The 55,496-nt window shown below is 60.4% G+C and carries 56 protein-coding genes and 3 tRNA genes (2 of these 59 cut by a window edge); 39 read left to right on the top strand and 20 right to left on the bottom strand.

Annotation, left to right across the window (positions count from 1 at the left end; genetic code table 11):
* The 4 genes from efp to sugE all read left to right on the top strand — a co-directional run.
* Positions 1–450 carry the 3' portion of an elongation factor P gene (gene efp / locus ACSBQS_RS16430; protein WP_004929666.1) on the top strand. 117 nt of this gene lie to the left of the window's left edge, so 450 of the gene's 567 nt are visible here — the last part of the coding sequence; its start codon lies beyond the left edge, outside the window; the stop codon is at positions 448–450.
* Between the two features lie 70 nt (positions 451–520).
* Positions 521–652 (top strand): entericidin A/B family lipoprotein, encoded by a 132-nt coding sequence (locus ACSBQS_RS16425; protein ID WP_004929667.1) that lies wholly within the window; start codon positions 521–523, stop codon positions 650–652.
* 120 nt (positions 653–772) lie between these two features.
* Positions 773–904, top strand: a complete 132-nt coding sequence (locus tag ACSBQS_RS16420) for an entericidin A/B family lipoprotein (RefSeq protein WP_004929668.1) — start codon at positions 773–775, stop codon at positions 902–904.
* A 192-nt stretch (positions 905–1,096) separates the two neighbouring features.
* Complete coding sequence (gene sugE, locus ACSBQS_RS16415; RefSeq protein ID WP_004929669.1) at positions 1,097–1,414, top strand: quaternary ammonium compound efflux SMR transporter SugE; 318 nt, start codon at positions 1,097–1,099, stop codon at positions 1,412–1,414.
* On the opposite strand, the gene blc is transcribed toward sugE, so the two are convergent.
* The 5 genes from blc to frdA all read right to left on the bottom strand — a co-directional run bounded on the left by blc (position 1,408) and on the right by frdA (position 5,328).
* Entirely contained in the window at positions 1,408–1,941 is a 534-nt protein-coding gene (gene blc / locus ACSBQS_RS16410; protein ID WP_103682033.1) for an outer membrane lipoprotein Blc, read from the bottom strand. The two genes, sugE and blc, sit on opposite strands and share 7 nt — an antisense overlap.
* Before the next feature lie 84 nt (positions 1,942–2,025).
* Positions 2,026–2,385 carry a fumarate reductase subunit FrdD gene (frdD, locus tag ACSBQS_RS16405; protein WP_197666867.1) on the bottom strand — a complete coding sequence of 120 codons (360 nt, stop codon included), beginning with the start codon at positions 2,383–2,385 and terminating at the stop codon, positions 2,026–2,028.
* Positions 2,386–2,397: 12 nt separating this feature from the next.
* On the bottom strand, positions 2,398–2,790 hold the full coding sequence (frdC, locus tag ACSBQS_RS16400; RefSeq protein WP_025305010.1) for a fumarate reductase subunit FrdC: 393 nt from the start codon (positions 2,788–2,790) through the stop codon (positions 2,398–2,400).
* Between the two features lie 14 nt (positions 2,791–2,804).
* Entirely contained in the window at positions 2,805–3,539 is a 735-nt protein-coding gene (locus ACSBQS_RS16395) for a succinate dehydrogenase/fumarate reductase iron-sulfur subunit (RefSeq protein ID WP_033648713.1), read from the bottom strand.
* Complete coding sequence (gene frdA, locus ACSBQS_RS16390; RefSeq protein WP_042783510.1) at positions 3,532–5,328, bottom strand: fumarate reductase (quinol) flavoprotein subunit; 1,797 nt, start codon at positions 5,326–5,328, stop codon at positions 3,532–3,534. Before frdA ends, ACSBQS_RS16395 begins: the two co-directional genes overlap by 8 nt.
* A gap of 385 nt (positions 5,329–5,713) precedes the next feature.
* Between frdA and epmA the strand changes: the two genes are divergently transcribed.
* Positions 5,714–6,691, top strand: a complete 978-nt coding sequence (gene epmA / locus ACSBQS_RS16385; protein ID WP_004929681.1) for an elongation factor P--(R)-beta-lysine ligase — start codon at positions 5,714–5,716, stop codon at positions 6,689–6,691.
* A gap of 70 nt (positions 6,692–6,761) precedes the next feature.
* On the opposite strand, the gene mscM is transcribed toward epmA, so the two are convergent.
* From mscM to rsgA, 3 genes are all read right to left on the bottom strand, one after another.
* Complete coding sequence (mscM, locus tag ACSBQS_RS16380; RefSeq protein ID WP_434991193.1) at positions 6,762–10,109, bottom strand: miniconductance mechanosensitive channel MscM; 3,348 nt, start codon at positions 10,107–10,109, stop codon at positions 6,762–6,764.
* 13 nt (positions 10,110–10,122) lie between these two features.
* Complete coding sequence (gene asd, locus ACSBQS_RS16375) at positions 10,123–11,016, bottom strand: archaetidylserine decarboxylase (protein ID WP_089192471.1); 894 nt, start codon at positions 11,014–11,016, stop codon at positions 10,123–10,125.
* Positions 11,017–11,092: 76 nt separating this feature from the next.
* The gene (gene rsgA, locus ACSBQS_RS16370) at positions 11,093–12,142 is read right to left on the bottom strand and encodes a small ribosomal subunit biogenesis GTPase RsgA (RefSeq protein WP_033641617.1); all 1,050 of its coding nucleotides are present in this window, start codon (positions 12,140–12,142) and stop codon (positions 11,093–11,095) included.
* Between the two features lie 245 nt (positions 12,143–12,387).
* Between rsgA and orn the strand changes: the two genes are divergently transcribed.
* From orn to ACSBQS_RS16350, 4 genes are all read left to right on the top strand, one after another.
* Positions 12,388–12,933: an oligoribonuclease gene (gene orn / locus ACSBQS_RS16365; protein ID WP_033641618.1), complete on the top strand. Its 546-nt coding sequence runs from the start codon at positions 12,388–12,390 to the stop codon at positions 12,931–12,933.
* 192 nt (positions 12,934–13,125) lie between these two features.
* A tRNA-Gly gene (locus ACSBQS_RS16360) sits at positions 13,126–13,201 on the top strand.
* A gap of 66 nt (positions 13,202–13,267) precedes the next feature.
* Positions 13,268–13,343 (top strand) — tRNA-Gly (locus ACSBQS_RS16355).
* A gap of 54 nt (positions 13,344–13,397) precedes the next feature.
* Positions 13,398–13,473, top strand: a tRNA-Gly gene (locus ACSBQS_RS16350).
* 311 nt (positions 13,474–13,784) lie between these two features.
* On the opposite strand, the gene queG is transcribed toward ACSBQS_RS16350, so the two are convergent.
* Entirely contained in the window at positions 13,785–14,924 is a 1,140-nt protein-coding gene (gene queG, locus ACSBQS_RS16345; protein ID WP_434991190.1) for a tRNA epoxyqueuosine(34) reductase QueG, read from the bottom strand.
* Between queG and nnr the strand changes: the two genes are divergently transcribed.
* The 16 genes from nnr (at position 14,923) to ACSBQS_RS16265 (ending at position 33,548) form a co-directional block, all read left to right on the top strand.
* A complete protein-coding gene (nnr, locus tag ACSBQS_RS16340) occupies positions 14,923–16,437 on the top strand; it encodes a bifunctional ADP-dependent NAD(P)H-hydrate dehydratase/NAD(P)H-hydrate epimerase (RefSeq protein WP_147880179.1) in 1,515 nt (504 codons plus the stop codon). The genes queG and nnr overlap by 2 nt on opposite strands.
* 10 nt (positions 16,438–16,447) lie before the next feature.
* Positions 16,448–16,918, top strand: a complete 471-nt coding sequence (gene tsaE, locus ACSBQS_RS16335; protein WP_025305017.1) for a tRNA (adenosine(37)-N6)-threonylcarbamoyltransferase complex ATPase subunit type 1 TsaE — start codon at positions 16,448–16,450, stop codon at positions 16,916–16,918.
* Positions 16,919–16,925: 7 nt separating this feature from the next.
* A complete protein-coding gene (gene amiB / locus ACSBQS_RS16330) occupies positions 16,926–18,722 on the top strand; it encodes an N-acetylmuramoyl-L-alanine amidase AmiB (protein ID WP_434991187.1) in 1,797 nt (598 codons plus the stop codon).
* Positions 18,723–18,744: 22 nt separating this feature from the next.
* Positions 18,745–20,628 carry a DNA mismatch repair endonuclease MutL gene (gene mutL, locus ACSBQS_RS16325; RefSeq protein WP_342163664.1) on the top strand — a complete coding sequence of 628 codons (1,884 nt, stop codon included), beginning with the start codon at positions 18,745–18,747 and terminating at the stop codon, positions 20,626–20,628.
* Positions 20,621–21,562 carry a tRNA (adenosine(37)-N6)-dimethylallyltransferase MiaA gene (gene miaA / locus ACSBQS_RS16320; protein WP_047025079.1) on the top strand — a complete coding sequence of 314 codons (942 nt, stop codon included), beginning with the start codon at positions 20,621–20,623 and terminating at the stop codon, positions 21,560–21,562. Before mutL ends, miaA begins: the two co-directional genes overlap by 8 nt.
* Before the next feature lie 114 nt (positions 21,563–21,676).
* On the top strand, positions 21,677–21,985 hold the full coding sequence (gene hfq, locus ACSBQS_RS16315) for an RNA chaperone Hfq (RefSeq protein ID WP_004933678.1): 309 nt from the start codon (positions 21,677–21,679) through the stop codon (positions 21,983–21,985).
* A gap of 98 nt (positions 21,986–22,083) precedes the next feature.
* Positions 22,084–23,364, top strand: coding sequence for a ribosome rescue GTPase HflX (hflX, locus tag ACSBQS_RS16310; protein ID WP_042783518.1), 1,281 nt, complete (start codon positions 22,084–22,086; stop codon positions 23,362–23,364).
* A gap of 68 nt (positions 23,365–23,432) precedes the next feature.
* On the top strand, positions 23,433–24,683 hold the full coding sequence (gene hflK / locus ACSBQS_RS16305; protein ID WP_033641626.1) for an FtsH protease activity modulator HflK: 1,251 nt from the start codon (positions 23,433–23,435) through the stop codon (positions 24,681–24,683).
* A 3-nt stretch (positions 24,684–24,686) separates the two neighbouring features.
* Positions 24,687–25,691 (top strand): protease modulator HflC, encoded by a 1,005-nt coding sequence (hflC, locus tag ACSBQS_RS16300; RefSeq protein ID WP_004933669.1) that lies wholly within the window; start codon positions 24,687–24,689, stop codon positions 25,689–25,691.
* 63 nt (positions 25,692–25,754) lie between these two features.
* Positions 25,755–25,955, top strand: a complete 201-nt coding sequence (locus ACSBQS_RS16295) for a DUF2065 domain-containing protein (protein WP_004933666.1) — start codon at positions 25,755–25,757, stop codon at positions 25,953–25,955.
* Between the two features lie 98 nt (positions 25,956–26,053).
* Positions 26,054–27,352, top strand: a complete 1,299-nt coding sequence (locus ACSBQS_RS16290) for an adenylosuccinate synthase (protein ID WP_025159583.1) — start codon at positions 26,054–26,056, stop codon at positions 27,350–27,352.
* Between the two features lie 233 nt (positions 27,353–27,585).
* Complete coding sequence (gene nsrR, locus ACSBQS_RS16285; RefSeq protein WP_015376391.1) at positions 27,586–28,011, top strand: nitric oxide-sensing transcriptional repressor NsrR; 426 nt, start codon at positions 27,586–27,588, stop codon at positions 28,009–28,011.
* Positions 28,012–28,070: 59 nt separating this feature from the next.
* On the top strand, positions 28,071–30,545 hold the full coding sequence (gene rnr / locus ACSBQS_RS16280; protein WP_047025081.1) for a ribonuclease R: 2,475 nt from the start codon (positions 28,071–28,073) through the stop codon (positions 30,543–30,545).
* Positions 30,546–30,606: 61 nt separating this feature from the next.
* A complete protein-coding gene (gene rlmB, locus ACSBQS_RS16275) occupies positions 30,607–31,338 on the top strand; it encodes a 23S rRNA (guanosine(2251)-2'-O)-methyltransferase RlmB (protein WP_004933653.1) in 732 nt (243 codons plus the stop codon).
* A 116-nt stretch (positions 31,339–31,454) separates the two neighbouring features.
* Entirely contained in the window at positions 31,455–33,083 is a 1,629-nt protein-coding gene (locus ACSBQS_RS16270) for an isovaleryl-CoA dehydrogenase (protein ID WP_047025082.1), read from the top strand.
* A 66-nt stretch (positions 33,084–33,149) separates the two neighbouring features.
* Complete coding sequence (locus tag ACSBQS_RS16265) at positions 33,150–33,548, top strand: DUF350 domain-containing protein (protein WP_047025083.1); 399 nt, start codon at positions 33,150–33,152, stop codon at positions 33,546–33,548.
* Here the strand turns inward: ACSBQS_RS16265 and ACSBQS_RS16260 are convergent.
* Positions 33,545–33,820, bottom strand: a complete 276-nt coding sequence (locus ACSBQS_RS16260) for a DUF1471 domain-containing protein (protein WP_197750088.1) — start codon at positions 33,818–33,820, stop codon at positions 33,545–33,547. The two genes, ACSBQS_RS16265 and ACSBQS_RS16260, sit on opposite strands and share 4 nt — an antisense overlap.
* Positions 33,821–33,943: 123 nt before the next feature.
* On the bottom strand, positions 33,944–34,252 hold the full coding sequence (bsmA, locus tag ACSBQS_RS16255) for a biofilm peroxide resistance protein BsmA (protein WP_434991182.1): 309 nt from the start codon (positions 34,250–34,252) through the stop codon (positions 33,944–33,946).
* A 127-nt stretch (positions 34,253–34,379) separates the two neighbouring features.
* Between bsmA and yjfP the strand changes: the two genes are divergently transcribed.
* Positions 34,380–35,132 carry an esterase gene (gene yjfP / locus ACSBQS_RS16250; protein ID WP_042783520.1) on the top strand — a complete coding sequence of 251 codons (753 nt, stop codon included), beginning with the start codon at positions 34,380–34,382 and terminating at the stop codon, positions 35,130–35,132.
* 124 nt (positions 35,133–35,256) lie between these two features.
* Positions 35,257–35,631 (top strand): hypothetical protein, encoded by a 375-nt coding sequence (locus ACSBQS_RS16245; RefSeq protein WP_033641632.1) that lies wholly within the window; start codon positions 35,257–35,259, stop codon positions 35,629–35,631.
* Between the two features lie 99 nt (positions 35,632–35,730).
* Here the strand turns inward: ACSBQS_RS16245 and ACSBQS_RS16240 are convergent, their stop codons facing one another.
* Together ACSBQS_RS16240 and ACSBQS_RS16235 are read right to left on the bottom strand one after the other, a co-directional pair.
* Entirely contained in the window at positions 35,731–35,997 is a 267-nt protein-coding gene (locus ACSBQS_RS16240) for a DUF1471 domain-containing protein (protein WP_033638913.1), read from the bottom strand.
* Between the two features lie 10 nt (positions 35,998–36,007).
* Entirely contained in the window at positions 36,008–36,214 is a 207-nt protein-coding gene (locus ACSBQS_RS16235; protein ID WP_127897167.1) for a hypothetical protein, read from the bottom strand.
* Between the two features lie 236 nt (positions 36,215–36,450).
* On the opposite strand from ACSBQS_RS16235, the gene rpsF reads away from it, so the two are divergent.
* The 5 genes from rpsF to ACSBQS_RS16210 all read left to right on the top strand — a co-directional run bounded on the left by rpsF (position 36,451) and on the right by ACSBQS_RS16210 (position 38,365).
* A complete protein-coding gene (gene rpsF / locus ACSBQS_RS16230; RefSeq protein WP_004933634.1) occupies positions 36,451–36,849 on the top strand; it encodes a 30S ribosomal protein S6 in 399 nt (132 codons plus the stop codon).
* A gap of 8 nt (positions 36,850–36,857) precedes the next feature.
* On the top strand, positions 36,858–37,175 hold the full coding sequence (priB, locus tag ACSBQS_RS16225) for a primosomal replication protein N (protein ID WP_049233092.1): 318 nt from the start codon (positions 36,858–36,860) through the stop codon (positions 37,173–37,175).
* A gap of 4 nt (positions 37,176–37,179) precedes the next feature.
* The gene (gene rpsR, locus ACSBQS_RS16220) at positions 37,180–37,407 is read left to right on the top strand and encodes a 30S ribosomal protein S18 (RefSeq protein ID WP_000135199.1); all 228 of its coding nucleotides are present in this window, start codon (positions 37,180–37,182) and stop codon (positions 37,405–37,407) included.
* A 39-nt stretch (positions 37,408–37,446) separates the two neighbouring features.
* The gene (rplI, locus tag ACSBQS_RS16215) at positions 37,447–37,899 is read left to right on the top strand and encodes a 50S ribosomal protein L9 (protein ID WP_004933629.1); all 453 of its coding nucleotides are present in this window, start codon (positions 37,447–37,449) and stop codon (positions 37,897–37,899) included.
* A 112-nt stretch (positions 37,900–38,011) separates the two neighbouring features.
* The gene (locus ACSBQS_RS16210) at positions 38,012–38,365 is read left to right on the top strand and encodes a DUF488 domain-containing protein (protein ID WP_342163673.1); all 354 of its coding nucleotides are present in this window, start codon (positions 38,012–38,014) and stop codon (positions 38,363–38,365) included.
* A 3-nt stretch (positions 38,366–38,368) separates the two neighbouring features.
* Here ACSBQS_RS16210 and ACSBQS_RS16205 read toward each other — a convergent pair whose 3' ends face one another.
* Positions 38,369–39,043, bottom strand: a complete 675-nt coding sequence (locus ACSBQS_RS16205; RefSeq protein ID WP_042783524.1) for an OapA family protein — start codon at positions 39,041–39,043, stop codon at positions 38,369–38,371.
* Positions 39,044–39,310: 267 nt separating this feature from the next.
* Here ACSBQS_RS16205 and fklB point away from each other — a divergent pair, with 267 nt between their 5' ends.
* Entirely contained in the window at positions 39,311–39,931 is a 621-nt protein-coding gene (gene fklB / locus ACSBQS_RS16200; protein ID WP_004933618.1) for an FKBP-type peptidyl-prolyl cis-trans isomerase, read from the top strand.
* A gap of 100 nt (positions 39,932–40,031) precedes the next feature.
* Here the strand turns inward: fklB and ACSBQS_RS16195 are convergent, their stop codons facing one another.
* A complete protein-coding gene (locus ACSBQS_RS16195) occupies positions 40,032–41,984 on the bottom strand; it encodes a bifunctional 2',3'-cyclic-nucleotide 2'-phosphodiesterase/3'-nucleotidase (protein ID WP_033651488.1) in 1,953 nt (650 codons plus the stop codon).
* Between the two features lie 255 nt (positions 41,985–42,239).
* On the opposite strand from ACSBQS_RS16195, the gene cysQ reads away from it, so the two are divergent.
* Positions 42,240–42,980 (top strand): 3'(2'),5'-bisphosphate nucleotidase CysQ, encoded by a 741-nt coding sequence (gene cysQ, locus ACSBQS_RS16190; protein WP_033644177.1) that lies wholly within the window; start codon positions 42,240–42,242, stop codon positions 42,978–42,980.
* Position 42,981: 1 nt separating this feature from the next.
* Here the strand turns inward: cysQ and ACSBQS_RS16185 are convergent, their stop codons facing one another.
* Positions 42,982–43,539: a YtfJ family protein gene (locus tag ACSBQS_RS16185; protein ID WP_025159587.1), complete on the bottom strand. Its 558-nt coding sequence runs from the start codon at positions 43,537–43,539 to the stop codon at positions 42,982–42,984.
* A gap of 330 nt (positions 43,540–43,869) precedes the next feature.
* Between ACSBQS_RS16185 and ACSBQS_RS16180 the strand changes: the two genes are divergently transcribed.
* Complete coding sequence (locus tag ACSBQS_RS16180; RefSeq protein WP_033641639.1) at positions 43,870–44,076, top strand: DUF1107 domain-containing protein; 207 nt, start codon at positions 43,870–43,872, stop codon at positions 44,074–44,076.
* A gap of 69 nt (positions 44,077–44,145) precedes the next feature.
* Here the strand turns inward: ACSBQS_RS16180 and ACSBQS_RS16175 are convergent, their stop codons facing one another.
* Both ACSBQS_RS16175 and msrA read right to left on the bottom strand, forming a co-directional pair.
* A complete protein-coding gene (locus ACSBQS_RS16175; protein WP_033641641.1) occupies positions 44,146–45,477 on the bottom strand; it encodes a hemolysin family protein in 1,332 nt (443 codons plus the stop codon).
* A 180-nt stretch (positions 45,478–45,657) separates the two neighbouring features.
* The gene (gene msrA / locus ACSBQS_RS16170; protein ID WP_089195519.1) at positions 45,658–46,296 is read right to left on the bottom strand and encodes a peptide-methionine (S)-S-oxide reductase MsrA; all 639 of its coding nucleotides are present in this window, start codon (positions 46,294–46,296) and stop codon (positions 45,658–45,660) included.
* A gap of 304 nt (positions 46,297–46,600) precedes the next feature.
* Here msrA and tamA point away from each other — a divergent pair, with 304 nt between their 5' ends.
* Genes tamA through ACSBQS_RS16155 form a run of 3 tightly spaced genes read left to right on the top strand, consistent with a single transcriptional unit; the run spans position 46,601 to position 52,484 of the window.
* Positions 46,601–48,319 (top strand): autotransporter assembly complex protein TamA, encoded by a 1,719-nt coding sequence (tamA, locus tag ACSBQS_RS16165; RefSeq protein WP_405052940.1) that lies wholly within the window; start codon positions 46,601–46,603, stop codon positions 48,317–48,319.
* Positions 48,316–52,134: an autotransporter assembly complex protein TamB gene (tamB, locus tag ACSBQS_RS16160; RefSeq protein ID WP_434991158.1), complete on the top strand. Its 3,819-nt coding sequence runs from the start codon at positions 48,316–48,318 to the stop codon at positions 52,132–52,134. The genes tamA and tamB overlap by 4 nt, the downstream gene beginning before the upstream one ends.
* A gap of 2 nt (positions 52,135–52,136) precedes the next feature.
* Positions 52,137–52,484: a gamma-glutamylcyclotransferase family protein gene (locus tag ACSBQS_RS16155; RefSeq protein WP_025159589.1), complete on the top strand. Its 348-nt coding sequence runs from the start codon at positions 52,137–52,139 to the stop codon at positions 52,482–52,484.
* A gap of 53 nt (positions 52,485–52,537) precedes the next feature.
* Here the strand turns inward: ACSBQS_RS16155 and ppa are convergent, their stop codons facing one another.
* Positions 52,538–53,068, bottom strand: a complete 531-nt coding sequence (gene ppa / locus ACSBQS_RS16150) for an inorganic diphosphatase (RefSeq protein WP_004933594.1) — start codon at positions 53,066–53,068, stop codon at positions 52,538–52,540.
* Between the two features lie 260 nt (positions 53,069–53,328).
* On the opposite strand from ppa, the gene ACSBQS_RS16145 reads away from it, so the two are divergent.
* The gene (locus ACSBQS_RS16145; RefSeq protein ID WP_033651483.1) at positions 53,329–54,882 is read left to right on the top strand and encodes a methyl-accepting chemotaxis protein; all 1,554 of its coding nucleotides are present in this window, start codon (positions 53,329–53,331) and stop codon (positions 54,880–54,882) included.
* Positions 54,883–54,927: 45 nt separating this feature from the next.
* On the opposite strand, the gene fbp is transcribed toward ACSBQS_RS16145, so the two are convergent.
* Positions 54,928–55,496: the 3' portion of a class 1 fructose-bisphosphatase gene (gene fbp / locus ACSBQS_RS16140; RefSeq protein ID WP_004933587.1), read on the bottom strand. It continues 436 nt past the right edge of the window; only the last 569 of its 1,005 coding nucleotides appear in the window; its start codon lies beyond the right edge, outside the window — the gene reads right to left on this strand; it ends in the stop codon at positions 54,928–54,930.

Raw genomic sequence — 55,496 nt, 5'->3', positions numbered from 1 at the left:
CGCGTGAAAATGCGCCGTCTGCTGACCGGCACTCGCGTGGAAAAAACCTTCAAGTCTACCGATTCTTGCGAAGGCGCAGACGTGATGGACACCAACATGAACTACCTGTACAGCGACGGTGAGTTCTACCACTTCATGCACCCTGAGTCTTTCGAACAGCATCAGGTTGACGGCAAAACCGTCGGCGACGCTGCCAAATGGCTGCAGGATAACGCAGAGTGCATCATCACCCTGTGGGATGGCCGTCCAATCGCCGTTCAGCCGCCGAACTTCATCGAAGCGGAAATCACCGATACCGATCCTGGCCTGAAAGGCGATACCGCAGGGACTGGCGGCAAGCCGGCTACCCTGAGCACCGGCGCCGTGGTAAAAGTGCCGTTGTTCGTCCAGATCGGCGAAGTGATCAAGGTTGACACTCGCTCTGGCGAATACGTCTCTCGCGTTAAGTAAGTTTCAAAACAGAGGAACCCCCGCGGTTCCTCTGTTTTATCCCATCCCCGTTCGTTGGCAGAAAATCCGCATGTTCAAGAAAACGCTGTTGGCCGTGCTCTCCCTGTTGTTCCTTTTCTCCCTCAGCAGTTGCAATACGTTTCGCGGTTTCGGCGAAGACGTTCAGCATCTCGGCGGCGCCATCTCCCGCACGGCCAGCTGATCCCGCCTTTAACCCGATGTATTTGCGCCACAAAGCCGGTCACGATCCCACACCCTCCGTCAATTTTGACTACGCTTAGAAAGCCGTACTTTTTCATCAACGACAAATAAGGACTTTCTTATGCTGAAGAAAAGTATTATCGCGATCTTCTCTTTGATGATTTTGAGCTCGCTGACCGCCTGTAATACCACCCGCGGTGTGGGTGAAGACATTCAGGCCGGCGGCAAGGCTATTCAGCGCAGCGCGGAATAATCCGCATTCCACCCGGCGGCGTTCCGGCTGCGGAGAGCCGCCACATTTCTATCCCTTGCCTGAGCGTTAACGCTGCTGCTATCCTGCCGCAGTGCGGGTGAGGTTACCCGTCATGCATCACCTCGCTAAACGGGACGACCCGTTTACGCGTCATTTTATCGGGGACGACCCCAGTGGTAGGGAGGCCGTCTCATGGCCTGGATTATTCTGCTTATCGCCGGTTTGCTCGAAGTGGTTTGGGCTATCGGTCTGAAATACACCCACGGTTTTACCCGGCTGACGCCGAGCATCATCACCATCGCCGCGATGGTGGTCAGCATGTTGCTGTTGGCCAACGCCATGAAAACGCTGCCCGCCGGCACCGCCTACGCGGTGTGGACCGGCATCGGCGCGGTGGGCGCGGCCATCATGGGCATGGTGCTGTTGGGCGAATCGACCAATATCGCGCGCATCATCAGCCTGTGCCTGATCGTGGTCGGCATACTCGGGCTGAAGTTCAGCAGTCACTGATCGGCGGACTGCTGCACCCAAATCAGCTTGTCGGTGGCGAAACCGTAGCCTTTGGCTGTCTGCAATAAGCGGTCGCGCACGGCGGCGTCAAGCGTCGGCGTGCGCGACAGGATCCACAGATAGTCGCGGTTCGGGCCGCAAACCAGCGCGTAGCGATACGCCGGATCCAAGGCAATGACGTTGTAGCCGCCATAGAAGGGGCCGAAGAACGACACTTTCAGCGCCGCGACCTGCGGTGAACCGATAAAGTAGGCTTTGCCTTCGCTTTCTTGCCATTGCTGTTTCTGCGGATTGAAGCCGCGATTGATGACTTTCAGCCCGCCGTCGGCGCGTGGGCTGTAGTGGGCGGTCACCTGCTGCAAACCGCGTTCAAAACGATGATCCAGACGCGCGATTTCGTACCAGGTGCCGAGATAGCGCTGGCTGTCGAAATTGTTCACGACCTTGATGTCTTTAGGCGGAGAGACGCTGCAGGCGACGGAGATCAGGGCGGAAAGCATGACGCAAAGCTTTGACCATAAACGCATCGGTGACTCCTGTTTACCGGGGGCGAGTAGACAGTGTAGCCGATGAGAAAAGGGCGGCCAACGGGCGTTGGCCACCCGAGCGGTTTACAGAGTGACGACGCCGATGACGGTGACGACGCTGAGGATTGCCGCCAGACCGTAGAACACCCACTTGCCGGCCGGCACGTGGATCTTCAGATCGTGCATCGCATGGTGGATGCGGTGCAGGCCGCACCACAGCGGCAGAATGATCATCAGCAGCAGGAACAGGCGGCCGATCAGGCTCTGGCTGAACGCCAGCACGCGCTCGTAACCCAGCGCTTCACCGGGGAACAGCCCCAGCGGCAGCAGGATGCCGACCAGCAGCACGATAGCCGGCGCGACGATCGCGCCCCACATGCCGCCGGCGCCGAACAATCCCCAGAAAACCGGCTCGTCGGAGCGTTTAGGTGCTTGATTTATCATGTTTCCTCCGGATTAGAACAGGGCCACGGCCAGGATGACCACGCTGACGACGATCGTGACGGCCCACAGCCCTTTCACGATGGGGCCCGGTCCCATTTTCTCGCTGTTGACCACGATATTGGCGGCCTTCGGCGCCAGATCGAACCAGGTTTTGGTGTGCAGCGCCGCCGCCAGCAATGCGACGACGTTGATTAACAGCACCAGCGGATTCTGCAAGAAACCGACGAAGCCGGCCCAGCTCTCGGCGCCGCCCTTCAGCGCGAACACGCCGTAGAGCAGCACGATGCTGAACCAGACCGCCAGCACCGAGGTGCCTTCGCGCAGCATGTAGAAACGGTAGAAGCCGAGCTTTTGCCACCAGGTGGGCGTCATGGTGCGCACATAGGGCTTACGTTGAGTTGTCATGGCAATTTTCTCCCTTATTGCGGCTTCAGCATGGCGATCATGAAGTCTTTGGCGCTCTCCACCTTGCCTTGCTGGATAGCGGCGGCGGGATCGACGTGTTTCGGACAGACTTCGGAGCAATAGCCGACGAAGGTGCAGCTCCAGACGCCGTTTTGGCCGTTGAGCTGCGGCATGCGCTGTTTCTTGCCGTGGTCGCGGTTGTCCAGGTTATAGCGGTGCGCCAGCGTGATCGCCGCCGGGCCGATAAACTCGGGGTTGAGGCCGAACTGCGGGCACGCCGCGTAGCACAGGCCGCAGTTGATGCAGCCGGAGAACTGGTGGTATTTGGCCATCTGCGCCGGAGTCTGCACGTTCGGGCCATCCTCCGGTTTGCGATCGTTGCCGATGATGTACGGTTTGATCGCCTCCAGGCTTTCGATGAAGTGGGTCATGTCGACCACCAGATCGCGCTCGATCGGGAAGTTGCCCAGCGCTTCGACCTTCATGCCGCCGACGTAGTCGCGCAGGAAGGTTTTGCACGCCAGCTTCGGCACGCGGTTGACCATCATGCCGCAGGAGCCGCAGATCGCCATGCGGCAAGACCAGCGGTAGGAGAGGTCCGGCGCCAGGTTATCCTTGATATAGCCCAGCGCGTCGAGCAGCGAGGTCTGTTCGTCGTAAGGCACGGCGTAAGTGACGAAATGCGGCTCGGCGTCGCTTTCCGGGTTATAGCGCATGACTTCGATCTTCAGGGTTTGCATCTCAGCCATTTGCCTGCTCCTTATTCTTTTTCTCCTGCGCTTCGGCTTCTGCGCCGTAGACGCGTTTGGCCGGCGGCAGCTTGGTGATTTTCACGTCGCTGTATTCAAGACGCGGCGCGCCCTGCGGATTGTGGAACGCCAGCGTATGCTTGAGGAAGTTTACGTCGTCACGCTCGGTGCAGCCTTCGTCCAGGCGCTGGTGGGCGCCGCGCGACTCTTTGCGGTTAAATGCGGAGTGCGCCATGCATTCAGCGACGTCCAGACCATAACCCAGCTCGATGGTGTACAGCAGATCGGTATTGAACACGCTGGTGTTGTCGGTGATTTTGACGCGCTTGAAACGTTCTTTCAGCTCGGCCAGCTTATCGATGGTTTTTTGCATCAGCTCCGGCGTGCGGTAGATGCCGCAGCCTTCTTCCATCGACAGCCCCATTTCGTCGCGGATCTTCGCCCAGTTTTCGTTGCCTTCCTGCTTCATCAGGTTGCTCAGGCGGGTTTCGACGTCGCGGGTTTGCGCATCCAGCGCGCTGCCGTTGGCCGGCGCGGTTTCCAGCGCGCGGCGCGCGGCGTGTTCACCGGCGACGCGGCCGAATACCACCAGTTCCGCCAGCGAGTTGGAGCCGAGACGGTTGGCGCCGTGCAGGCCGACGGAGGAGCATTCGCCGACTGCGAACAGCCCTTTGATGCGGGTTTCGCAGTTCTGGTCGGTTTCAATGCCGCCCATGGTGTAGTGCGCGGTAGGGCGCACCGGGATCGGATCTTTCACCGGATCGACGCCGACGTAGGCTTTGGCCAGTTCACAGATGAACGGCAGCCGCTCCAGCAGCTTTTTCTCGCCCAGGTGGCGCAGATCGAGGTAGACCACGTCGCCGCGCGGGGTGGCGATGGTGCGGCCGGCGCGCCATTCGTGCCAGAAGGCCTGGGACACTTTGTCGCGTGGGCCCAGCTCCATGTATTTGTTCTTCGGCTCGCCCAGCGGGGTTTCCGGGCCCATGCCGTAGTCTTGCAGGTAGCGGTAGCCATCCTTGTTCACCAGGATGCCGCCTTCGCCGCGGCAGCCCTCGGTCATCAGGATGCCGGAACCGGGCAGGCCGGTCGGGTGATACTGCACGAACTCCATGTCGCGCAGCGGTACGCCGTGGTGGAACGCCATGCCCATGCCGTCGCCGGTGACGATGCCGCCGTTGGTGTTGTAGCGGTAAACGCGCCCGGCGCCGCCGGTGGCCATCACCACCGCGTTGGCGCGGATCTGCACGCGGGTGCCTTCCATCATGTTGAGCGCCACCAGGCCGCGCGCCTGGCCGTCATCCACCAGGATATCCAGTACGAAGTGCTCGTCGAAGCGTTGAATTTGCGGGTATTTCAGCGAGGTCTGGAACAGGGTGTGCAGCATGTGGAAGCCGGTCTTGTCGGCGGCGAACCAGGTGCGTTCGATCTTCATGCCGCCGAAACGCCGCACGTTGACCGAACCGTCCGGTTTGCGGCTCCACGGGCAGCCCCACTGCTCAAGCTGGGTCATCTCGCGCGGGCACTGATGCACGAAGTGATCGACCACGTCCTGCTCGCACAGCCAGTCGCCACCGGCGACGGTGTCGTGGAAGTGGTAGTCGAAGGTATCGTGATCCTGGGTGACGGCGGCGGAGCCCCCCTCGGCGGCGACCGTGTGGCTGCGCATCGGGTAGACCTTAGAGATCAGCGCGATTTTCAGTTGGGGATTGGCTTCCGCTGCGGCTATTGCTGCACGTAAACCAGCGCCCCCGGCCCCAATAATGGCAAGATCGGCGTTAAAGGTTTGCACTGCATTCCTCCAATGTTCTTGTTAAGAACGGCAAGTTAAATATCTATGCTTAAAATTTAGCGAACTCTTCGGGTGCTAACTAATTGAACCGATTAATGTTGCTTAAAGGTTAAGGATAGATATCTCCCACCAATAATGGGGAATTAACTATACCTAAAGTTAAGTAGTCGAAATTTGATGTGATCGATTGTTTTGTCGATTAACGCTTGCCCGGCAGGCTTGTCTGTTTTTTTGCGCGTTCGGCCGGCTTTACCCTTTTTAACGCGCTTTTACCGCCCTTTTATCGGAAATTGGTGTTATCGCCGGTTGCGCATCGTGAAGAATTTGTTTGGCTGCAAGGATGCGAGTAGACTGCATCCCCTGTTTGATTTCGGAGTTAATTACCATGAGCGAAACGGCAAGCTGGCAGCCTAGTGCACCCATCGCCAATTTGTTGAAACGCGCAGCGATTCTGGCTGAGATCCGGCGTTTCTTCGCCGATCGTGGCGTGCTGGAAGTTGAGACGCCCACCATGAGCCAGGCGACGGTCACCGACGTTCACCTGTTCCCGTTCGAGACGCGTTTCGTCGGGCCGGGAGCGGCAGAGGGCCTGACGCTATACATGATGACCAGCCCGGAATATCACATGAAGCGCCTGTTGGCGGCGGGCAGCGGCCCGATCTACCAAATGGGGCGCAGCTTCCGCAATGAAGAAGCCGGGCGGCATCACAACCCGGAATTCACCATGCTGGAGTGGTACCGTCCGCACTACGACATGTACCGCCTGATGAATGAAGTGGACGATCTGCTGCAACAGGTGCTGGACTGCGAGAGCGCGGAGACCCTGTCCTATCAGCAGGCGTTCCTGCGCCATCTGGACATCGATCCGCTGTCGGCGGAGAAGGCGCAGCTGCGCGAAGCGGCGGCCAAACTCGATCTGAGCAACATCGCCGATACCGAAGAAGATCGCGATACGCTGCTGCAGCTGCTGTTCACCGTGGGCGTGGAACCGCATATCGGCCGTGAAAAACCGGCGTTCGTGTACCACTTCCCGGCCAGCCAGGCGGCGTTGGCGGAGATCAGCACCGAAGATCACCGCGTGGCGGAGCGTTTCGAGGTGTACTTCAAGGGTATCGAGCTGGCGAACGGTTTCCGCGAGCTGACCGACGGCCGTGAACAACAGCAGCGTTTCGAGCAGGACAACCGCAAACGCGCGGAGCGCGGCCTGCCGCAGCAACCGATCGACTACAACCTGTTGGCGGCGTTGCAGCACGGCATGCCGGAGTGTTCCGGCGTGGCGTTGGGCGTGGATCGTCTGGTGATGCTGGCGCTGGGCGCCGAGAGCCTGAGCGACGTATTAGCCTTCCCGGTCGGGATCGCCTGACGTTTCAGGCGGCGAAAAAGCAAAAAGGGGGTCGGCATTTGCCGACCCCCTTTTTTATCGCGAGAAGCGCTTACAACCCCCCGGCGTCGCGCTTGGTGTTCGGCGCCGGCGTGGACGGCGGCGTGCGGCCGTTGTTGGTTAGCCGCGACAGCGTCTCGGTACGCACCTGGAACGGCGGGTACGGCAGCGTGATGCCGTGCTCGCGGTAGCCCGCCAGGATCAGCTGGTGGATCTCATGGCGCAGCGGCATACGGTGGCCCATCTCGGCGGCGTAAATACGCATCTCGAAGATCTGAATGCCTTGCTGCAGATCGACCAGATAGACCTCCGGCGCCGGGTTATCCAGCACCAGCGCGCAGCGCTCGGCGGCGTTCATCAGGATCTTGGTCACTTCTTCGCTGTTGGCCTCGCCCGGCGCCGGTACGGTCAGCACCACACGGGTCAGGGTATCCGACAGCGACCAGTTGACGAACTGCTCGGTGATAAACGCTTTGTTCGGCACGATGATCTCTTTGCGGTCCCAGTCCGAGATGGTGGTGGCGCGGGTATTGATCTTGGTGACGGTGCCGGTCAGGTTGCGGATCGTCACGGTGTCGCCGATGCGGATCGGTTTCTCGAACAGGATGATCAAGCCGGAGATGAAGTTGGAGAAGATCTCCTGCATGCCGAAGCCCAACCCCAGACTGAGCGCGGTAACCACCCACTGCAGTTTCGACCATTCGATGCCGATCCAGGCGAAGCTGAGCACCGCGCCGAACAGCAGCAGCAGGTACTTGGTGATGGTGGTGATGGCGTAGCCGGTGCCCGGGGACAGATCCAGGTGCTGCAGCACCGCCAGCTCCAGCAGCGCCGGCAGGTTGCGCACCAGCTGCATGGTGATGATCAACACCAGAATGGCGATCAGAACCGCGCCGAGGGTGATCGGATGGGCGGTTTCCACGCCGTTCACCGTCGAGGTTACGTCCCACAGCGAGATGTTTTCCAGGAAGGCGAACGCGGAGTGGATCTCCGACCACAGTACGATCACCGACACCAGCGCGATCAGCGTCAGGATCGAACGCACCAGCCGCAGCGACTGGGCGCTGATGGTGTCCAGATCGAAGTCCGAATCGTCCGGATCGATGGCGCCTTCGGTGCTGTTCGGGGTATGTGAAGTTTCGTCTTCGCCGCGGGCGCGCTGGGCCAGAATGTCGGCGCGGCGCTGCTTGGCGCGATCGAAGGCGATGCGCCGCCGCTGGATCAACATCCAACGGCGGATGATGTGGTAGACGACCAGCAGCAGGAACCAGATCGCCACCGAAGTTTCCAGACGCGCCAACAGCGCCTGCGCGGTGGTGAGGTAACCGACGGTCGAGGCCAGCGCCGCCAGCAGCGGCGCCGACAGCAGCAGCCCCCAGAAGGCGCTGTTGAGCATGTTGTCGCCGGAGCCGTTTTTATCCAGATACAGCGGAATGCCGGCGCGTTTCAGGCTGTGGGTGACCAGCGCCAGCGCCAGACACAGCAGGATGAAGCACAGCCGCCCCAGGGTGTTGGCGAACTCGCGTTCTTTCAGGCTATCGAAGGTGATCAGCGCCATGATCAGCGGCACGATCAGCCAGATCGACATCTTGTAGTAGCGCATGGCGCGCGAAACCTGCTTCGCCGGCCAGCGGAAGTGCACGATGAACAGTCCCTGCGGGTGGGCGAAGGCGGCGCAGATCATGCAGATCCACAGGATCGGCAGCGTGGCGGTTACCCCTTTGCCGATCGCTTCCGCCACCGGGTAGTTCCAGGCGCTTTGCAGGCCGTAACCGAGCGCGGCCCACAGCACCGGCAGCGGCATCGCCACCAGAATCGACCAGAACACGGTGCGCACCGTCAGGAAGAATTCGTCCTGCGTCACCTTGCCGACGCGGCTGCTCGCGCGCTCGAGGAAGGCGTGGTAGTGCTTGCGCGAGCTGATGCTGAAAATCACCAGCAGCAGGGCGCCGAAGATCGGGATCAGCGTTTCGCGGCTGGTCACCATCATCATGAAGGCGCCGCCGAGTTGAGACAGCGTGTCCAGTGACAGGACGCGCGTCAGATCGTGCGCCACGTTGAGCGGGTAGGAGAAGTTGATCGGATTGACGTCCGGCACCCAGAACAGATAGCGGTGGGTGGCGTCGCGAATTTCGTTCAAGGCTTCGATCAGCTGGGTGTTGGCCACCTTCAGCTTGGTCAGCTCGAGGATTTGGGTGTCGCACCCGGATAACAACGAGTTGAGCAGCTCGCGCTGGGTGCGCAGCTGGGCATCGACGATGCGTTGCTCCTGATTGGTCAGCGCGCTGCCGTCGTCGCGTTTGAATTCGCGCTGCGACAGTTTTTCCAGCTGGTTTTCAAACTGCAGGCGCTGCACGCGCAGCTGGGCCATGTCGCCGTCCAGCTGTTGCGGCTTGGGCATTTCCGGCAGTGTCGCCACCTGGGCGCGCAGGGTTTCCCCCAGCGCCGACGACGAACCGAGCCACTGGGCCTGCTCGATGATGGTGCTCAGCGCCTGGCGCACCTGCAGCGTCTGCGCCGCCGCCTGCCGCTGCTGCGATGAAATCAGATCCATGCGCTGCGCCTGGCTGTTCAGCGCGGCGGACAGTTCGCGGTTGATCTGCAGCTGCTGGCTGATGCTTTTTGGCAAATCGCCGTTCTGCTCGGCCAACTGCTCGGTTTTTTCCAGCGCCAGCTCTGCTTCGCGTTGGCGTTGGGCGTTGAGGTTATTGCGCAGCGCCTGCAGTTGAACGTCTATTTTCTCGTGGCGCTTTTTATAGACCTCGGCGCGCATGCGCGCCAGCTCCTGACGGTTGTTGGCCGACAGCTGCGCCAGCTCCAGCTCGTCCACTTTGGCTTTGCGCGCCGCGGCTTCGGCCTGCAGCAGGGCCAGGGCGGCCTGCGCATACGGTGTGGTCGGGTTGGCGGGCTGCGGCTGCAGGCGGCGCTGCACTTCCGTCAGCGCACGGCGGGCGTCGGTCTGCTGCTGCGGCAGCTGGCCGAGCGAATCGCTGATCTCCCGCGTGCGATCCTGTTCTTGCTGCAGCAGGCGCGCCTGTTCCAGCAGCAGGCTGCTGGTTTGCAGGATCTGCTGTTCCAGCTCGGCGGCCGGCAGATCGTCGCCGTTAGGCAAGATCTTGTTGCTTTCCAGCACCAGCTGACGGCGCAGCTCCTGCGTCATCTTCGGAAAATCGTCGATCACCCTCTGATACTGTTCGGAGCGAGTCTGCGACTCTTTGCGCTCCGTCAGCCAGTTGAGGGCGCTTTGCAGCGCCTCGGTGGTTTCCGCCTGATTCGGCGCGTTTTTGCTGCTTTCCGCCTGCTTCAGCTCCTGTTTGAGCTGGGTCTCGGTCGGCACGGGGGCGGCCAGCGCCGGTTGCCACAGCAGGCAACCGAGCAAAAGCGTGATGAAAAGGCGCACGGCGTCGATTCCTTTAGAGCGGGGTCTGTGGCGTTTCAGCGGCGGCCGGAATTTCGGCGAAGGCTTCACCCATGCGGGTGACGGTGCCGTTATGCAGCTGCGGCGCAAACTGCACGCTGCCTGCGGTAAACAGGTTGATCACCGTGGAGCCGAGTTTGAAACGGCCCATCTCGGCGCCTTTTTCCAGCGCGATAGCGCCTTCTTCGCCGGCGGCCGGGTAGGTCCAGCGCTTGATGATGCCTTCGCGCGGCGGCGTGACGGTGCCGGCCCAGACGGTTTCGATGCTGCCGACGATGGTGGCGCCGACCAGGATTTGCACCATCGGCCCAATGTCGGTGTCGAATACGCAGATCACGCGCTCGTTGCGCGCGAACAGATTAGGCACGTTGGCGGCGGTGAGCGGGTTGACCGAGAACAAATCGCCCGGCACATAGATCATTTCGCGCAGCACGCCGGCGCACGGCATGTGTACGCGGTGATAGTCGCGCGGCGCCAGATAGGTGGTGGCGAACAGGCCGTTGCGGAACGGCTCGGCCAACAGATAGTTGCCGGCCAGCAGCGCTTCGAGGCTGTAGTGGTGGCCTTTGGCCTGGAAGATTTGATCCTCGCGGATCGGGCCGAGCTGGCTGATGGCGCCATCGGCAGGCAGCGCCAGCCAGTTGGCGTCGGCGATGATGGGGCGCGCGCCATCGCGCAGCGGGCGCACGAAGAAGTCGTTGAAGGTGGCGTAAGACGCCAGATCCGGATTTTGCGCTTCCTGCATGTCCACGCGGTAGAAGCGGGCGAAGGTTTTGACCACCAGTTGGGTCAGCCAGCCGGCCCGTTTGTCGGCGCCCCAGCCCGCCAGGCGGGTCAGCGCCAGCTTCGGCAGCCAATATTGCAGTTTAATCTTGATGCTATCCAGCACGTTAACCTCGTGAATCAGGGTAAAGGGCGCGCATTGTAACGAGGGCTCCGCCGTCGTCAATGTTCGCTCGTCAGTGTCAGTCTGCGGCGTCCGTGAAGTTCTTGCGAACCTTCACCTGCGCCATGCTTTCCAGAATACGGTGATAGTTGTCGAACCGCTCTTGCGCGATATCGCCTTTCTCCATCGCCGCGCGAATGGCGCAGCCGGGATCGGTATCGTGGCGGCAGTCGCGGAATTTGCAACCGCCTAAATAATCACGGAATTCGACAAAGCCGCGGGTGATTTGTTCCGGCTCCAGGTGCCACAGGCCAAACTCGCGCACCCCCGGGGAGTCGATCACGTCGCCGCCGTGCTGGAAATGGTACAGCCGCGCGGCGGTGGTGGTATGTTGCCCGAGGCCCGAGACGTCGGAAACCTGATTTACCAGAATTTGCTCTTCAGACGGCGGCAGCAGCGCGTTCAGCAAGCTGGACTTGCCGACCCCGGACTGACCGGCGAAGATGCTGATGCGCCCGGCCAGCGCCTGTTCGAACTCCGCCATGCCTTCCCGCGTTTGGCTGGAGACTTCCAGCACCCGGTAGCCAATCTTGCGATAGATATCCATCATGCCGTCGACCAGCTTGCGCGCTTCGGCGTCCAGCAGGTCAATTTTGTTGAGCACGATCAGCGGCTCGACTTCGAGCGTTTCGCAGGCCACCAGATAACGGTCGATGATGTTCAGTGACAGCTCGGGCAGGATCGCCGACACGATGACGATCTGATTGATATTGGCGGCGATCGGCTTCACGCCGTCATAGAAGTCCGGGCGCGTCAGCACCGAGGTGCGTTCGTGCACCGCTTCCACAATGCCTTTTACCCCTTCATGGGCGCCCAGGCCGGGGCGCCACACCACGCGATCGCCGGTCACCAGCGAACGCAGCGTGCGGCGGATGTTGCAGCGGTGCTGAGTGCCATCCGGCGCCTCAACGTCGGCGTGCATGCCGAAACGGCTGATGACGACGCCTTCCTGCGGCTCGCCCAGCTGGGAATCATCCGGTTCCGGTTTGTTATCGGCGCGCTTCAGACGGCGCTGATGGTTCGCCTGCACGCGGCGTTGCTGACCTTTGGACAGTTTGTTCTTACTCACTGCGCCTCACTTGAATCGGTTTTATACCTTTACGTATACGCACAGCCGCGGCGGGGGACTTGCCCCGGGCGCAGCCTTGAACCCGTCAGGGTATATGTCGCCCATGGCGACCAAAAAGACTATGATACACGCTATTTTATATTAAATAACCGTTGTTAGCCGCCGGCTGCGGCGTGTCGCCATCGGCGGCGGCCGTCGTCTCGTCCGCACAGCGTTTTTCTCTCGGCTTTTAGGCAGGAAACATCATGACAGCAAACGAAAATAACCTGATTTGGATCGATTTGGAGATGACCGGGCTGGATCCCGAGCGTGACCGCATTATCGAGATCGCCACGCTGGTCACCGACGCCAATCTGAACATCCTGGCGGAAGGGCCGGTGATCGCCGTGCACCAATCCGACGAGCAGCTGGCCTTGATGGACGAGTGGAACGTGCGCACCCATACCGGCAGCGGGCTGGTGGAGCGGGTGAAAGCCAGTCGGCAGGACGATCGCGCCGCCGAGCTGGAAACCATCGCCTTCCTGCAGCAATGGGTGCCGGCCGGCAAATCACCGATCTGCGGCAACAGCGTGGGCCAGGATCGCCGTTTCCTGTTCCGCTACATGCCGGAGCTGGAGGCCTACTTCCATTACCGCTACCTGGACGTCAGCACGCTGAAAGAACTGGCGCGCCGTTGGAAGCCGGAAATTCTCGGCGGCTTTAAGAAGCAGGGCACCCATCAGGCGCTGGATGACATCCGCGAATCGGTGGCCGAACTGGCTTATTACCGCGAACATTTCATTCAGCTTTAAGGCGATGGCGGCCTCTGCGGGGAAAAAACGCCGTTTTTAGCCGCTTAATTCGCCAATCTGGCGCTTTAATCGGCAATCAAACAAAAATCGCGTTTTTTTGCTTTCAGGGGCTTGCGACAAAAAGGATTTCTCGTATAATGCGCACCCCGTACCGATGAAGAATTTCGTAACGTTCCACCATCGATACGCCGGGCGGGAATAGCTCAGTTGGTAGAGCACGACCTTGCCAAGGTCGGGGTCGCGAGTTCGAGTCTCGTTTCCCGCTCCAAATTCAACAATGTCGCGATGCGGCATGATGAATAAATAAAGCAGTATCAAGCAGTACCTATGCGACGCGGGAATAGCTCAGTTGGTAGAGCGCAACCTTGCCAAGGTTGAGGTCGCGAGTTCGAGCCTCGTTTCCCGCTCCAAAAATTCAAAGGTCACGCCAGTGTTTGGTGACCGGATGCCAAAAGCATCTCAATGCGGGAATAGCTCAGTTGGTAGAGCACGACCTTGCCAAGGTCGGGGTCGCGAGTTCGAGTCTCGTTTCCCGCTCCAATTTTCTCTTCGTTTCAAACTCAAATCCAACGCCTTATCCGGCGCGGGTTTTTGTCCCGTTTTACACACCTGCTAAAAACGTTGTGAACAGAGTTATCCACAGCCTCTGTACATAAACCCGCCAGCCTGAAAAATCAACGTCATACAAATTAAATATTTATGCATTTGATTTATAAGCTTATTTATTTATCCCAAAACGTTATGCCGATCACTTGCTCTTTTTGTTGCAGTTGAAAGACAACGTGTTTTTATTTTTATGCACAAATCCACAGAGTGAGATTTCGGGCGATACGCCCGCGCGGCGCACCCCGTCAGGCATCCCTTGGCAAACCTTTTTCCACAGCCCGTATCAACCGTTTTTTCTGCGTCGTTTGCACCTCGATGCCCAGCGCTTCACGGCGAGCGAGCTGTTGCGCCAGCGCCCAGTGGATATGTTCGTCCAGCATGGCGTCCTGGTCCAAACGCGTGCGCAGCGCGAGCACGATGCTGTCCTCATAAGGCGCATTGCCCAGCGCCACGGCGATGTTGCGCAGCCAGCGCAGGTGACCGATGCGGCGTATCGCCGAGCCTTCGGTGATGCGCAGGAATTTTTCTTCCGTCCAACTGAACAGATCGATCAGTTGCGGCGCATGCAGCGCGGCGCGCGGGCTGAAATCGTCTTCGTCGGTGAGTTGCGAAAATCGGTTCCACGGGCAGATCAGCTGGCAGTCGTCGCAGCCGTAGATACGGTTGCCGAGCAGCGGCCGGAATTCCTCCGGGATCGCGCCTTCCAGTTCGATGGTCAGATAGGAAATGCAGCGCCGGGCATCGACGGTGTAGGGCGCGACGATGGCCCCGGTCGGGCAAGTGGTGATGCAGGCGACGCAGCGGCCGCACTGCTCTTCCTGCGGCTGATCCACCGGCAGCGGCAGGTCGATCAGCAGTTCGCCGAGGAAAAACCAGGATCCGGCTTCGCGGTTAAGAATTAGTGAGTGTTTACCAACCCAGCCGATGCCCGCCTTGGCGGCCAGCGCGCGCTCCATGACCGGCGCCGAGTCGACAAAGGGGCGGAAATTCAGTTCGCCGCAGTAGGCCTGGATCTGATCGCCCAACTTTTTCAGGCGCTGACGCAACAGCTTGTGATAATCGCGCCCCAGTGCATAGCGGCTGACGTAGCCCAATTGCGGGTTCTGCAGGGTGCTGGCGAACGCCGCCTTGGCCGGCAGGTAGTTCATGCGCACGCTGATCACCCGCAGCGTGCCCGGCAACAGCTCGTGAGGGCGCGCGCGCAGCATGCCGTGGCGCGCCATCCACTCCATCTCGCCGTGGTACTGTTTGTCGAGCCAGGCCTGCAGCTTCGGCTCTTCCAGGCTGAGATCGGTATCGCAGATGCCAACCTGCTGGAATCCTAGCGATTGCCCCCATTGCTTGATATGTTGGGCGAGTTGATGGAGATCGAGGGGGTGCGTCATGACGGGCCACAGTGAAAAAGCATACGCTGACAGTTTACCACACTCTGTCTGGCCTGCGGATTGGATCCGTCGTTCGGAACCTGCGGCGGCGGCCTCGCTCGGTCTTTCTCTTTACGATTTAATGCTGCGCGCCGGTCAGGCGGCCTACGTACTGGCGCGCGACACTTATCCCTCCTGCAACCACTGGCTGGTGCTCTGTGGCCACGGCAACAACGGCGGCGACGGCTATGTGGTGGCGCGTTTGGCGAAGGCGGCGGGCGTGCAGGTGACGGTGATCGCCTGCGAAGGCGCACGCCCTTTGCCGCCGGAGGCCGCAGCGGCCCGCGAGGCCTGGCTGGCCGCTGGCGGCGATATTCTGCCGGCGAACAGCCGCTGGCCGGCGTCCGTCTCTCTTATTATCGACGGTCTGTTAGGCACCGGCCTGGGCAGCGCGCCGCGCGCGCCTTACGATGCGCTGATCGAGGCCGCCAACCGCCATTCGGCGCCGGTGGTGGCGCTCGATATTCCGTCCGGGCTGCTGGCGGAAAGCGGCGCGGCGCCGGGCGCGGTCGTGCGTGCCGCGCATACCGTCACGTTCATTGGCCTCAAGCCGGGTTTGCTGACCGGGCAGGCGCGCGACTGGGTCGGGCAACTTCATCAGAATACGCTAGGCTTATCGGATTGGTTGGCGAAGCAACCGGAACAGATTCAGCGGCTTACCGCCGAGGCGTTGCCGCGCTGGCTGCATCCGCGGCGCCCCTGCGCCCATAAGGGCGAGCATGGCCGTCTGCTGCTGGTGGGCGGCGACCGCGGATTCGGCGGTGCCATTCGCATGGCGGCGGAAGCGGCGCTGCGCAGCGGGGCTGGATTGGTGCGAGTGCTTACTCACATTGAGCACGTCGCGCCGCTGCTGGCGGCCAGGCCGGAGTTGATGGCGCAGGCGCTGGACGAGACGACCTTGCGGCAGGCGATGCAATGGGCGGACGTGCTGGTGATTGGCCCGGGGCTGGGCCAGGCTGAGTGGGGCAAAAACGCCTTGAACGTGCTGCAAACCAGCGATAAACCGGCCTTGTGGGACGCCGATGCGCTGAACTTGCTGGCATTAAATCCCGAGAAACGGCAGAATCGCGTGATGACTCCGCATCCCGGAGAGGCGGCGCGGCTGTTGAGCTGCAGCACTGCCGACATCGAGAGTGATCGCTTACTTGCCGTGCGTAACCTGACGGCGCGCTACGGCGGCGTGGCGGTGCTGAAAGGCGCCGGCACGCTGATCGCCGATGAGCAGGGCCAGATGGCGATCGCCGACGTCGGCAACGCTGGCATGGCCTCCGGCGGCATGGGCGATGTGCTGTCGGGCATCATCGGCGGTTTGCTGGCGCAAAAGCTCTCGCTGTATGATGCCGCCTGTGCGGGCTGCGTCGTACACGGCGCGGCCGGCGATCGCGTAGCGGAAAGACAAGGAACAAGAGGCATGTTGGCGACCGATTTACTGCCGGACATCCTTCATTTCGTTAACCCTGAGTGGGCAAAATAGACTTTATCGAATGAAAGAACTCGTTTTACCTCTGCCGGACGAGGCAGCGACTGTCGCTTTGGGCACCACTTTGGCCAAGGCCTGCGATCGCGCCAGCGTCATCTATCTCTACGGCGACCTGGGCGCCGGTAAAACCACCTTCAGCCGTGGCTTCCTGCAGGCGTTGGGGCATCAGGGCAATGTCAAAAGCCCGACCTACACGCTGGTGGAGCCCTATGCCTTGCAGCCCTTGGCGGTATATCACTTCGATCTGTATCGCCTGGCCGATCCGGAAGAGCTTGAATTTATGGGCATTCGCGATTACTTCGCGCAAGACGCCATCTGCCTGGTCGAATGGCCGCAGCAGGGCACCGGCGTGCTGCCGGAGCCGGATCTGGCGCTGCACCTCAGCTATCAGGGCGAGGGGCGAGAGGCGAAGATCGAGGCGATTTCTGCTTACGGCAGCCAGCTGTTAGACCGTATTCATGGATCACAGGGATGATGCTGCAATGACGCATGCGTTGAAAAAATTTGCGGTCATCATGCTGATCGCCGTGCTGGGGCCGCTCGGCGCGTTGAACGCGCTGGCGGCGTCCTCGCTGTCCGATATCAAAGTGTCCAACGCCCAGCGCGAAGCGACGGTGTCGGTGAGCTTCAATGGCCCGCCGGACTACGCGTTTTTCCCGCTGCACGGCCCGGAGCGCGTGGTGCTGGACGTCAACCAGAAAGGCAAGGTCGGCGGGCTGCCGCTCAATTTCAGCGGCCAAAACCTGGTGAAAAGCATTCGCTCCAGCGCGCCGAAAGACGCTCGGAGCGTGCGCCTGGTGTTTGATCTGACTCAGCGCGCTAAAACCCGCGTCTCCACCCGCCAGAACGGCGGCGTACACACCGTGGTATTCACCCTTACGGCCGAAGGCGGCGTCAATACCGTGGCGCGTAAAGCGCCGGTCCAAACGCCTGCGCCGGTCGCCGTCAGCCAACCGCCGCGTCAGGCGCCGGTCGCGGTGCGTGAAGCGCCGGAGCCGCCGCTGCGCAAAGTGCCGACGGGATCGAATCCCTTTACCAATAAACAGAGCGTTGTCGCGGGCACCGCCACTGAGGTGACGCCGCGCAGCAGCCGCGTTTCCGCCGGTTCCGGCGATCGGGTGGTGGTGGCGATCGACGCAGGCCACGGCGGCCAGGATCCGGGCGCCATCGGCCCGAGCGGGTTGAAGGAGAAGAATGTCACTATCGCCATCGCGCGTCGCCTGCAGGCGATGCTGGACGCCGATCCGCAGTTCAAGCCGGTGCTGACACGTAACGGCGACTATTTTATTTCGGTGATGGGGCGTTCCGACGTTGCGCGTAAACAGGGCGCCAACGTGCTGGTCTCCATCCACGCCGACGCCGCGCCAAACCGCAGCGCCAGCGGGGCTTCCGTCTGGGTGCTGTCCAATCGCCGCGCCAACAGCGAAATGGCCGGTTGGCTCGAACAGCATGAGAAGCAGTCCGAGCTGCTCGGCGGCGCCGGCGACTTGCTGGCCAACAGCCAGGCCGATCCTTATCTGAGCCAGGCGGTGCTGGATCTGCAGTTCGGCCACTCGCAGCGCGTTGGCTACGATGTGGCGGTGAAGGTGCTGCAGCAGCTGCAGAGCGTCGGATCGTTGCATAAACGCCGGCCGGAACACGCCAGCCTGGGCGTGCTGCGTTCGCCGGATATTCCATCGCTGCTGGTGGAAACAGGATTTATCAGTAATAGCACGGAGGAGCGGCTGCTGGGCAGTAGCGCGTATCAGGAGAAGATTGCCAAGGCCATTCATAACGGCCTGCGCAGCTACTTCCTGGCGCATCCGCTGCAAGCCGACCCAAAGGTGGAAAACCGACCGCTGGACGTCGCAGCGGCGGTTAACACCTCAACACCAGACGTGCGCCAGCCTGAGCCTATCGTCAGCTCGGCCGGCGCGAGCCGCAGCGTAAGCGGCAAGACCCAGATCCACGTGGTGAAACGGGCGGAGACGCTGTCCGGCATCGCCGACAGCTACGGCACGACCATGGCGGCGCTGCGGGATCTGAACAAACTGAAGAAAGACGGCGTGTGGGTCGGGCAACGCCTGAAGGTGCCGGCGGGGAAAACCGCCGCCGTCACCGCCGTCGCCAAAGCGAAAACGCCGGCGAAGAAGCCGTCTAAACATAAAGTGGCCCGCGGGGACACGCTGTCCTCCATCGCTTCTCGCTACGGGGTCAGCGTCGGCGATTTGAAACGGGTCAATAATCTGAAGTCGGACGTCGCGCCGCTGGATCGGACGCTGACCATTCCGCAGGCCTAGCGCCACCGCTACAGGAGTCAGCATGCCTATCCAGGTGTTACCGCCACAGCTCGCCAACCAGATCGCCGCCGGAGAGGTGGTCGAACGCCCCGCGTCGGTCGTCAAAGAGCTGGTGGAAAACAGCCTGGACGCCGGTGCGACGCGCATCGATATCGATATCGAACGCGGCGGCGCCAAGTTGATCCGCATTCGCGACAACGGCTGCGGCATCGGCAAGGACGATCTGGCGCTGGCGCTGGCGCGGCACGCCACCAGTAAAATCAGCACGCTCGACGACCTGGAGGCTATCGTCAGCCTCGGTTTTCGCGGCGAAGCGCTGGCCAGCATCAGCTCGGTTTCCCGTTTGACCCTGACGTCGCGCACCGCAGACCAGAGCGAAGCGTGGCAAGCCTATGCCGAAGGGCGCGAACAGGCGGTGACGGTCAAACCCGCTGCGCACCCGGTCGGCAGCACGCTGGAAGTGCTGGATCTGTTTTACAACACCCCGGCGCGCCGCAAGTTCATGCGCACCGAGAAAACCGAATTCGGCCATATCGATGAAGTGGTGCGGCGCATCGCGCTGGCGCGCTTCGATGTGGCGATCAACCTCAGCCACAACGGCAAACTGATCCGCCAATATCGGGCGGCGAAGGAAGAAAGCCAGCACGAGCGCCGTTTGGGCAGCATCTGCGGCCCGGCGTTTTTGCAGCATGCGCTGAACATCGACTGGCAGCACGGCGATCTGAGCATCCGCGGTTGGGTGGCGGATCCGGACGGGGCGCGCCAGCTGGGTGAAATGCAGTACTGCTACGTCAACAGCCGCATGATGCGCGATCGCTTGATCAACCACGCCATTCGTCAGGCCTATCAGGATCAGCTGAAAGACGATCAGCAGCCCGCTTACGTGTTGTATCTGGAGGTGGATCCGCACCAGGTGGACGTCAACGTTCATCCCGCCAAGCACGAGGTGCGTTTCCATCAGGCGCGGCTGGTGCACGATTTTATCTACCAGGCGGTGACCACGGTGCTGCAACAGGCCGGGCAGACGCCGTCGCTGCCGCTGGCGGAAACGCCTGACGAGGCGCCTGCGCCGGTCTGGCAGCAGGAAAACCGCGTCGCCGCCGGCGGCAACCATTTTTCACAGCCGGCGCCGCTTCGCGAAACGCCGCCACCGGCCGGCGCTGCCCGCGAGCGCGCGCCGCAGCCCGGTTGGCAAACGGCGGGCGGTTACCAGAAACGCGAAGGCGAGCTGTACGGCAAACTGATGCGGCCTGCCGCCGAGCCGCAGGCTGAGGCCGCGCCGGAAGCCCCGAGTCGGCCGCCGCTGTTCCCACCGGTGAAAGCCGCCGTGGAAACGCCGTTGGCGAGCGGGCAACACAGCTTTGGCCGGGTGCTGATGATCCATCCGCCGTGCTACGCGCTGATTGAACAGCGCCAGCAGCCGGTGTTGCTCAACCTGACGGTGGCCGAGCGCTGGCTGCGCCAGGCGCAGCTCAATCCGCCGACGGAAGGGCTGCGGCCGCAGCCGCTGCTGATCCCAGTCAAGCTGACGTTGGACAAGAACGAAGCGGCGGCCATCGCGCGGCATCAGGCGCTGCTGACGATGATGGGGCTGGATTTGCAGACGGATCACGGCCGTGTGACGCTGCGCGCAGTGCCTTTACCATTACGCCAACAAAATTTACAAAAACTGATACCCGAACTGTTAGGCTATCTGGCCGAGCATCAGGAGATGTCGCCCGCGGTGTTGGCCACCTGGCTCGCTCGCCGTCTCGGCAGCGAACATGAACAGTGGAACACCTCGCAAGCGATACAATTGCTGACCGACGTTGAACGACTTTGCCCGCAGCTGGTCAAATCGCCACCGAGCGGACTTTTACAACCCGTTGATTTACAGGCCGCACTGGCGGCCCTCAAGCATGACTGAAACTGAAATGACATCACGTCCCCCGGCTATTTTCATTATGGGGCCGACCGCCTCGGGCAAGACCGCGCTGGCGATCGCGCTGCGCGAGCGCCTGCCGGTGGAACTGATCAGCGTCGATTCCGCGCTGATTTATCGCGGCATGGATATCGGCACCGCCAAGCCGAGCGCCGAAGAATTGGCGCAGGCGCCGCATCGGCTGATCGATATTCGCGATCCCGCCGAAGCTTACTCGGCTGCGGAGTTCCGCGCCGATGCGCTGAAAGAGATGGCCGATATCACTGCCGCCGGCCGCATTCCGCTGTTGGTGGGCGGCACCATGTTGTATTTCAAGGCGTTGCTGGAAGGATTGTCGCCGTTGCCGTCCGCCGATCCCGCGGTGCGCGAGCGCATCGAACGGCAAGCGGCGGAGCAGGGCTGGGAGGCGTTGCACCGTCAGTTACAGGCGATCGATCCGGTCGCGGCAGTGAGAATTCATCCGAATGATCCGCAGAGACTGTCCAGAGCACTGGAAGTTTTTTTTATTTCGGGTAAAACTTTAACGGAACTGACTAAAATTTCGGGTGAATCGTTACCGTATCAAGTTCACCAATTTGCGATAGCGCCGACCAGCCGTGAGTTGATCCATCAACGCATCGAGCTGCGGTACCATCAAATGTTGGCGGCGGGTTTTGAGACGGAAGCGCGTGCACTTTTCGCACGGGGTGATTTGCATACGGACTTGCCCTCCATTCGCTGTGTCGGTTACCGCCAGATGTGGTCATACTTGTCTGGTGAAATTAGTTACGATGAGATGGTTTATCGTGGTATTTGCGCAACACGTCAGTTGGCTAAACGCCAGATGACCTGGTTACGGGGTTGGGAGTCGGTCCATTGGTTGGACAGTGAAAAGCCGGGAGAGGCTTTGGACTCGGTGACACAGGTTGTTAGTGCATAGGTTGGGTGATTGTGTACAATTGCTGAGTATTCAGCGCGCAAATTTTTTACGTCGTTTATTTTAGAGCCGACAGGTTCTTAGTTACAAACAACAAGCAAATAAGGAAAAGATAGAATGGCTAAGGGGCAATCTTTGCAAGATCCGTTCCTGAACGCATTGCGTCGTGAACGTGTTCCGGTTTCTATTTATTTGGTGAATGGTATTAAGCTGCAAGGCCAGATTGAGTCTTTTGACCAGTTTGTCATCCTGTTGAAGAACACGGTTAGCCAGATGGTGTACAAGCACGCTATCTCTACCGTTGTCCCGTCACGCCCGGTTTCGCATCACAGCAACAACCCGAGCGGCGGTTCAAGCAACTATCACCATGGCAACAATCCGTCTGCGCAGCAACAGCCGCAGCAGGAAAGCGATGACGCTGAATAAAGCGCGTTGCAAGTCAACCATGACGGGGAGCATAAGCAGCCGCGGGCTGTTTATGTCCCCCAAACTCACGGTGAGTGTCCGTTTGAGAGGTTGCACGCTTGTTTGACCGTTATGAAGCCGGTGAGCAGGCCGTACTGGTTCATATCTATTTCTCGCAAGACAAAGATACGGAAGACCTCAACGAGTTCGAATCGCTGGTCTCCTCAGCCGGTGTCGAAGCTTTGCAAGTGGTGACTGGTAGCCGCAAAGCCCCGCATCCGAAGTACTTTGTCGGCGAAGGAAAGGCCGAAGAAATTGCAGATGCGGTGAAAGCCAGCGGCGCGTCTGTTGTCCTGTTTGATCATTCCCTTTCCCCGGCGCAGGAAAGAAACCTCGAGCGCCTGTGCGAATGCCGGGTGATCGATCGCACCGGGCTGATTTTAGACATCTTTGCCCAGCGTGCCCGCACCCATGAAGGTAAGCTGCAGGTGGAGCTGGCGCAGTTGCGTCACATTGCCACGCGTCTGGTACGCGGCTGGACGCACCTGGAGCGGCAAAAAGGGGGGATTGGCCTGCGCGGGCCGGGGGAAACCCAGCTTGAGACCGACCGTCGCCTGTTGCGCGATCGCATCAGCTTGATTCTGCGCCGCCTGGAGCGGGTAGAAAAGCAGCGTGAACAAGGCCGACGCGCGCGGACCCGCGCCGATGTGCCGACCGTATCGCTGGTGGGCTACACCAACGCCGGCAAATCCACCCTGTTTAACCGAATAACGTCTGCCGAGGTGTATGCGGCGGACCAGCTATTTGCCACCTTGGATCCTACGTTGCGGCGCATTGACGTGCCGGACGTGGGGGATACCGTGTTGGCGGATACCGTAGGCTTTATCCGGCACCTGCCGCACGATCTGGTGGCCGCCTTCAAGGCGACGCTGCAGGAGACGCGCCAGGCCTCTTTGCTGCTGCACGTCATCGACGCGGCGGATCCGCGTGTCGACGAGAACATCGATGCGGTGAACACCGTGCTGGCGGAGATAGACTCGGATGAAATCCCTACACTGTTAGTGATGAACAAAATAGATATGCTGGACGATTTTGTGCCGCGTATCGACCGCAACGACGAAAACCTGCCGATCCGGGTGTGGCTGTCCGCCGCCAGCGGAGAGGGTATTCCGTTGCTGTATCAGGCGTTGACGGAGCGCTTATCGGGGGAGATCGCGCATTACGAATTGCGCTTACCGCCACGGGCAGGCCGTCTTCGCAGCCGTTTTTACCAGCTTCAGGCGATTGAAAAAGAGTGGAACGAAGAGGACGGCAGCATTGGCGTGGTGGTGCGAATGCCGATCGTCGAATGGCGTCGTCTCTGCAAGCAAGAACAGGACCTGATTGACTTTATCGTATGATCATATCCTGTTACATTTATGCTTCGCGAAAGCCTGAAGTACCCAATCACAGAATATGGAGCTAAAACATGGCGTGGAATCAGCCCGGTAATAACGGACAGGACCGCGACCCGTGGGGGAGCAGCAATAACAATGGCGGCAACTCTGGCGGTAACAACAAAGGCGGTCGTGATCAAGGGCCACCTGATTTGGATGATATCTTCCGCAAACTGAGCAAGAAATTGAGCGGTTTTGGCGGGGGCAAAGGCTCCAACAGCAATAGCGGCGGCACCGGGGCCTCCGGTCCGGGCTTCAGCGGCCGCATTATCGGTATCGCGGCGGTTGCCGTGGTGGTGATCTGGGCCGCCAGCGGCTTCTACACCATCAAGGAAGCCGAGCGCGGCGTCGTGACGCGTTTCGGTAAGTTCAGCCACCTGGTGCAGCCGGGCCTGAACTGGAAGCCGACCTTCATCGACGACGTGCGTCCGGTGAACGTGGAATCCGTGCGTGAGCTGGCGGCGTCCGGCGTGATGCTGACCTCCGATGAAAACGTGGTGCGCGTGGAAATGAACGTACAGTACCGCGTGACCAATCCGGAAGCGTACCTGTTCAGCGTCGTCAATGCCGACGACAGCCTGAGCCAGGCGACCGACAGCGCCCTGCGCGGCGTGATCGGCAAATACTCGATGGATCGCATCCTGACCGAAGGCCGTACCGTGGTGCGTAACGATACGCAGCGCATGCTGGAAGAGACTATTCGTCCTTACAACATGGGCATCACGCTGCTGGACGTCAACTTCCAGGCGGCGCGTCCGCCGGAAGAGGTGAAGGCGTCGTTCGACGATGCGATCGCCGCGCGTGAGAACGAGCAGCAATACATCCGTGAAGCGGAAGCTTACGCCAACGAAGTTCAGCCGCGTGCGAACGGCCAGGCGCAGCGTTTGCTGGAAGACTCCAAGGCTTATAAAGACCGCACCGTCCTGGAAGCTCAGGGTGAGGTGGCGCGCTTTGCCAAGCTGTTGCCGGAATACAAGTCCGCTCCGCAGATCACCCGCGAGCGTCTGTATATCGAAACCATGGAAAAAGTGCTGGGCCATACCCGTAAGGTGTTGGTGAGCGACAAAGGCAACAACCTGATGGTGCTGCCGCTGGATCAGATGCTGCGCGGCCAAGGCGCGGCGACGGAGAGCGGCAACAAGGATACCAGCCTGATTCGCCTCAATCCGAATCCAGCACCGGCTGCCAACAGCAGCACCCCGCGCACCAGCAGCGGATCGGTTATGGATCAGCGCCGGGCGAATGCGCAGCGTGACGACACCACTCGCGTAGGGAGAGAGTAATCAATGCGTAAGTCTTTTGTAGTTATTGTCCTCGCGGTGCTGGTGGTGCTGTACGCTTCGCTGTTCGTGGTGCAGGAAGGCCAGCGCGGCATTGTGCTGCGCTTCGGCAAAGTGCTGCGCGACGGCGAAAACAAGCCGCTGGTGTATGCGCCGGGTCTGCACCTCAAGATCCCATTCATTGAGACCGTGAAGAACCTGGATGCGCGTATCCAGACCATGGACAACCAGGCCGATCGCTTCGTGACCAGCGAGAAGAAAGACCTGATCGTTGACTCCTATCTGAAGTGGCGCATCAGCGACTTCAGCCGCTACTATCTGGCGACCGGCGGCGGCGACGTCTCCCAGGCCGAAGTGCTGCTGAAGCGTAAGTTCAGCGACCGTCTGCGTTCCGAAATCGGCCGCCTGGACGTGAAAGACATCGTGACCGACTCGCGCGGCAAGCTGATGTCTGACGTGCGTGACGCGCTGAACACCGGCACCGTGGGTGACGGCGAAGAAGTGGCGACCACCGAAGCCGATGACGCTATCGCCTCTGCGGCGGCGCGCGTTGAGCGGGAAACCACCGGCAAACAGCCGCAGGTGAACCCGAACAGCATGGCGGCGTTGGGCATCGAAGTGATCGACGTGCGTATCAAGCAGATCAACCTGCCGGCCGAAGTCTCCGACGCCATCTACCAGCGTATGCGCGCCGAGCGTGAAGCGGTAGCCCGTCGCCTGCGCTCGCAGGGCCAGGAAGAAGCCGAGAAACTGCGTGCCAGCGCGGACTACGAAGTGACCCGTACCCTGGCGGAAGCCGAGCGTCAGGCGCGTATCACCCGTGGTGAAGGCGATGCTGAAGCAGCCAAGCTGTTCGCCAACGCGTTCAGCCAGGATCCGGACTTCTATGCCTTTATCCGCAGCCTGCGTGCCTATGAAGCCAGCTTCAAGGACAACCAGGACGTGCTGGTACTGAGCCCGGACAGTGATTTCTTCCGCTACATGAAGTCGCCTGATACCCTGCGCAAATAAGCGCGGCAGGCAATCTGATCGAGGGCCCGTTTTCGCGGGCCCTTTCTCGTTTTTGGGGGATGCATGAACTCAACGATTTGGCTGGCGCTCGGGCTGGTCCTGGTGCTGGAAGGACTGGGGCCGATGCTGTTTCCGCAGGCCTGGCGCAAAATGATTGTGGCGATGTCGCAGTTGCCGGACGCGACGCTGCGGCGATTTGGCGGTGGAATAGTGGTTGCGGGCTGCGTGATCTACTACATGTTGAGCGGCCGCACGGGTCTTTAAAGTCTAGCCCAAAATTTATGCAATCGTATGCTAAAAGTGCTGAAAATCGAAAATTACGGTGGTAGAATCCATTTTTAAGCAATCGGTGATTTTGAAAAATGGGTAAGAACGTCGTCGTACTGGGCACCCAATGGGGTGACGAAGGTAAAGGCAAGGTTGTAGACCTGCTGACTGAACGGGCTCAATATGTTGTGCGCTACCAAGGTGGCCATAACGCTGGCCACACTCTGGTAATCAACGGTGAAAAAACCGTTCTTCATTTAATTCCTTCAGGCATTCTGCGTGAAAACGTCACCAGCATCATCGGCAACGGTGTTGTTCTGGCGCCGGACGCATTGATGAAAGAAATGGGTGAACTCGAAGCGCGTGGCATCCCGGTACGCGAACGTCTGTTACTCTCTGAAGCTTGCCCGTTGATCCTGCCTTACCACGTTGCGTTGGATAACGCGCGTGAGAAAGCGCGCGGCGCGAAAGCGATCGGCACCACCGGTCGCGGCATCGGCCCGGCTTACGAAGATAAAGTGGCTCGTCGCGGTCTGCGCGTCGGCGATCTGTTCAACAAAGAAACCTTCGCCGTTAAGCTGAAAGAGATCGTCGATTACCACAACTTCCAACTGGTCAACTACTACAAAGTTGAAGCCGTCGATTATCAGGCGACGCTGGACTACGTGCTGTCTATCGCCGATATCCTGACCGCGATGGTGGTTGACGTTTCCGAACTGCTGGACGGCGCGCGCAAGCGTGGCGATCTGATCATGTTCGAAGGCGCTCAGGGCACCCTGCTGGATATCGACCACGGTACTTACCCGTACGTGACCTCTTCCAACACCACCGCCGGCGGCGTGGCTACCGGTTCCGGCATCGGCCCGCGTTATGTGGACTACGTGCTGGGCATCGTGAAAGCCTACTCCACTCGCGTGGGTGCAGGCCCGTTCCCAACCGAACTGTTCGATGAAACCGGCGAGTACCTGTGCAAGCAGGGTAACGAGTTCGGCGCCACCACCGGCCGTCGTCGTCGTACCGGCTGGCTGGACGCGGTAGCGGTACGTCGCGCGGTGCAGATCAACTCCCTGTCCGGCTTCTGCCTGACCAAACTGGACGTCCTGGACGGCCTGAAAGAAGTGAAGATCTGCGTGGGTTACCGCATGCCGGACGGCCGTGAAGTGGACACCACTCCGCTGGCGGCTGAAGGCTGGGAAGGCATTGAGCCTATCTACGAAACCATGCCGGGCTGGAGCGAAACCACCTTTGGCGTGAAAGAGCACAGCAAGCTGCCTCAGGCTGCGCTGAACTACATCAAGCGCATCGAAGAAGTGACCGGCGTACCGGTAGACATCATCTCTACCGGCCCGGATCGCAGCGAAACCATGATCCTGCGCGACCCGTTCGACGCATAATCAGGCTTTGCGGCATTAAACAAACCGGGCGCGTCCCGGTTTGTTTTTATCCTGACTCCCTCCGATTGCGGTTTCACGTCAAAAAATCCTTTCATAAACCCGCCTTAGGGCGCGGGATTCGCTAAATAATTAGCGACGAACTCTCCGGCTGGTTTATTATCCAATGAGTAATCTTTTGAATAGCGCCGAAAAGCGGCGTATCAGACGGGTAAAGTCATACCCAGAGGTAAGATGTGCAGTTAACAAGTTTTACTGATTATGGTCTGCGGGCGTTGATCTACATGGCCTCGTTGCCGCAGGACAAGATGACCAGTATCTCGGAAGTGACCGAGGTGTATGGCGTGTCTCGCAACCATATGGTGAAGATCATCAATCAGTTGAGCCGGGTCGGTTTTGTCACGGCGGTGCGCGGCAAGCATGGCGGCATCCGTTTGGGAAAACCGGCCGAGAGCATTCGCCTCGGCGATGTCGTGCGGGCGCTGGAGCCGCTTGCGCTGGTTAACTGCAGCAGCGAGTTTTGCCACATCACCCCTGCCTGCCGATTGAAGCAGGTGCTCCAACAGGGCGTACAGAATTTCCTTGAAGAGCTGGATAAGCATACGTTGGCCGACATGGTCGAAGACAATCCGCCGCTCTACAAGCTATTGCTTGTCGAATAAAACGACGTTGAGAAGACAAGGCTCAACGTCATCCTGCTGATGACAACGGAGGAACCGCAATGTCACAAGATCCATTCCTGGAACGAGAAGCAGAAAAATACGAATCTCCCATCCCCAGCCGTGAATATATCCTGGCCCATTTGGCGAAACGAGAAACGCCGGCCAGCCGCGAAGAACTGGGCAACGAATTGGGCCTCAGCGGCGAAGAACAGCTGGAAGCGCTGCGCCGCCGCCTGCGCGCCATGGAGCGCGATGGCCAGTTAGTGTTTACCCGCCGCCAGTGCTATGCGCTGCCGGAGCGTTTGGATCTGCTGCGCGGCACGGTGATCGGCCACCGCGACGGCTACGGCTTCCTGCGCGTTGAAGGCAGCAAAGACGATCTGTACCTGTCCGCCGAACAGATGAAAATGGCGATCCACGGTGACGTGGTGCTGGCGCAGGCGCTGGGCGCGGATCGCAAAGGGCGTCGCGAAGCGCGCATCGTGCGCGTGCTGGTGCCGAAAACCAGCCAGATCGTCGGCCGCTTCTTCATGGATGCCGGTACCGGCTTCGTGGTGCCGGACGACAGCCGTCTGAGCTTCGATATTCTGATCCCGGCGGACAGCGTCAGCGGCGCGCGCATGGGGTATATGGTGGTGGTGGAGCTGACTCAACGCCCAACCCGCCGCACCAAAGCGGTCGGCAAGATCGTCGAGATCCTCGGCGACAAAATGGGCACCAGCATGGCGGTGGATATCGCGCTGCGCACCCATGAGATCCCGCATACTTGGCCGCCGCAGGTGGAAAAGCAGGTGGCCGATCTCAGCGAACAGGTGCCGGAAGCGGCCAAGAAGGGCCGCGTCGATCTGCGCAAGCTGCCGTTGGTCACCATCGACGGTGAAGACGCGCGCGACTTCGATGACGCCGTGTACTGCGAGAAAAAACGCGGCGGCGGCTGGCGCCTGTGGGTCGCGATCGCCGATGTCAGCTACTATGTGCGTCCACGCACCGCGCTGGACGACGAAGCGCGCAGCCGCGGCAACTCGGTGTATTTCCCGTCGCAGGTGATCCCGATGCTGCCGGAAGTGCTGTCCAACGGGCTGTGCTCCCTGAACCCGCAGGTCGATCGCCTGTGCATGGTGTGCGAGATGACCATCTCCGCCCAGGGGCGCCTGTCCACGGCCAAGTTCTACGAGGCGGTGATGAGCTCCCACGCCCGCCTGACCTACAACAAGGTGTGGCACATTCTGCAGGGCGATCAGGAGCTGCGCGAGCATTACCACCCGCTGGTCAAGCACCTGGAAGAGCTGCACGCCATGTACAAGGTGCTGGATAAGGCGCGCGCCGAGCGCGGCGGCATCGCGTTTGAAACCGAAGAAGCCAAATTCATCTTCAACGCCGAACGCCGCATCGAGCGCGTGGAGCCGACGGTGCGCAACGACGCCCACAAGCTGATCGAAGAGTGCATGATCATGGCCAACGTGGCGGCTGCGCGCTTCGTCGAGAAACGCAACGAGCCGGCGCTGTACCGCGTGCACGATCGTCCGAGCGATGACCACATCTCCGCGCTGCGCAGCGTGCTGAGCGAGCTGGGGCTGACGCTGGGCGGCGGCAACAAGCCGCAGCCGAAGGACTATGCGGTGCTGATGGATGAAGTGTCCGAGCGCCCTGACCACGAAATGCTGCAAACCATGTTGCTGCGCTCGATGAAGCAGGCGATTTACGATCCGGAAAACCGCGGCCACTTCGGCCTGGCGCTGGCCTCTTACGGCCACTTCACCTCGCCGATCCGCCGTTATCCGGATCTGGCGTTGCACCGCGCGATCAAATACCAGCTGGCCAAAGAGCATGGCGAGCCGAAAGAGCGCTGGACGCCGACCGGCGGCTGGCACAGCGAATTCGAAGAGATGCTGCAGCTGGGCGAACACTGTTCGATGACCGAGCGCCGCGCGGATGAAGCGACGCGCAACGTCGCCGACTGGCTGAAGTGCGACTTCATGCAGGATCACGTCGGTGAAGTGTTCAGCGGCATTATCTCCAGCGTGACCGGCTTCGGCTTCTTCGTGCGCCTGAACGATCTGTTCATCGACGGGCTGGTGCACGTATCAACGCTGGATAATGATTACTATCGCTACGATAATATCGGCCAGCGCCTGATCGGCGAGTCTTCCGGCACGGTCTATCGCCTGGGGGATACGGTGGAGATCCGCGTGGATGCGGTGCATATGGACGAGCGCAAGATCGACTTCGCGCTGGTGTCCAGCACCCGCAAAGCGCGCGGTGAAGGCAAAACCGAGCGCGAACGCGCCAAGAAGGGCGGCCAGCGCACGCTGCGCGACAGCGGCAATGCGGGGCGCGGCAAGCGCCGCGGCGGCAAACCGCCGGCCAACTTCGAGCCGGACAGCGCCTTCCGCAAGCAGGATGACGCCAAGCCCGCGGACAACGTGAAGAAGGCGAAAAAGAAAGCCAAGAAAGCGTCCGACAAAACGCGGAAAATCGCGGCGGCGACCAAAGCCAAACGCGCAGCCAAGAAGAAAGGTGCCGAGCAGGCTTAACCTGCCGCACATCGTTACCATCGGCCGGTTATCGCCGGCCGCACGACTTTAAAAGAGCATCATGAGCGAAATTATTTACGGCATCCACGCCGTCAAAGCCCTGTTAGAGCGCGATCCGCAACGCTTCCTGGAAGTGTTTATCCTGAAAGGCCGCGAAGATCGCCGCCTGCAGCCGCTGATCGCCGAGCTGGAAGCGACCGGCATCGTGATCCAGGTGGCGAACCGCCAATGGCTGGATGACAAGGTTGAAGGCGCGGTGCACCAGGGGATCATCGCCCGGGTGCGCGAAGGGCGTCAGTATCAGGAGAACGATCTGCCGGGCCTGTTGGAGAGCGTGGAAACGCCATTCCTGCTGGTGCTGGACGGCGTGACCGACCCGCATAACCTCGGCGCCTGCCTGCGCAGCGCCGATGCTGCCGGCGTGCACGCGGTGATCGTGCCCCGCGATCGTTCCGCCCAGTTGAACGCCACCGCCAAGAAAGTGGCCTGCGGCGCCGCCGAAAACGTGCCGTTGATCCGCGTGACCAACCTGGCGCGCACGCTGCGTCTGCTGCAAGAGATGAATGTCTGGGTCGTCGGCACCGCCGGCGAAGCCGACCATACGCTATATCAGAGCAAAATGACCGGCCCGATGGCGCTGGTGATGGGCGCGGAAGGCGAAGGCATGCGCCGCCTGACCCGCGAACACTGCGATGAGCTGATCAGCATCCCGATGGCCGGTACCGTCTCTTCACTGAACGTGTCGGTTGCCACCGGCATCTGCCTGTTCGAAGCGGTGCGCCAGCGCGGCTGATTCTTCTGACGGGGGCGCCGTGCTCCCGTTAATTCCCCCTCTTGTGATCCCGCCTGCGGCAGAAATCTCTGCGCCGACCATACTTACTCCTGACGCTTTTTTCAGGGAGCACTCTCATGGTCTGGACTACGCACACCGTTTTTAACCAACCCAAGCCGCTGGGCAACAGCAACCTGTTTCTCTCCGATACGCCGCTGCGCGAAGCGTTGCAGCGCGAGCAAGGCGGTTGGGACGCCGAGGTATTGGCTTCGCTGGGCCAGCAGCTCGGCACGCAGGAGTCGCTGGAGCTGGGGCGGCTGGCCAACGCCAACCCGCCGGAGCTGCTGCGCTACGACGCCACCGGCCAGCGGCTGGACGACGTTCGCTTTCACCCGGCCTGGCATATCCTGATGCAGGGGCTGATCGCCAACCGGGTGCACAACCTGCCCTGGCAGGAGGATGCGCGCATCGGTTCCTTCGTGGCGCGCGCCGCGCGCTTTATGCTGCATGCGCAGGTCGAGGCCGGCACGCTCTGCCCGGTGACCATGACCTTCGGCGCCACGCCGCTGTTGCTGCAGGCGTTACCGGCCGAGTTTCGCGCCTGGCTGACGCCGCTGCTGTCGGATCGTTATGACGCTCATCTGCTGCCGGGCGGGCAAAAGCGCGGCCTGCTGATCGGCATGGGCATGACAGAGAAGCAGGGCGGCTCCGATGTCTTGAGCAATACCACCACCGCCACGCCGCTCGGCGCGCGCGGGCCGGGCGAAGCCTACCGGCTGGTGGGGCACAAGTGGTTCTTCTCGGTGCCGCAAAGCGATGCGCACCTGGTGCTGGCGCAGGCCGAAGGCGGGCTGTCCTGTTTCTTCCTGCCGCGCATTTTGCCGGACGGCAGCCGCAACGCCATTCGCCTTGAGCGGTTGAAAGACAAGCTGGGCAACCGCTCCAACGCCAGCAGCGAGGTGGAGTTTCAGGACGCCACGGCCTGGCTGCTGGGCGATGAGGGCGACGGGGTGCGGCATATCCTGAAGATGGGCGGCCTGACCCGTTTCGACTGTTCGCTGGGCAGCCACGGCCTGATGCGCCGCGGGCTGTCGGTGGCGCTGTATCATGCGCTGCAGCGGCAGGCGTTCGGCAAATTGTTGATAGAACAACCGCTGATGCGCCAGGTCTTGGCGCGCATGGCGCTGCGGCTGGAAGGGCATACCGCGTTGCTGTTCCGGCTGGCCCGCGCCTGGGAGAGCCGCAGCAATGAAGGCGAGCTGATCTACAGCCGCCTGCTGACGCCGGCGGCCAAATACAGCATTTGCCGTCAGGGCATGCCGTTCATCGCCGAGGCGATGGAGGTGCTGGGCGGCATCGGTTACTGCGAGGAGAGCGAGCTGCCGCGCCTGTACCGTGAAATGCCGGTGAACAGTATCTGGGAGGGCTCCGGCAACATCATGTGTCTGGACGTGTTGCGCAGTCTGCATAAACTGCCGGGCGCGCTCGAGATGTTGCAGTTCGAGCTGCAGCCGGTGCGCGGCCAGAATCGGTTGTTCGATCACGCCTGGCGGCAGTGGCAGCAGCGTGCCCGGCAACCGAGCGAGGAGATGGGGCGGCTGCTGACTCAACAGCTGTTCGACCTGTGCTGCGCCGCGCAGTTGCTGCAGCACGCCAGCCCGCTGATCGCCGACGCCTGGTGTCATCTGACGCTGGATCACCGCGGCGAGAGCCTGCTGTCGGCCGAGGCGTGCGAACTGCTGCTGAACCGCGCCATCGGCGGTTAGGGAAAAGGGTGGCGCCCGGCGGCGAAAACCTTTTTAATTCAGCCTCACTCTGACAGGAAAATGCACATGGATATTCTCAGCGCGTTGGCGGCGTTCGCCTCTTACTTCTTCAGCGGCTTCGCCATGATTTTGGTGTTTCTGTTCGTCTATACCCGCATCACCCCGCACGACGAATGGGCGCTGATCAAGGCCGATAATCAATCCGCCGCCTTCGCTTTTATCGGCGCTTGCCTGGGATATGTGATCCCGTTGGCCAGCGCGGCGATCAACTCGATCAGCCTGCTGGATTACCTGCTGTGGGGCGTGGTGGCGCTGGTGGTGCAACTGCTGCTGTTCGCCGCCGTGAAGATCTACATGCCGCGCATCAGCGACAAGATAGAAGCGAATCACCTGGCCGCCGGGATTTTCCTGGGGGGCGTCTGCGTCAGCGGCGGGGTGTTGAATGCGGCTTGCATGAGCTACTAAAGGTATAAGATGGCCGAGGCGCGCCAGCCAAGCGGGTACGCCTGCTCTTCCATCCGCAGAATGCGGTAATAGCTGGCGCCGTGTTGGTCGGCGGTGCGGGCGATGGCCAGTTCCGCCTCCTGCGGTGAGCCGGGCAAATCGTTGAAGGTGATCTCGGCGATTTCACTGAGCGGCGTCACGCGATCGGCGGGCGCCAGCTCGGCGGACTGTGCGCCGGTGCTGAGCAATCCCATGGAAAGCAAGAGGGAGGTGAGTGCGGTGGAGCGTTTCATGGCGTTCCCCTTCGTCAGATCCTGAATCGACACCCGCAACATGCGGCATGCTGTCCCTCAGTGTGCAACACCCTTCTTCAGCCAGTGCAAAGCCAGTGTAAAGCTGCTTAAAAAATCCCCGCCTTAGCGATACAGGATCGCCTGGGAATACCATTGGCCCGGCACGACGGTTTCGCTGTTCATGATGATCACGTAATAACGGGCGCCGGCGGCGGTGGCCTTGCGTTGGATCTCCGCTTCCACGTCCATCGGGCTGCCGCGCACCACGGCGGTGACGGTGCCCATTTTCACCAGCTCGGCGGTCTGCGCGCGAACGATCTCCTGCGCCTGAGCGGTGGGTGGCGGCGGCGGTTTCGACGTGGTGGTCATGATGCCGCAGGCGGAAAGCTGTGCGGCCAGCGTCAGGGTAATGAGTGTGCGGGCAATCGTCATGGTGACCTCGTAAGCGCCGGTGCGATGGCTTCAGTGTAACGCAATATAAGCTGTAACAGATTGAGCTAACGCTGCTTCGCGCAAGTTTGTCATGATGAATGCCAACAGGTGAGTTGAGGATGAACGGATGATCGAAATTCATGACGAGCAGGCTGGCGATATCGCGGTGATCCATGCGGTGCCGGCGGGGCAGTATCATCGGCCGCTGCCGACGGTGTTCTTCTGCCATGGCTATACCTCGTCGAAAGAGGTATACGCTTATTTCGCCTATGCGCTGGCGCGCGCCGGTTTTCGGGCGGTGTTGCCGGATGCCGATCGGCACGGCGAGCGATTCGACGGCGATGAGGCGCGGCGCCTGGCGTCATTCTGGGAGATCCTGCGCAGCAATATCGACGAACTGCCGCAGATCAACGCGCATTTTGAGCGGCTTGGCCTGATCGCCGACGGCCGCATCGGCGTCGCCGGCGCCTCAATGGGCGGCATGACCGCGCTTGGCGCCTTCGCGCGCTTTCCGTGGATCCGTGCGGCCGCCAGCCTGATGGGTTCCGGCTATTACCGTGCGCTGGCGCAAACGCTGTATCCGCCGTTGGGCGAGACGGGCGAGGCGCTCTCGCCGACGGCGTTTGCGGCGCGCACCGCCGTGCTGGCGGAGTATGAGCTGGAAGGACGTTTGGCGCAGATTGCAGGGCGGCCGCTGCTGCTGTGGCACGGCGAGACGGACGACGTGGTGCCGGCGGCGGACAGCCTGCGTTTGGCGGCTGAACTGCGGCAGCAAGGTGCGGACGGCCGTTTGACATCGCTCGTCGAGCCGGGCGTGAAGCATCGCATCACGCCGCTGGCGCTGTCCGCCACCACCGATTTCTTTCGCCGCGAATTGTAATGCGCCTCCGGGCGTGATGCGTGGAATTGCGGTGCTCTCTGTAGGCTGTTTCGGTCATTGTTTGACGCATGGCGGAGGAGAATGTCAGCGTGAATTCTTTCAGGGGCGGCAAGGAGCGGAGAGCATGATAAAGGGTATCAGCAATACGGCCGAGACAGCGCGCGGGCTGGCGGGAACGATGAAAGCGCGCGCCGATCTTAACTCAATGGCCTTCAGTGAGATGCTGGGGGCAGCCGACGGCAAGGCGCGGCAAAACAAGGCGAATCCGCTGTCGCGCATCACCGCGCATACGGTGCAAAACATGACGGCGCTGTTCGCCTCCGCGCCGAAAGCGGCGGCCGCGCAAACCGCGAAGGCCGGCTCGCTCTCCTTCGAGCAGCGGGCGACGCTGGAGGAAAGCGCCGAATTGCTGCAGGCACGGACAAACTATCTGCGGATGGCGCTGCAATTGCACAATCCGGGCAAAGCGTTCAGCGCGCCGACGTTGCTCAAACTGTGATGGGTGAGGAAGTGGAGCGCCCGACAGGCGGCGCTCCGGTGCGGACTGAACGGGCTTTCTGATGAAGCCCTGGGGATTTCCCTGGCGTGGCGCGTCTTTTTAACGGTACAGCTCGGCGCTGACGTGCATCGTGCTGTTGTCGCCCGGTTCGTGCAGGGCGATGATGCGATAAGAGCTTGCACCGCGTTGATCGGCGATTTTACTGACCTGGCTGCTGGCGTCATCCGGCGAGACCACGTTCTGGTTCAGGGTGACGAAGCCAACGCTCTGGCGTTGATCGGCCTGGTGCGAGGAGATCTCCGTCGCGGCCATCACGTTGGCGGAGAACAGGGCGGCAAGCGCCGTCGCGAGAATGATGCGTTTCATAGTGCCTCTCTTACTTTTTGCCGTTACGGCCTGACAGCGAGTGTCGCTGCGGCAAAAAGTCATTTATCTGCATTGAATAACCTGGAATCTTTTTCGTCGCGCTGTCTGCGGCGGATAAGGTTAATTTTAGTCGGTTGCGGCGGATTAAAAAGCGGGGCGTTTTGATGGCCTCTTTCAAAAAAAATGAAATAGATTTGTGACTCAGCGCTGATTTCATTGAAAGATTTTTGAAACTGATGGATCGGCGTACATAGGTTTCCTCGCCAGCAAATCGTGCTATTTCCCATACCCCCTCTCAATAACGCGAATAAAACCCACGCAGTCCTTGAGTTTCCCGCCCTGCGTCAGTATGATTACGCGTCATTTTTCAGCCGCACACTAAACACGTTCCTTGCTTCCATGGGCCGCGGTTGACCCTGACAGGAGGCTGAATAATCCGTAAGGAGCAATTCGATGCGTCATTACGAAATCGTTTTTATGGTCCATCCTGACCAAAGCGAACAGGTTCCGGGCATGATCGAGCGTTACAGTGCTACCATCACTAACGCGCAAGGTCAGATTCACCGTCTGGAAGACTGGGGCCGCCGTCAGCTGGCTTATCCGATCAACAAACTGCACAAAGCTCACTACGTTCTGCTGAACGTTGAAGCGCCGCAGGAAGCGATCGATGAGCTGGAAACTAACTTCCGCTTCAACGACGCCGTTATCCGCAGCATGGTTATGCGCGTTAAGCACGCGGTAACTGAAGCATCTCCGATGGTTAAAGCGAAAGACGAACGTCGTGGCGATCGCCGCGAAGACTTCGCTAACGAAACCGCAGATGATGCAGATGCTGGGGATTCTGAAGAGTAATTGCCGCCGTGACGGCTAATCGTCTGGTTTTGTCGGGCACTGTGTGCAAGGCGCCGGTTCGAAAAGTGAGTCCTTCCGGGATACCGCACTGCCAATTTGTGCTAGAGCACCGTTCGCAGCAGATGGAAGCCGGATTCAGCAGACAAGCATGGTGCCGAATGCCCGTGGTTGTCAGCGGACAACAGTCACAAGCACTAACTCAAAGATTAACGGTCGGCAGTCAGATTACCGTGCAAGGCTTTGTAAGCTGCCATCAAGGGCGCAACGGGCTGAGCAAATTGGTTCTGCATGCCGAGCAGATTGAATTGATAGATTCTGGAGACTAGCCAAATGGCACGTTATTTCCGTCGTCGCAAGTTCTGCCGTTTCACCGCGGAAGGCGTTCAAGAGATTGACTATAAAGACATCGCTACGCTGAAAAACTACATCACCGAAAGTGGTAAAATTGTACCGAGCCGTATCACCGGTACTCGTGCAAAATATCAGCGCCAGCTGGCCCGTGCTATCAAGCGCGCGCGCTACCTGTCTTTGTTGCCGTACACTGATCGTCATCAGTAATCGGCCACTGTCCATTAACGACTTTGAGAGGATAAGGTAATGCAAGTTATTCTGCTTGATAAAGTAGCAAACCTGGGCAGCCTGGGTGATCAAGTTAACGTTAAAGCGGGCTACGCTCGTAACTTCCTGGTACCACAGGGCAAAGCTGTTCCTGCTACCAAGAAAAACGTTGAGTTCTTCGAAGCACGCCGTGCTGAACTGGAAGCCAAACTGGCTGACGTTCTGGCTGCTGCTGAAGCTCGCGCAACCAAGATCAACGAACTGGGTTCAGTGACCATCGCTTCCAAATCTGGCGACGAAGGTAAACTGTTCGGCTCTATCGGCACCCGCGACATCGCTGACGCAGTGACTGCGGCAGGCGTTGAAGTTGCCAAGAGCGAAGTTCGTCTGCCGAACGGCGTTCTGCGTACCACTGGTGAGCACGAAGTGCACTTCCAGGTACACAGCGACGTGTTCGCACAGCTGAATGTAGTTGTGGTTGCAGAAGCGTAATTTACGCTGCTGTTAACCCGGTTAAAACGCCAGCCTCGCGCTGGCGTTTTGCTTTTCTGCGCCTGGCAAAACGCGCTACGCTTGAAGACGGGATGAAAAGGGAGAGCGTGCGATGGCAACGATTACGCTACAGCGAGTTTACGACTTCAGCGCGCCGGCGCCGGCGCATTGCTATCTGATAGACAGGCTATGGCCGCGCGGCATCAGCAAGGAGAGGCTGGCGGGCGTGCAGTGGTTGAAACAGCTGGCGCCGGATGACGAGCTGCGCAAGTGGTTCCATCAGCATACCGACCAGTGGGAAGCCTTCGAGGCGCGTTACCGCCAACAGCTGGCGGCCAACGACGCCTGGCAGCCGCTGGTGGCGCTGTTGCGGCAGGGGGAGGCGCTGACGCTGCTGTATGGCAGCAAAGATACCGAGCACAACCAGGGCGTGGTGCTGCGCGAGTTTTTGCTGGCGCAGCTTTAGCGATTAGCGTTCCCGGCGGTAGCTGCCGTCGGCCTGGCGGCGGAACAGCGCCTGGCTGTTGTCCACGGTGGTGACCGACAGCGCGTTAATCACGCCGTTGGCGTCGCGTTCGATGCGCACTTCCTGACCGGCTTTCATGTTGCTCAGCGGTTTGTCGCCGCCTTCCACCTGCGCCATGGCGAACACCTCATTCACCGGCAGATTGTTGTCGCGAAACAGCTGGGCCAGCGTCTGGCCGGGCTGGATCTGATAACGCTGCCAGTTGCCCGCCGGCGTCGGTTCGTTGGTCGGCGTGGCGGCGCCACCGCCGTTTTGCAGCTCAGCCTGCAGCGGCACGCTGGTTTCCTGCTGAGAGACCGGGAACGGCTGTCTTTCGGGCGAGTAGGGCCACAGCAACGCCAGCAGCAGAATGATGCCGAAGATCAGCACCCAGCGGCGGTGAAAGTAGGGTAGTGGTTCCATCCAATGGAAACCGTCCGGCAGATGCCAGACTTTGGCCAGCAGCGCTTTGACCCGCTGCATCTTGTCGTTGGCCGACGGCGGTTCCGATGGCGACTCCGCGTCTTCCTGCGTGGGTGCGGCGCCGGGTTTCAGGCGCTGGCTGATGTTCAGCCAGGTGCGCAGCAGCGGCTGGTAGATGCGGGTGGTTTTCCTTCTCCTGGGCGCGATTCTGCCCATGGTGACCTCTCTTCGACGGCGTAATAATAAGCGCGGCGCGGCAAGCGCGTCGCCTGCCCGATATCCTGCTTTCAGTATAGTCCGCTAACTGATTGAAGTGAAAGGCGGCTGAGCGGCAGGGCCGGGGTTTGCGGCTGCGGGCGTTAACAGAAGGTTATTGTTTCTTTTTCTACGACAAAAGTCATCATTCTCCACACAAGATTTTACCCGGCATTGACGCGCTGTTATGCTGCGCTTTCGACTTTTTACAGACTTAAGGAAAACCCCATGACAACCCCTTCTTTTGACAGCGTTGAAGCGCAAGCAAGTTACGGGATTGGTTTACAGGTCGGCCAGCAGCTGCAAGAGTCCGGGCTGGAAGGTTTGCAACCGGAAGCTTTGCTGGCGGGTCTGCGCGACGCGCTGGAAGGGAATGCCCCGGCGGTTCCGGTAGACGTGGTGCACCGTGCGCTGCGTGAAATCCACGAGCGTGCGGATGCGGTGCGCCGCGAGCGCCAGCAGGCAATGGCCGTTGAAGGCCAGAAATTCCTGGACGACAACGCCAAGCGCGACGACGTGACGCTGACCGAGTCTGGCCTGCAGTTCTCCGTACTGGAGCAGGGCAACGGCCCAATCCCGTCCCGTCAGGATCGCGTGCGTGTGCACTACACCGGCCGTCTGATCAACGGCGACGTGTTCGACAGCTCGGTTGAACGCGGCCAGCCGGCAGAATTCCCGGTCAGCGGCGTGATCCCAGGCTGGATCGAAGCGCTGACCCTGATGCCGGTAGGTTCCAAATGGCAGCTGTATATCCCGCACAACCTGGCCTACGGCGAGCGTGGCGCAGGCGCGTCCATCCCGCCGTTCAGCGCGCTGGTGTTCGACGTCGAGCTGCTGGAAATCCTGTAATTCCACCGAGGATTACTCTGGGCGCCTTCGTGGCGCCCTTATTTTATGCGTCGCGCAAACGGGCGATGAATGGCCGGGCGAGCCGGCCAGTGACAGTGAGTTACTTACCGCTTAAATCGATGCGATAAACCGCGAAGCCGATGCTGTCGCTGCCTGCGGCGCTCATCGGGTATTGGGCGTGCTCTTTGATAAACTTCGTCGCTTTGTCCGAAGGCGAGGTCTCGAAGCGGATATCCAGCGGCTGCTTGCTGCTGAAGTTAGCCAAACGCCAATTGTTGTCTGCCTGCGGGCGCACCGCGCCATGCCGCTGGGTTTCGGCGGTGATGTAGGCCGCCAGCACCGAGCGGTTTTCATCCGGCGAAGCGAAGGCGATATGTTTGTCGCCGGTGCCGGCAAACTTGCCGCCGTAGGCGCGGTAGTTGTTGGTGGCAACCAGGAAGGTGGCGTTCGGATCGATCGGCTTGCCGTTGAAGGTCAGCTGCTTGATGCGCTCCGCCTTAGCGTTGATCAGCTGGCATTCGCCGTCGTAGCGCGCCGGTTGGCTGACGTCGATCTGGTAGTTGACGCCGTCGATCACGTCGAAGTTATAGGTGCGGAAGCCGTCCCAGTTGATCAAGCCTTGCGGCTTGGCGCTGTTGACGTCGATCTGGTTGAACTGGCCGGCGGAGCACTCCAGCCACTCTTTCACCTCTTTGCCGCTGGCCTTCACCACCACCAGCGTATTGGGATAGAGATAGAGATCGGCGGCGTTGCGGAAGGTGAGCTGGCCTTTTTCCACTTCGACGAAGCTGGCGGGGTCGTTCTTGCGGCCGCCGACCTTGAATGGGGCCGCCGCGGACAGCACCGGCAGATCGGCCAGGTCCGGGTCGCCCTGGATGTAATGTTCGACGTAGGCCTTCTGCGCATTGTTGACGATCTGCACCGTCGGATCGTCCTGCACCAGCGCCAGGTAGCTGTACATGTTGCCGTCGGATTTACCGATCGGCTGGCTGACGAACTCGCGCGTGCCTTTGTGATCGTCCGCCAACACCTTCACCAGCGCGGCATCTTCCGCCGCCAGCGATTTCTTGTTCTCTTTGTCGTAGATCGGCCGCGCTTCCGCTTTGGCGGCGGTCACTTTCCAGCTACCGCCATCGTTGTTGAGCTGCAGATCGACCACGCCGAGATGATCGCCCCATTGGCCCGGCATCACCGCCGGTACGCCATTCAGCAGACCTTTGTCGATATCCGCGCCTTTGATGTTGGCGAAGTCCTTGCTCGGGAACACCGCGTGGGCGTGGCCGAACATGATGGCGTCGATGCCGGGCACCTGGCTGAGGTAATAGACCGAGTTTTCCGCCATCGCCTTGTAAGGCTCGCTGGACAACCCGGAATGCGGGATCGCCACCACCAGATCGGCGCCCTGTTTACGCATCTGCGGCACGTAGCGCTTGGCGGTGGCGGTGATGTCGTCCACCGTCACTTTGCCCTGCAGGTTGGCTTTGTCCCACACCAGGATCTGCGGCGGCACGAAGCCGATGTAGCCGATGCGCAGCGTATGCGCCTTGCCATCGCGATCCTTCACCGGGGTATCGACGATGATGTATGGCGTGAACAGCGGTTTTTGCGTTTTGGCGTCGATGACGTTGGCGTTGATGTACGGGAATTTGGCGCCGGCGATGGCGTTCTTCAGGTAGTCCAGCCCGTAGTTGAACTCATGGTTGCCGATGTTGCCGACCACATAGTCCAGCGTGTTCATCGCCTTATAGACCGGGTGCACGTCGCCCGGTTTCAGCCCCTTGGCCGCCATGTAATCGCCGAGCGGGCTGCCCTGAATGATGTCGCCGTTATCCACCAACACCGCGTTGGCGGCCTGCTGGCGCGCCTGTTGGATCAGGCTGGCGGTGCGCACCAGGCCGAACTTGTCGGTCGGCGTGTCCTTGTAGTAATCGAAGTCCATCATGTTGCTGTGCAGATCGGTGGTTTCCAGCACGCGCAGATCGACGGTGGCCGCCTGCGCCGAGGCGCATACCAGCAGCGCAAGCGCGGACAGCGTCAGTGGATGCTTCATCATTTGGGGGTCTCTCCATTCCATTATTCGAGTGTTATCGCAGAGGGAAATGTAATTAACACTGCTTGCCACAGTAAACTGTGAAGTGTGGCAGAAAACGGCGGCGGGTAACGCGGGGAAGTTCACAGTTGTGCCCAACAAGATCTGAGGAATTCCCGTGGCTTAGCCGGTTGAGATGGATATTCGGCGTAAAAAAAACTAGTCTGCTAGCAGAGACAGAGGGAAATTTCCCACGGAGATGCAGAGTTGAGGTGCATGATGTTAGAGCGAATTTGCCAACTGTCCCGCGAGGCGGGGGCGGCGATCATGGCGGTGTACGACGGTGAACAACCGCTTGATGTCGCACAGAAAAAAGATGACTCACCGGTGACGGCGGCCGATCTGGCGGCGCATCACATCATCAAGCGCGGCCTGGCGGCCCTGACGCCGGAGGTGCCGCTGCTGTCGGAAGAGGATCCGCCGGCGTGGGAAGAGCGCCGCAACTGGACGCGCTACTGGCTGGTCGATCCGCTGGACGGCACCAAAGAGTTCTTGCATCGCAATGGCGAGTTCACGGTCAATATCGCCCTGATTGAAGACGGGCAGGCGGTGATGGGCGTGGTGTACGCCCCGGCGATCGACGTGTTGTATCTGGCGGAGCGCGGCAAGGCCTGGAAAGAAGAGAAGGGCGTGCGGCAGGCGATCGGCGTCAGCAACGCGCATCCGCCGCTGGTGGTGGTGAGCCGCTCGCATATCGACGACGAATTGAAAGACTATCTGCAGCAGCTGGGCGAGCACCAGACCGTGTCCGTCGGTTCCTCACTGAAGTTCTGCCTGGTGGCGGAAGGCAAGGCGCAGCTCTATCCGCGCTTCGGGCCAACCAATATTTGGGATACCGCCGCAGGACACGCGGTGGCGGTGGCCGCCGGGGCGCAAATTCACGATTGGCAGGGCAAGCCGTTGCTCTATACCCCGCGTGAATCTTTCCTCAACCCCGGCTTCCGGGTGTCGCTGTTCTGAGTCAGTTCGCCAACAGCTGGTGCAGCTTGGACATCACCTGCTGCACCTCTTCCGGCGTCAGCGCGCCGTCTTTGGCGAACTGAATGCGCCCTTGCTTATCCAGCACCACGATGGCGGAACCTTTCGGCTGCAGATCCCAGGCTTTGCGCACGTTGCCGTCGCTGTCGACGATAAACTGCGACCACGGGAACTCTTTCTTGCTGTCTTCGATGCTGCTGCGCACGAACATGGCGGTGCCCATCAGGGCATCGTCGGTGTTGACGATTGTCGTCGTTTGGTAACGATCGTGTGGTAGTTTCGCCTTCTTAATCGCTTCAATCAGTGGGTCGTTCATGTCTTTGGCGGAGCTGCGACCGGCAATGTGCTGTATCACCCGCACTTTTCCACTGAGCTGCGCGCTGTTCCAATTCTGGTAGCTAAAATTACCGTCAGCGTAATTGAGCTCTCCTTTATCGCTGACGCCAACCGGCGCCACGCGCTGCTGGAGCTGGAAGTTGTGCGCGGAAGCGAAAAGCGGGGCGAGCAGCAGGGATACCATCAGCATGCGACTTGTTTTCATGCTTTCTCCTTGTAAATGGGGGAATTTGTGCGACAGCACTTCGACAGCCTAAAGCATAGGATGTGATAAGAGGTCTGTCCTGTTAACCGGATCGCAGTTTTTCCCTTGGTTCGCTAATCATCAGATTTTGAAGGGATATCCTGAAAACGTTATAAATCATCATATACAATTCTGTCAAAAAGTGTAAATCCAGTGCAGATCACCGGGCGGAAGTGAACGATCTGGTCTTTACTGGGTCTACTACATGCAATCAAGTTGCGTTCTGAATTTCGAGGCTGCCACCTTTGGCGGCTCGCTGAGCGCATGGATCAACGGGAGGAGCGTAAAAGAATGAGAATCTTCCAGCGTTATAACCCTTTGAAAGTGGCGAAGTACGTTAAGACCCTGTTTCGCGGAAGGCTGTATATCAAGGACGTGGGCGCATTTGAATTCGACGAGGGGAAAATCCTGCCGCCGAAGATTCGCGACAAGCGCCATTTCAGCGTGATGTCCGAAGTGAACCGCCAGGTGCTGCTGCTGCAGGCCGAGGTCGGCTGAACACGGCGCTGACAGCGGTAAAAAAATGCGGCCCCGATGGGGCCGCTGATGTTTTTGTCCTTCGCGCCGTCAGGCCGCAGGCGTGTCGTCCGGCGCTTTCGGCAGCACCGCCGCCGGTTTGTCGCTCAGTCGGGTGACCAGCAGCTGATCTATCTTGTAGCTGTCGATATCCACCACTTCGAACTTGTAGCCGGCGTATTTGACGAAGTCGGTGCGTTTCGGGATCTTGCGCAGCATGTACATCATAAAGCCGCCAATGGTTTCGTAGTTGCCCGCCTGCGGGAACTCGTCGATATCCAGCACGCGCATCACGTCGTCGATCGGCGTGCCGCCTTCAATCAGCCATGAGCTTTCGTCGCGCGCCACGATCTGCTCTTCCTGGCCCTGGCCGACCAGATCGCCCATCAGCGTGGTCATCACGTCGTTAAGGGTGATGATGCCCACCACCAACGCATATTCATTGAGGATCACCGCGAAGTCTTCGCCGGCGGTTTTGAAGCTTTCCAGCGCTTCGGACAGCGTCAACGTGTCCGGCACGATCAGCGCCGAGCGGATCTGCACGCCGCTGCTCAGCACCAGGCTCTGGTTGCCCAGCACGCGGTTCAGCAGGTCTTTGGAATCGACATAACCCACCACCTGATCGATATGGCCGTCGCACACCAGGAACTTGGAGTGCGGATGGGTCGAGACCTTCTCCTTGATGCTCTCTTCGCTTTCGCGCAGATCGAAGTACACCACGCTTTCGCGCGAGGTCATCGAAGACGGCACGGTGCGCGATTCCAGTTCGAACACGTTTTCAATCAGCTCGTGCTCCTGCTTGCGCAGCACGCCCGCCAGGGCACCGGCTTCTACCACCGCGTAGATGTCATCGGAGGTGATGTCGTCTTTACGCACCATCGGCAGCTTGAACATGCGGAAGATCAGGTTGGCCATGCCGTTGAAGAACCACACCAGCGGGCGGAAGATCATGATGGAGAAACGCATCGGGTTGATGATCCGGACGGCGACCGTCTCTGGTGCAATCATACCGATGCGCTTCGGGGTCAAATCGGCGAACAGGATAAACAGGCTGGTCACCAGCACGAAGGAGCAGATGAAGCTGACCTGTTCCGCCAGTTCGGGCGACAGGAAGCGAATAAAGAACTGTTGGAAGGTGCCGGAAAACGCCGCGTCGCCGACGATACCGCCGAGGATGGCCACGGCGTTCAGGCCGATCTGCACCACGGTGAAGAAGATGCCAGGGGTTTCTTGCAGTTTAAGCACTCTGGCGGCGTTGATGTTGCCTTCGTCCGCCATCAGCTTCAGTTTGATCTTGCGCGAGGCGGCCAGAGAGATTTCCGACAGTGAGAAAAACGCACTCACCGCGATCAGAAAAAGAATCAGTAAAATACTGTTTAACATAATCTATCCATACGTGCCGACGGGATGCCGGCGCTCTTGAGGAAGGGTAGTACATAGTAAAAAAAGCAGCGATAACAACCAGAAGGGAAGCTATCGGGCCGCAGAAGCGGCCCGTACAGTATAGCAGTTGCCCCACAGGGGCCGCCAGCGGTTAAAAAAGTGCCGCCGGCCGGCATCGGATCAGCCCTGCGGCGGCAGGCAAACGCCGATGCCGCCCAGCCCGCAGTAACCTTCCGGGTTTTTGAACAGGTACTGCTGGTGATCGTCTTCCGCATAATAGAACGGCAGCGCCGGCGCGATCTCGGTGGTGATGACGCGCTTGTCGCCCGCCGCCGCCATCGCCTGCTGGAAGCGTTGCAGGCTGCTTTCCGCCTCGGCCTGCTGCTCTGGGCTCAGCGTGTAAATCGCCGAGCGGTACTGCGTGCCGACGTCGCCGCCCTGGCGCATGCCCTGCGCCGGATCGTGATTTTCCCAGAACACCTGCAGCAGCTGCTTGTAGCTGACGACCTGCGGATCGAACACCACGCGCACCACTTCGGCGTGGCCGGTCTGGCCGCTGCACACTTCGCGGTAGGTCGGGTTCGGCGTGTAGCCGCCGCTGTAGCCGGCGGCGGTGCTGTAGACGCCCGGCTGTTGCCAGAACAGACGCTCAACGCCCCAGAAACAGCCCATGGCGAAGATCGCCACTTCCATGCCGGCCGGCACCTGAGTCATCGAGTGTTCGGTGACGACGTTGAGCGTTGCGACAGGCATTGGCGTGGTGCGGCCAGGCAGCGCGCTTGCCTTATCGACGGTTTGTGATTTATCAAAAAATGGCACCACGGTTGACTCCTGTTGTCACAGTAAGAATTGACCCTACATGGCGGCGGTTCGGTTGTATCTCACCGCGTCTTTGCCCACAATAAGCGGCAAGTGGGATTTTGTATAAGCTTAACGCAGTATTTTGAGCGCCAAAAGTGAAGAATTCGCCTGTTGCGCGGCGGCAAAGCGCGGCGGGCGGCGTCCGGAAGAAGGTTGAAGAGGGCTGCCGTCATGATAGCGCGGAGTCTGCCCTGGCCCCGGAGCGAACACCATAACAGGAAAGTAAAATCAATAAGGAGAACACGTGCCAAAGTACCCGGTCATGTGCTTGATATCTGTGTTGCTTGCGGCACCTGCAGCCTATGCGGCCAACGTGCGGCTGCAGGTGGAGGGGTTAAGCGGAGAGTTGGAAAAAAACGTCCGGGTGCGGCTGTCGTCGATCACGCCTGAAGAGGTCGGCACCGACGGTCGCTTCCGCGCACGGGTGGATGAGGCGGTGCGCCAGGGGCTGCGCGCGCTCGGTTATTACCAGCCGACCATCGAGTTTACGCTGGACGATCGGCCGGGGATGTCGCGTCCGGTGCTGCATGCCAAGGTCAATCCGGGCGAACCGGTGCGCATCGCCGGCGCCAACATCGTGCTGGAAGGTGGCGCGAAGACCGATGAGGACTACCTGGCGCTGGTAAAGAAGGATCGGCCGACCATCGGCGAGATCCTCAACCACGGCAAGTATGACAGTTTCAAAGGCTCGCTGACCGGCCTGGCGCTGCGCAAAGGCTACTTCGACGCCGACATGACCAAAAGCCAGCTCGGCGTGGCAGAAGATCTGCACAAGGCGTTTTGGGATATCGATTTCAACAGCGGCGAACGTTACCGCTTCGGCAAGGTGAAATTCACCGGTTCGCAAATCCGCGAAGACTATCTGCAAAATCTGGTGCCCTTTCATCAGGGGGATTACTACAGTTCGGAGGATTTGGCCGAGCTGAACCGCCGTTTGTCCGCCACCAACTGGTTCAACTCGGTGGTGGTGTCCCCTGATTTCAACGATGCCAAAGAGAACAAGATTTTGCCGTTGGACGCGCTGGTAACGCCGCGTACGCGCAATACCATCGAAACCGGTATCGGTTACTCCACCGACGTCGGCCCGCGGGTGAAAGGCACCTGGAAAAAGCCCTGGCTCAACGATCGCGGCCACAGCCTGGAAACCAGCGCCAGCCTGTCGGCGCCGGAGCAGCAGCTGGATCTGACCTATAAGATCCCGCTGCTGAAGAATCCGCTGGAGCAGTATTACCTGCTGCAGGGCGGGCTCAAGAACGTCGATCTTAACGACACCAAATCCGTGACCTCCAAAGTGGTGGCTTCGCGCAACTGGGATCTCTCCAGCGGCTGGCAGCGGGCGATCAACCTGACCTGGCGCTGGGATAACTTTACCCAGGGCAACGTCAGCAACACCACCATGCTGCTGTACCCCGGCGTCAGCTTCAACCGCACCCGCTCGCGCGGCGGCCTGATGCCGACCTGGGGCGACAGCCAGCGCTACTCCATCGACGTATCCGACACCACCTGGGGCTCGGGCGTGGACTTCGCGCTGATGCAGGCGCAGAACGTCTGGATCCGCACGCTTGCCGACAAGCATCGTTTCGTGGCGCGCGGGCAGGTGGGATGGATAGAAACCAACGACTTCGACAAGGTGCCGCCGGATTTGCGCTTCTTCGCCGGCGGTGACCGCAGCATTCGCGGCTACAAGTACAAAGACATTTCTCCGCGCGGCGACGACGGCAAGCTGACCGGCGCCTCCAAGATGCTGACCGGCTCGCTGGAGTATCAATACAACGTGACCGGCAAATGGTGGGGGGCGATGTTCGTCGATTCCGGTGAAGCGGTGAACGATATCAAGCAGAGCAACTTCAAGACCGGCGCCGGCGTAGGCGTACGCTGGCAGTCGCCGGTGGGGCCGGTGAAGCTGGATATCGCCGCGCCCGTGGGAGACAAGGACACTCACGGGATGCAGTTCTACATCGGTTTGGGGCCTGAACTATGAGCCTGGTTAAAAAGATTTGTCTCGGATTTCTGGTCGTTCTGCTGCTGCTGATCGGCGGACTGGCCTTTCTGGTGGGGACCACCACCGGTTTGCATATCGTCATCAACGGCGCGGCGCGCTGGGTGCCGGGGCTGGAGATCGCCGGCGTCAGCGGCGGCTGGCGCGATCTGACGCTGAAGGGCGTGAAGTATCAGATGCCGGGCGTGACGGTCAACGCCGGGCAATTCCATCTGTCCCTCGATCTCTCCTGCTTTAAACGCAGCTCGCTGTGCGTCAACGCCTTGACTGCTCAGGACGTGGACGTGGCGGTGAACACCAAAGAGATGGCGCCCTCCGCGCCGGTGGAGGAGAGCAGCGAGCCGACCACCAATCTCAGTACGCCTTATCCGATCACCCTGCGCCTGTTGGCGCTGAACAACGTCAAGGTCACCGTCGACGACACCGCCATTTCTCTGGCCGAGTTCCGCACCGGCGCACAGTGGCAAGAGCGTGCGCTGACGCTGATGCCGACCAAGATCGGCTCGTTGCTGATCGCCTTGCCGAAAACGCCGCAAAATCCGTTGCCGGAAGCGGTGCAACCGGCGGTCGAGGTGGCGAAAAAGGTCGGTGAGCAGGTTACCGACGCGGCGAAACCGGCGCCGCAGCCGGAAGAGAAGCCGCTTGGCGAAACGCTGAAGGAACTGTTCGCTAAACCGCTGTTGCCGGATCTGCCGGACATCCGCCTGCCGCTGGATATCACCGTGAAAGAGATCAGCGGCGAACAGCTGCGCTTGACCGGCGATACCGACGTGCTGATCACGAGTCTGTTGCTGCAGGCCAGCACGCAGGATCAGCATATCCAGCTGGACAACTTCGACGTGAAGTCGCCGCAGGGTACGCTGTCGGTGCAGGGGCAGGCGACCCTGACCGGCGATTGGCCGGTGGCCCTGACCGCCAACAGCGCGTTGAACATCGACCCGTTGAAGGGCGAGAAGGTGAAGCTGAACATCGGCGGCGGGTTGCGTGATGAGCTGAAGGTCGCGCTGAACCTGTCCGGCCCGGTCGGCGCCCAGCTCGATGTGCAAACCCGGCTGGCCGAAGCCGGCCTGCCGCTGGCGCTGACGCTGCAGAGCAAACAGCTGAAATGGCCGCTGAGCGGCGAGGCGCAGTACCAGATTAACGATTTCCGCCTGCGCTTTAACGGCAAGGCGACCGACTATGCGTTGTCGACGCGCGCCAATCTGAAAGGTCAGGATCTGCCGCCGGCGGTGCTGACGCTGGACGGCAAAGGCAACGTCGAGCAGTTCAAGCTGGAGCGCCTGCGGCTGGCGGCGCTGCAGGGCAATACCGATCTCACCGCGCTGGTGGACTGGAGCAAGGCCATCAGCTGGAACTCGCAATTGACGCTGAGCGGCATCAATACCGCCAAGCAGTGGCCGGAATGGCCGGCGAAACTCGACGGCAAGATCACCACGCGCGGCAGCCTGCACGGCGGCAGCTGGCAGCTGCAGGTGCCGGTGCTGCAGCTGGACGGCAACGTGAAGCAGAACAAGGTCACGGCGCGCGGCACGCTGAGCGGCAACGCCGCCGGGCAGTGGAAAATCCCCGGCATCGATCTGACGTTGGGGCGCAACCAGCTGAACGTCAAAGGACAGCTGGACGAGAAGAGCTGGAACCTGGACGCCAACATCGACGCGCCGCGTCTGGACGGCGCGCTGCCGGGCCTGGGCGGCACCGCCAAAGGGCTGCTGAAGCTGCGCGGCAATCTGCAGGCACCTCAGCTGCTGGCGGATTTGACCGCCTCCGGTTTGCAGTGGCAGGCGCTGCGCATCAACCGGGTGAAGATCGACGGTGACGTGCGCTCCACGGATCAGATCCAGGGGCAGTTGGCGGTTCGCGTCGAGCAGCTGAAGCAGGACGCGCTGGAAGTCAGCCTGCTGACCCTGGACGCCAAAGGCAGCGAGAAGCAGCATCAGCTGCAGTTGAAGATCGACGGTAAGCCGGTCTCCGGCCAGCTGGCGCTGCAGGGCAGCTTCGATCGTCAGCAGCAGCGCTGGCGCGGCAATCTGAACAATACCCGCTTCGATACGCCGGTGGGGGAGTGGCGCCTGACGCGCGCCATCGCGCTGGACTACCTGAACACCGCGCAGAAAATCAGCATCGGGCCGCACTGTTGGCAGAACCCGAATGCCGAGCTGTGCGTGCCGAAGACCATCGAAGCCGGCCAGAGCGGCCAGGCCAGCGTGGTGCTCAACCGGTTCGATCTGGCGATGATCAAGCCGTTCCTCGGCCCGGAGACCGCCCTGAGCGGCGTGTTCACCGGCCGGGCCGACGTCAGCTGGAAACCGGGCGGCGCGCTGCCGGAGGCGAAGGTCACGTTGGCCGGCAACGGCGTCAAGGTGGTGCAGCAGGTGCAGGGCAACGCGCTGCCGATCGCCTTCGATACGCTGACCCTCAACGCCGGTCTGAACAACGGCCGCGCGCAGGCCGACTGGCGGATCAAACTGACCAACAACGGCCAGTTCGACGGCAATATCCAGGTGGCGGATCCGCAGGTGCGGCGCACCATCAGCGGCAACGTCAATATCACCAACATCTCGCTGGCGCTGATCAACCCGGCGCTGATGAAGGGCGAAAGCGCGGCGGGCATGCTGAACGCCAACCTGCGTCTGGGCGGCAGCGCGCAGAAGCCGCTGGTGTTCGGGCGTCTGGCGTTGGATCGGGCGAAGGTGCAGGGCCACTGGATGCCGTTCGATATGACCGACGCGCGGCTGGCGGTGAATTTCAATGGCATGACCTCGACGCTGGAAGGGCTGCTCAGCACCACGCGCGGCCAGCTGAATCTGGCGGGCGATGCCGACTGGCGTGACATCAACGCCTGGCGTGCGCGCATTGCCGCCAAGGGCGACAAGCTGCGGGTGACGGTGCCGCCGATGATCCGCATCGACGTGTCGCCGGATCTGGTGTTCGAAGCCACGCCGCAGCTGTTCTCGCTCAACGGCAAGGTCGACATCCCTTGGGCGCGCATCACGGTGCAGGAGCTGCCGGAAAGCGCGGTGGGCGTCTCTTCCGACGAAGTGATGCTGGACGACCAGCTGAAGCCGATTCAACCGAAGACCGCCTCGATTCCGATCAACAGCAACCTGATGATCCACGTCGGCAATGACGTGCGGCTGGACGCCTTCGGCCTCAAAGCCCGCCTGAAGGGTGATTTGAAAGTGGTGCAGGACAAGAAAGGGCTGGGCCTCAACGGCCAGATTGACATCCCTTCCGGTCGCTTCCATGCTTATGGTCAGGATTTGATCGTGCGTAAAGGGCAGCTGATGTTCTCCGGCCCGCCGGATCAGCCGCTGCTCAATATCGAAGCGATCCGCAACCCGGAATCCACCGAGGACGACGTGACCGCCGGCGTGCGCGTGACCGGCCTGGCGGATGCGCCGAAGCTGGAAGTGTTCTCCGATCCGGCCAAATCGCAACAGGAAGCCCTGTCTTATCTGCTGCGCGGCCAGGGCTTGAACAGCTCAGGCGCCGACGGCAACGCCATGACGTCGATGTTAATCGGCATGGGGGTTGCACAAAGTGGTCAACTTGTGGGTAAAATCGGCGAGGCATTCGGCGTGAGTAATTTGGCTCTGGACACTCAAGGGGTTGGCGACAATTCCCAGGTTGTCGTGAGCGGCTATGTCCTCCCAGGCTTACAAGTAAAATATGGGGTGGGCATTTTCGACTCGCTGGCCACGCTGACGTTGCGTTATCGCCTGATGCCTAAGTTGTATCTTGAAGCGGTGTCTGGTCTCGACCAGGCATTAGATTTGCTCTATCAGTTTGAGTTTTAGCGATGCGAATAATTGTCTACGGCAGTTTACGACGCAAACAGGGAAACAGCCATTGGATGACCAACGCCCAATGGCTCGGCGAGCACGAGCTCGAAGGCTATCAGATTTACAATCTGGGCCATTACCCGGCGGCGATCCCTGGAGAGGGCACGATACATTGCGAGGTGTATCGTATTAACTCATCGATTCTGGCAGAGCTGGACGAACTGAAAAGCAACACCAAGGACTATAAGCGCGAGCTGATTCAGACGCCTTATGGGAGTGCGTGGATCTACCTGTACAAACACAGCGTGGACGGTTACCCGCGAATTACCAGCGGTGACTGGCTGAAGCGTCTCGAAGAACAGTAAGAAAAAAAACACCGCTCAATGAGCGGTGTTTTTTCATCGGACGGCGGCTGGAATTACTTCTTGGCAGCGCGTTCGAAGGAGGCGATGATTTCCGCTTTAGCCGCGGCAGCGTCTGCCCAGCCTTCCACTTTCACCCATTTGCCTTTTTCCAGATCTTTGTAGTGCTCGAAGAAGTGAGCGATCTGGGCTTTCAGCAGTTCCGGCAGGTCGTTCACGTCTTTCACGTGATCGTACTCTTTGGTCAGCTTGCTGTGCGGCACCGCAACCAGCTTGGCGTCTTCACCGGCTTCGTCGGTCATTTTCAGCACGCCAACCGGACGGCAGCGGATCACGGAGCCCGGCTGCAGCGGGTATGGGGTTGGAACCAGCACGTCAACCGGGTCACCGTCCAGAGACAGGGTGTGGTTGATGTAGCCGTAGTTGCACGGGTAGAACATCGCGGTGGACATGAAACGGTCAACGAACAGTGCGCCGGTTTCTTTGTCGATTTCGTATTTGATTGGATCGGCGTTGGCCGGGATTTCGATTACTACGTAGATGTCTTCCGGCAGGTCTTTGCCAGCAGGGACCAGATTCAAGCTCATGTCGGTTTCCTTTAATCATCAAACCAGAAATGGAGTGGCGGCTATTATAGCGGACTCTTTTGCGATTTCCTGCCCTTTTCATCGTCGAAAACCCCGCGCGCCGACGCAGGGATAATTTCCAGATTAATCCCGCCGCGGCATGAAGTTTTGCCTCCGCCTGCCGATAACTTCAACAAACAATAATGAGCCAGCAAAGCTGGCTCCGCGTTTTGCCACCCCTACTACGTCTGATCTCACTATTCTGAAGCCGGGAAGAACTCATGCTAAAAAAGATTACGGTGAAGGCTGGGCTGATCGCCCTGCTGAGCCTGATGACCATGCTGCTGATCATGGTCAGCGTTATTGGCGTCAACGCGATTAACGAAGGATCGCGCTCGATCCATACCTTAAACCAGATCCTCGGCGAAGAGCTGGGCTCGCTGGCCAACAGCTCCAACCTGACGCTGCGCGCCCGAACCGCCGCCTCGCTGGCGGTGCGCCAACGGGAGATCGGCCAGACTGATGTCTCCGACGCCACCGTGGGCCGCATCTACGGCTACCTCGAGCAGTCGAACAAGGAAATGGCGCGCTTTGTCGGCGTCGGCACCGTGACCGAGCGCGGCCGCGAACTCTCCAGCCGCCTGCAAAACAGCTATCGCGCCTATCTGGAGCAGGGCGTGAAGCCGATGGCCGCCGCCATCAAGGCCGGCAAGATCGATGAGTATTACCATATCCAGGAGACGCGCATTTCCGCCTTGAGCATCGCGTTTGAAAAGGATCTCACCGATTTCCGCAGCTTCGCCATGAAGCTCGGCGAGAAGCAGGTGTATGAGGCGGAAAGCAACGCCAGCACCAAGATCTCGCTGATCGTGGTGGCGGGCCTGCTCAGCGTGCTGTTGGCGTTGCTGGCCTGGTTCGCGCTGCGCGTGATCATTTTGCGTCCGCTGGATGAGTCCATCGCGCAGCTGGAACACATCGCCGGCGGCGATCTGACCCACGAGATCCGCGGCGAGGGCGATACCGAGATGGGGCGCCTGGTGCGGGCGATGCAGCGCATGCAGCAGGCGCTGGCCAGTTCGGTCAGCAAAGTGCGCGACGCCAGCAGCCAGATCGACACCGGTTCGCGCGAACTGGCGGCCGGCAACCTGCATCTGGCGCAGCGCACCGAAGAATCGGCCGCGTCGCTGGAAGAGACCGCCGCCAGCATGGAACAGCTGACCTCGACGGTGAAAATGAACGCCGAGAACTGTGAACAGGCCAACCAGCTGGCGCTGAGCGTGTCCGATATCGCCAACCAGGGCAGTGAGGTGGTCAGCCAGGTGATGAGCAAGATGCAGGCGATCACCGACAGTTCGCGCCGCATCGCCGATATCATCAGCGTGATGGACGGCATCGCCTTCCAGACCAACATCCTGGCGCTGAACGCGGCGGTGGAAGCCGCGCGCGCCGGCGAACAGGGCCGCGGTTTCGCGGTGGTGGCCGGTGAAGTGCGCAACCTGGCGCAGCGCAGCGCCCAGTCGGCGAAAGAGATCAAAGGGCTGATCGAAGCGTCGCAAAACCGGGTGCAGGAAGGCGAACAGATGGTGGAGTCGGCGGCGCAGACCATGAGCGGCATCACCGGTGAAGTGGGCCGGGTGACGGCGTTGATGCGTGAGATCTCGGCGGCGACGCGCGAACAAAGCAGCGGTATCGAACAGGTGAACCTGGCGGTGGCGCAGATGGATCAGGTGGCGCAACAGAATGCGGCGCTGGTGGAGGAGTCTGCGGCGGCGACGCGCTCGCTGGAAGATCAGGCTCAGCTGCTGGCGCAGAGCATGGCGGCGTTCAAGCTGTAAGGCAATAAGGGTTCGGCAAGGCGCCGAACCCTGGCAAAGAACGCGTTACTCGTCCGGGTTTTCGGCGATGAAGCGTTCTGCGTCTTCCACCATCGACTTGGTGCCGACGAAGAATGGCGCGCGCTGGTGCAGTTTCACCGGCGTGATGTCCAGAATGCGGTTTTTGCCGTCGCTGGCCTTGCCGCCGGCCTGTTCGGCCAGGAACGCCATCGGGTTGCATTCGTACAGCAGGCGCAGCTTGCCTTGCGGGTGGCTGGCGGTGCTTGGGTAGATGTAGATGCCGCCTTTCAGCAGGTTGCGGTGGAAGTCCGCCACCAGAGAACCGATGTAGCGCGAGGTGTAAGGGCGCTGCGTCGCTTCATCCTGCTCCTGGCAGTACTTGATGTATTTCTTCACGCCGAGAGGGAACTTGATGTAGTTGCCTTCGTTGATGGAATACATGTTGCCGCTCGCCGGGAAACGCACTTTCTCGTGAGAGAGACAGAACACGCCCAGAGACGGATCGTACGTGAAGGCGTGGACGCCGTAACCGGTGGTGTACACCAGCATGGTGGACGAACCGTAAACCACGTAACCCGCTGCGACCTGGGCGCTGCCCGGCTGCAGGAAGTCTT

Source organism: Serratia sp. H402Y (genome assembly GCF_051172415.1).
Taxonomy (GTDB): domain Bacteria; phylum Pseudomonadota; class Gammaproteobacteria; order Enterobacterales; family Enterobacteriaceae; genus Serratia; species Serratia ureilytica.
Note: the sequence above shows the minus strand (reverse complement) of the source record. Positions and strands in the feature narration are given on the sequence as shown.

Bases quoted from the DNA above. Each gene is read 5' to 3' on its own strand.
- ACSBQS_RS16245 (WP_033641632.1), top strand. From the start codon at position 35,257: ATGATAAAGGGTATCAGCAATACGGCCGAGACAGCGCGCGGGCTGGCG.
- ppa (WP_004933594.1), bottom strand. From the start codon at position 53,068: ATGAGCTTGAATCTGGTCCCTGCTGGCAAAGACCTGCCGGAAGACATC.
- amiB (WP_434991187.1), top strand. From the start codon at position 16,926: ATGACGCATGCGTTGAAAAAATTTGCGGTCATCATGCTGATCGCCGTG.
- rnr (WP_047025081.1), top strand. From the start codon at position 28,071: ATGTCACAAGATCCATTCCTGGAACGAGAAGCAGAAAAATACGAATCT.
- ACSBQS_RS16210 (WP_342163673.1), top strand. From the start codon at position 38,012: ATGGCAACGATTACGCTACAGCGAGTTTACGACTTCAGCGCGCCGGCG.
- bsmA (WP_434991182.1), bottom strand. From the start codon at position 34,252: ATGACGATTGCCCGCACACTCATTACCCTGACGCTGGCCGCACAGCTT.
- rpsF (WP_004933634.1), top strand. From the start codon at position 36,451: ATGCGTCATTACGAAATCGTTTTTATGGTCCATCCTGACCAAAGCGAA.
- ACSBQS_RS16290 (WP_025159583.1), top strand. From the start codon at position 26,054: ATGGGTAAGAACGTCGTCGTACTGGGCACCCAATGGGGTGACGAAGGT.
- ACSBQS_RS16240 (WP_033638913.1), bottom strand. From the start codon at position 35,997: ATGAAACGCATCATTCTCGCGACGGCGCTTGCCGCCCTGTTCTCCGCC.
- fklB (WP_004933618.1), top strand. From the start codon at position 39,311: ATGACAACCCCTTCTTTTGACAGCGTTGAAGCGCAAGCAAGTTACGGG.
- ACSBQS_RS16175 (WP_033641641.1), bottom strand. From the start codon at position 45,477: ATGTTAAACAGTATTTTACTGATTCTTTTTCTGATCGCGGTGAGTGCG.
- mutL (WP_342163664.1), top strand. From the start codon at position 18,745: ATGCCTATCCAGGTGTTACCGCCACAGCTCGCCAACCAGATCGCCGCC.
- rplI (WP_004933629.1), top strand. From the start codon at position 37,447: ATGCAAGTTATTCTGCTTGATAAAGTAGCAAACCTGGGCAGCCTGGGT.
- frdC (WP_025305010.1), bottom strand. From the start codon at position 2,790: ATGACAACTCAACGTAAGCCCTATGTGCGCACCATGACGCCCACCTGG.
- ACSBQS_RS16295 (WP_004933666.1), top strand. From the start codon at position 25,755: ATGAACTCAACGATTTGGCTGGCGCTCGGGCTGGTCCTGGTGCTGGAA.
- hflC (WP_004933669.1), top strand. From the start codon at position 24,687: ATGCGTAAGTCTTTTGTAGTTATTGTCCTCGCGGTGCTGGTGGTGCTG.
- cysQ (WP_033644177.1), top strand. From the start codon at position 42,240: ATGTTAGAGCGAATTTGCCAACTGTCCCGCGAGGCGGGGGCGGCGATC.
- tsaE (WP_025305017.1), top strand. From the start codon at position 16,448: ATGAAAGAACTCGTTTTACCTCTGCCGGACGAGGCAGCGACTGTCGCT.
- tamA (WP_405052940.1), top strand. From the start codon at position 46,601: ATGTGCTTGATATCTGTGTTGCTTGCGGCACCTGCAGCCTATGCGGCC.
- ACSBQS_RS16185 (WP_025159587.1), bottom strand. From the start codon at position 43,539: ATGAAAACAAGTCGCATGCTGATGGTATCCCTGCTGCTCGCCCCGCTT.
- frdD (WP_197666867.1), bottom strand. From the start codon at position 2,385: ATGATAAATCAAGCACCTAAACGCTCCGACGAGCCGGTTTTCTGGGGA.
- rpsR (WP_000135199.1), top strand. From the start codon at position 37,180: ATGGCACGTTATTTCCGTCGTCGCAAGTTCTGCCGTTTCACCGCGGAA.
- hflK (WP_033641626.1), top strand. From the start codon at position 23,433: ATGGCGTGGAATCAGCCCGGTAATAACGGACAGGACCGCGACCCGTGG.
- orn (WP_033641618.1), top strand. From the start codon at position 12,388: ATGACAGCAAACGAAAATAACCTGATTTGGATCGATTTGGAGATGACC.
- hfq (WP_004933678.1), top strand. From the start codon at position 21,677: ATGGCTAAGGGGCAATCTTTGCAAGATCCGTTCCTGAACGCATTGCGT.
- ACSBQS_RS16235 (WP_127897167.1), bottom strand. From the start codon at position 36,214: ATGAAATCAGCGCTGAGTCACAAATCTATTTCATTTTTTTTGAAAGAG.
- ACSBQS_RS16395 (WP_033648713.1), bottom strand. From the start codon at position 3,539: ATGGCTGAGATGCAAACCCTGAAGATCGAAGTCATGCGCTATAACCCG.
- ACSBQS_RS16265 (WP_047025083.1), top strand. From the start codon at position 33,150: ATGGATATTCTCAGCGCGTTGGCGGCGTTCGCCTCTTACTTCTTCAGC.
- queG (WP_434991190.1), bottom strand. From the start codon at position 14,924: ATGACGCACCCCCTCGATCTCCATCAACTCGCCCAACATATCAAGCAA.
- tamB (WP_434991158.1), top strand. From the start codon at position 48,316: ATGAGCCTGGTTAAAAAGATTTGTCTCGGATTTCTGGTCGTTCTGCTG.
- ACSBQS_RS16195 (WP_033651488.1), bottom strand. From the start codon at position 41,984: ATGATGAAGCATCCACTGACGCTGTCCGCGCTTGCGCTGCTGGTATGC.
- epmA (WP_004929681.1), top strand. From the start codon at position 5,714: ATGAGCGAAACGGCAAGCTGGCAGCCTAGTGCACCCATCGCCAATTTG.
- rlmB (WP_004933653.1), top strand. From the start codon at position 30,607: ATGAGCGAAATTATTTACGGCATCCACGCCGTCAAAGCCCTGTTAGAG.
- ACSBQS_RS16420 (WP_004929668.1), top strand. From the start codon at position 773: ATGCTGAAGAAAAGTATTATCGCGATCTTCTCTTTGATGATTTTGAGC.
- ACSBQS_RS16425 (WP_004929667.1), top strand. From the start codon at position 521: ATGTTCAAGAAAACGCTGTTGGCCGTGCTCTCCCTGTTGTTCCTTTTC.
- ACSBQS_RS16180 (WP_033641639.1), top strand. From the start codon at position 43,870: ATGAGAATCTTCCAGCGTTATAACCCTTTGAAAGTGGCGAAGTACGTT.
- sugE (WP_004929669.1), top strand. From the start codon at position 1,097: ATGGCCTGGATTATTCTGCTTATCGCCGGTTTGCTCGAAGTGGTTTGG.
- miaA (WP_047025079.1), top strand. From the start codon at position 20,621: ATGACTGAAACTGAAATGACATCACGTCCCCCGGCTATTTTCATTATG.
- ACSBQS_RS16260 (WP_197750088.1), bottom strand. From the start codon at position 33,820: ATGAAACGCTCCACCGCACTCACCTCCCTCTTGCTTTCCATGGGATTG.
- yjfP (WP_042783520.1), top strand. From the start codon at position 34,380: ATGATCGAAATTCATGACGAGCAGGCTGGCGATATCGCGGTGATCCAT.
- ACSBQS_RS16155 (WP_025159589.1), top strand. From the start codon at position 52,137: ATGCGAATAATTGTCTACGGCAGTTTACGACGCAAACAGGGAAACAGC.
- nnr (WP_147880179.1), top strand. From the start codon at position 14,923: ATGACGGGCCACAGTGAAAAAGCATACGCTGACAGTTTACCACACTCT.
- ACSBQS_RS16205 (WP_042783524.1), bottom strand. From the start codon at position 39,043: ATGGGCAGAATCGCGCCCAGGAGAAGGAAAACCACCCGCATCTACCAG.
- ACSBQS_RS16145 (WP_033651483.1), top strand. From the start codon at position 53,329: ATGCTAAAAAAGATTACGGTGAAGGCTGGGCTGATCGCCCTGCTGAGC.
- ACSBQS_RS16270 (WP_047025082.1), top strand. From the start codon at position 31,455: ATGGTCTGGACTACGCACACCGTTTTTAACCAACCCAAGCCGCTGGGC.
- blc (WP_103682033.1), bottom strand. From the start codon at position 1,941: ATGCGTTTATGGTCAAAGCTTTGCGTCATGCTTTCCGCCCTGATCTCC.